General features: G+C 73.7%; 56 protein-coding genes (2 of these 56 only partly in view). 29 read left to right on the top strand and 27 right to left on the bottom strand.

Annotated features, from left to right (window positions below; all coding sequences use genetic code 11):
- The 6 genes from Q0967_RS12510 to Q0967_RS12535 all read left to right on the top strand — a co-directional run.
- A protein-coding gene (locus Q0967_RS12510; RefSeq protein WP_298750739.1) for an ABC transporter permease crosses the window boundary here: on the top strand, positions 1–247 show its 3' end. 764 nt of this gene lie to the left of the window's left edge; the window shows 247 of its 1,011 coding nt (coding positions 765–1,011); its start codon lies beyond the left edge, outside the window; the stop codon is at positions 245–247.
- 10 nt (positions 248–257) lie between these two features.
- Entirely contained in the window at positions 258–1,199 is a 942-nt protein-coding gene (locus Q0967_RS12515) for an ABC transporter permease (RefSeq protein ID WP_298750741.1), read from the top strand.
- Between the two features lie 12 nt (positions 1,200–1,211).
- Complete coding sequence (locus Q0967_RS12520; RefSeq protein WP_298750743.1) at positions 1,212–2,291, top strand: ABC transporter ATP-binding protein; 1,080 nt, start codon at positions 1,212–1,214, stop codon at positions 2,289–2,291.
- On the top strand, positions 2,288–3,463 hold the full coding sequence (locus Q0967_RS12525) for an ABC transporter ATP-binding protein (RefSeq protein WP_298750745.1): 1,176 nt from the start codon (positions 2,288–2,290) through the stop codon (positions 3,461–3,463). The genes Q0967_RS12520 and Q0967_RS12525 overlap by 4 nt, the downstream gene beginning before the upstream one ends.
- 35 nt (positions 3,464–3,498) lie before the next feature.
- On the top strand, positions 3,499–4,212 hold the full coding sequence (locus Q0967_RS12530; RefSeq protein ID WP_298750747.1) for a type 1 glutamine amidotransferase: 714 nt from the start codon (positions 3,499–3,501) through the stop codon (positions 4,210–4,212).
- Between the two features lie 112 nt (positions 4,213–4,324).
- Positions 4,325–5,911, top strand: coding sequence for a cation:proton antiporter family protein (locus tag Q0967_RS12535; protein WP_298750748.1), 1,587 nt, complete (start codon positions 4,325–4,327; stop codon positions 5,909–5,911).
- A 22-nt stretch (positions 5,912–5,933) separates the two neighbouring features.
- Here Q0967_RS12535 and Q0967_RS12540 read toward each other — a convergent pair whose 3' ends face one another.
- Positions 5,934–6,863, bottom strand: a complete 930-nt coding sequence (locus Q0967_RS12540; protein ID WP_298750750.1) for a universal stress protein — start codon at positions 6,861–6,863, stop codon at positions 5,934–5,936.
- A gap of 468 nt (positions 6,864–7,331) precedes the next feature.
- Here Q0967_RS12540 and Q0967_RS12545 point away from each other — a divergent pair, with 468 nt between their 5' ends.
- From Q0967_RS12545 to Q0967_RS12555, 3 genes are read left to right on the top strand one after another with little or no spacing between them, the layout of a single operon-like run.
- Positions 7,332–7,580, top strand: a complete 249-nt coding sequence (locus tag Q0967_RS12545) for a hypothetical protein (protein ID WP_298750752.1) — start codon at positions 7,332–7,334, stop codon at positions 7,578–7,580.
- A gap of 42 nt (positions 7,581–7,622) precedes the next feature.
- Entirely contained in the window at positions 7,623–9,842 is a 2,220-nt protein-coding gene (locus tag Q0967_RS12550; RefSeq protein WP_298750754.1) for an NADP-dependent isocitrate dehydrogenase, read from the top strand.
- Positions 9,835–11,082, top strand: coding sequence for an MFS transporter (locus tag Q0967_RS12555; protein WP_298750756.1), 1,248 nt, complete (start codon positions 9,835–9,837; stop codon positions 11,080–11,082). Before Q0967_RS12550 ends, Q0967_RS12555 begins: the two co-directional genes overlap by 8 nt.
- Before the next feature lie 43 nt (positions 11,083–11,125).
- Here the strand turns inward: Q0967_RS12555 and Q0967_RS12560 are convergent, their stop codons facing one another.
- Complete coding sequence (locus tag Q0967_RS12560) at positions 11,126–11,638, bottom strand: mycothiol transferase (protein WP_298750758.1); 513 nt, start codon at positions 11,636–11,638, stop codon at positions 11,126–11,128.
- 118 nt (positions 11,639–11,756) lie between these two features.
- Here Q0967_RS12560 and Q0967_RS12565 point away from each other — a divergent pair, with 118 nt between their 5' ends.
- The 4 genes from Q0967_RS12565 (at position 11,757) to Q0967_RS12580 (ending at position 16,430) form a co-directional block, all read left to right on the top strand.
- Positions 11,757–12,956: a glycosyltransferase gene (locus Q0967_RS12565; protein ID WP_298750760.1), complete on the top strand. Its 1,200-nt coding sequence runs from the start codon at positions 11,757–11,759 to the stop codon at positions 12,954–12,956.
- Positions 12,953–13,666, top strand: coding sequence for a TVP38/TMEM64 family protein (locus tag Q0967_RS12570; RefSeq protein ID WP_298750762.1), 714 nt, complete (start codon positions 12,953–12,955; stop codon positions 13,664–13,666). Before Q0967_RS12565 ends, Q0967_RS12570 begins: the two co-directional genes overlap by 4 nt.
- Positions 13,663–14,754 (top strand): glycosyltransferase family 4 protein, encoded by a 1,092-nt coding sequence (locus tag Q0967_RS12575; protein ID WP_298750764.1) that lies wholly within the window; start codon positions 13,663–13,665, stop codon positions 14,752–14,754. Before Q0967_RS12570 ends, Q0967_RS12575 begins: the two co-directional genes overlap by 4 nt.
- A 101-nt stretch (positions 14,755–14,855) precedes the next feature.
- Positions 14,856–16,430 (top strand): inorganic phosphate transporter, encoded by a 1,575-nt coding sequence (locus Q0967_RS12580; protein ID WP_298750766.1) that lies wholly within the window; start codon positions 14,856–14,858, stop codon positions 16,428–16,430.
- 40 nt (positions 16,431–16,470) lie between these two features.
- Here the strand turns inward: Q0967_RS12580 and Q0967_RS12585 are convergent, their stop codons facing one another.
- Positions 16,471–17,238: a sugar nucleotide-binding protein gene (locus Q0967_RS12585; protein WP_298750769.1), complete on the bottom strand. Its 768-nt coding sequence runs from the start codon at positions 17,236–17,238 to the stop codon at positions 16,471–16,473.
- A gap of 57 nt (positions 17,239–17,295) precedes the next feature.
- On the opposite strand from Q0967_RS12585, the gene Q0967_RS12590 reads away from it, so the two are divergent.
- Genes Q0967_RS12590 through Q0967_RS12605 form a run of 4 tightly spaced genes read left to right on the top strand, consistent with a single transcriptional unit; the run spans position 17,296 to position 21,353 of the window.
- Positions 17,296–18,129, top strand: a complete 834-nt coding sequence (locus Q0967_RS12590; RefSeq protein WP_298750771.1) for a DUF72 domain-containing protein — start codon at positions 17,296–17,298, stop codon at positions 18,127–18,129.
- Positions 18,130–18,149: 20 nt separating this feature from the next.
- Positions 18,150–18,566, top strand: coding sequence for a secondary thiamine-phosphate synthase enzyme YjbQ (locus Q0967_RS12595; protein WP_298750773.1), 417 nt, complete (start codon positions 18,150–18,152; stop codon positions 18,564–18,566).
- Positions 18,567–18,576: 10 nt separating this feature from the next.
- On the top strand, positions 18,577–19,923 hold the full coding sequence (locus Q0967_RS12600) for an MFS transporter (protein WP_298750775.1): 1,347 nt from the start codon (positions 18,577–18,579) through the stop codon (positions 19,921–19,923).
- The gene (locus Q0967_RS12605) at positions 19,920–21,353 is read left to right on the top strand and encodes an aminotransferase class V-fold PLP-dependent enzyme (protein WP_298750777.1); all 1,434 of its coding nucleotides are present in this window, start codon (positions 19,920–19,922) and stop codon (positions 21,351–21,353) included. The genes Q0967_RS12600 and Q0967_RS12605 overlap by 4 nt, the downstream gene beginning before the upstream one ends.
- Here the strand turns inward: Q0967_RS12605 and Q0967_RS12610 are convergent.
- On the bottom strand, positions 21,350–22,822 hold the full coding sequence (locus Q0967_RS12610; protein WP_298750779.1) for an MFS transporter: 1,473 nt from the start codon (positions 22,820–22,822) through the stop codon (positions 21,350–21,352). The two genes, Q0967_RS12605 and Q0967_RS12610, sit on opposite strands and share 4 nt — an antisense overlap.
- Positions 22,823–23,038: 216 nt before the next feature.
- Here Q0967_RS12610 and Q0967_RS12615 point away from each other — a divergent pair, with 216 nt between their 5' ends.
- On the top strand, positions 23,039–23,428 hold the full coding sequence (locus tag Q0967_RS12615) for a hypothetical protein (RefSeq protein ID WP_298750782.1): 390 nt from the start codon (positions 23,039–23,041) through the stop codon (positions 23,426–23,428).
- On the opposite strand, the gene Q0967_RS12620 is transcribed toward Q0967_RS12615, so the two are convergent.
- A complete protein-coding gene (locus Q0967_RS12620; protein ID WP_298750785.1) occupies positions 23,418–23,702 on the bottom strand; it encodes a helix-turn-helix domain-containing protein in 285 nt (94 codons plus the stop codon). The two genes, Q0967_RS12615 and Q0967_RS12620, sit on opposite strands and share 11 nt — an antisense overlap.
- Before the next feature lie 32 nt (positions 23,703–23,734).
- On the opposite strand from Q0967_RS12620, the gene map reads away from it, so the two are divergent.
- Both map and Q0967_RS12630 read left to right on the top strand, forming a co-directional pair.
- Positions 23,735–24,511, top strand: coding sequence for a type I methionyl aminopeptidase (map, locus tag Q0967_RS12625; protein ID WP_298750787.1), 777 nt, complete (start codon positions 23,735–23,737; stop codon positions 24,509–24,511).
- Positions 24,512–24,619: 108 nt separating this feature from the next.
- Positions 24,620–25,090: a hemerythrin domain-containing protein gene (locus tag Q0967_RS12630; protein ID WP_298750789.1), complete on the top strand. Its 471-nt coding sequence runs from the start codon at positions 24,620–24,622 to the stop codon at positions 25,088–25,090.
- A gap of 31 nt (positions 25,091–25,121) precedes the next feature.
- Here the strand turns inward: Q0967_RS12630 and ychF are convergent, their stop codons facing one another.
- From ychF to Q0967_RS12685, 11 genes are all read right to left on the bottom strand, one after another.
- A complete protein-coding gene (gene ychF / locus Q0967_RS12635) occupies positions 25,122–26,207 on the bottom strand; it encodes a redox-regulated ATPase YchF (protein ID WP_298750791.1) in 1,086 nt (361 codons plus the stop codon).
- Positions 26,208–26,297: 90 nt separating this feature from the next.
- Positions 26,298–26,738, bottom strand: a complete 441-nt coding sequence (gene arfB, locus Q0967_RS12640) for an alternative ribosome rescue aminoacyl-tRNA hydrolase ArfB (protein WP_298750793.1) — start codon at positions 26,736–26,738, stop codon at positions 26,298–26,300.
- Positions 26,739–26,804: 66 nt separating this feature from the next.
- Entirely contained in the window at positions 26,805–27,752 is a 948-nt protein-coding gene (locus tag Q0967_RS12645) for an alpha/beta fold hydrolase (protein ID WP_298750795.1), read from the bottom strand.
- A complete protein-coding gene (locus Q0967_RS12650) occupies positions 27,749–28,483 on the bottom strand; it encodes a 3-hydroxybutyrate dehydrogenase (RefSeq protein WP_298750796.1) in 735 nt (244 codons plus the stop codon). Before Q0967_RS12650 ends, Q0967_RS12645 begins: the two co-directional genes overlap by 4 nt.
- Positions 28,480–29,115: a TetR/AcrR family transcriptional regulator gene (locus Q0967_RS12655; RefSeq protein ID WP_298750798.1), complete on the bottom strand. Its 636-nt coding sequence runs from the start codon at positions 29,113–29,115 to the stop codon at positions 28,480–28,482. The genes Q0967_RS12650 and Q0967_RS12655 overlap by 4 nt, the downstream gene beginning before the upstream one ends.
- Positions 29,112–30,683, bottom strand: a complete 1,572-nt coding sequence (locus tag Q0967_RS12660) for a class I adenylate-forming enzyme family protein (RefSeq protein ID WP_298750800.1) — start codon at positions 30,681–30,683, stop codon at positions 29,112–29,114. Before Q0967_RS12660 ends, Q0967_RS12655 begins: the two co-directional genes overlap by 4 nt.
- Positions 30,680–31,834 carry a branched-chain amino acid ABC transporter permease gene (locus Q0967_RS12665; RefSeq protein ID WP_298750803.1) on the bottom strand — a complete coding sequence of 385 codons (1,155 nt, stop codon included), beginning with the start codon at positions 31,832–31,834 and terminating at the stop codon, positions 30,680–30,682. The genes Q0967_RS12660 and Q0967_RS12665 overlap by 4 nt, the downstream gene beginning before the upstream one ends.
- Positions 31,831–32,706, bottom strand: coding sequence for a branched-chain amino acid ABC transporter permease (locus tag Q0967_RS12670; protein ID WP_298750806.1), 876 nt, complete (start codon positions 32,704–32,706; stop codon positions 31,831–31,833). Before Q0967_RS12670 ends, Q0967_RS12665 begins: the two co-directional genes overlap by 4 nt.
- Entirely contained in the window at positions 32,703–33,506 is an 804-nt protein-coding gene (locus Q0967_RS12675; protein ID WP_298750808.1) for an ABC transporter ATP-binding protein, read from the bottom strand. Before Q0967_RS12675 ends, Q0967_RS12670 begins: the two co-directional genes overlap by 4 nt.
- Positions 33,503–34,243, bottom strand: coding sequence for an ABC transporter ATP-binding protein (locus Q0967_RS12680; protein ID WP_298750872.1), 741 nt, complete (start codon positions 34,241–34,243; stop codon positions 33,503–33,505). Before Q0967_RS12680 ends, Q0967_RS12675 begins: the two co-directional genes overlap by 4 nt.
- Before the next feature lie 77 nt (positions 34,244–34,320).
- Complete coding sequence (locus Q0967_RS12685; protein ID WP_298750875.1) at positions 34,321–35,508, bottom strand: substrate-binding domain-containing protein; 1,188 nt, start codon at positions 35,506–35,508, stop codon at positions 34,321–34,323.
- A gap of 214 nt (positions 35,509–35,722) precedes the next feature.
- Here Q0967_RS12685 and Q0967_RS12690 point away from each other — a divergent pair, with 214 nt between their 5' ends.
- Positions 35,723–36,985, top strand: a complete 1,263-nt coding sequence (locus Q0967_RS12690; RefSeq protein ID WP_298750810.1) for a DNA recombination protein RmuC — start codon at positions 35,723–35,725, stop codon at positions 36,983–36,985.
- Here the strand turns inward: Q0967_RS12690 and Q0967_RS12695 are convergent.
- The 5 genes from Q0967_RS12695 to Q0967_RS12715 all read right to left on the bottom strand — a co-directional run bounded on the left by Q0967_RS12695 (position 36,976) and on the right by Q0967_RS12715 (position 41,278).
- Positions 36,976–37,743 (bottom strand): amino acid ABC transporter ATP-binding protein, encoded by a 768-nt coding sequence (locus Q0967_RS12695; protein ID WP_298750812.1) that lies wholly within the window; start codon positions 37,741–37,743, stop codon positions 36,976–36,978. The two genes, Q0967_RS12690 and Q0967_RS12695, sit on opposite strands and share 10 nt — an antisense overlap.
- Positions 37,743–38,441 carry an amino acid ABC transporter permease gene (locus tag Q0967_RS12700; RefSeq protein WP_298750814.1) on the bottom strand — a complete coding sequence of 233 codons (699 nt, stop codon included), beginning with the start codon at positions 38,439–38,441 and terminating at the stop codon, positions 37,743–37,745. Before Q0967_RS12700 ends, Q0967_RS12695 begins: the two co-directional genes overlap by 1 nt.
- A 9-nt stretch (positions 38,442–38,450) precedes the next feature.
- Entirely contained in the window at positions 38,451–39,269 is an 819-nt protein-coding gene (locus Q0967_RS12705; RefSeq protein WP_298750816.1) for a transporter substrate-binding domain-containing protein, read from the bottom strand.
- Between the two features lie 131 nt (positions 39,270–39,400).
- Positions 39,401–40,438 carry a 4-hydroxy-3-methylbut-2-enyl diphosphate reductase gene (locus Q0967_RS12710; protein ID WP_298750877.1) on the bottom strand — a complete coding sequence of 346 codons (1,038 nt, stop codon included), beginning with the start codon at positions 40,436–40,438 and terminating at the stop codon, positions 39,401–39,403.
- A gap of 90 nt (positions 40,439–40,528) precedes the next feature.
- Positions 40,529–41,278: an alpha/beta fold hydrolase gene (locus tag Q0967_RS12715; protein WP_298750819.1), complete on the bottom strand. Its 750-nt coding sequence runs from the start codon at positions 41,276–41,278 to the stop codon at positions 40,529–40,531.
- Between the two features lie 106 nt (positions 41,279–41,384).
- Here Q0967_RS12715 and xseA point away from each other — a divergent pair, with 106 nt between their 5' ends.
- Positions 41,385–42,620: an exodeoxyribonuclease VII large subunit gene (xseA, locus tag Q0967_RS12720; protein ID WP_298750821.1), complete on the top strand. Its 1,236-nt coding sequence runs from the start codon at positions 41,385–41,387 to the stop codon at positions 42,618–42,620.
- Between the two features lie 152 nt (positions 42,621–42,772).
- Positions 42,773–43,066: an exodeoxyribonuclease VII small subunit gene (locus Q0967_RS12725; RefSeq protein ID WP_298750823.1), complete on the top strand. Its 294-nt coding sequence runs from the start codon at positions 42,773–42,775 to the stop codon at positions 43,064–43,066.
- Between the two features lie 49 nt (positions 43,067–43,115).
- Here Q0967_RS12725 and Q0967_RS12730 read toward each other — a convergent pair whose 3' ends face one another.
- Entirely contained in the window at positions 43,116–43,718 is a 603-nt protein-coding gene (locus Q0967_RS12730; protein WP_298750825.1) for a DUF4245 family protein, read from the bottom strand.
- Between the two features lie 90 nt (positions 43,719–43,808).
- Between Q0967_RS12730 and glpX the strand changes: the two genes are divergently transcribed.
- Genes glpX through Q0967_RS12750 form a run of 4 tightly spaced genes read left to right on the top strand, consistent with a single transcriptional unit; the run spans position 43,809 to position 47,360 of the window.
- The gene (gene glpX, locus Q0967_RS12735; RefSeq protein WP_298750827.1) at positions 43,809–44,831 is read left to right on the top strand and encodes a class II fructose-bisphosphatase; all 1,023 of its coding nucleotides are present in this window, start codon (positions 43,809–43,811) and stop codon (positions 44,829–44,831) included.
- Positions 44,831–45,763, top strand: a complete 933-nt coding sequence (locus tag Q0967_RS12740) for a carbohydrate kinase (protein WP_298750829.1) — start codon at positions 44,831–44,833, stop codon at positions 45,761–45,763. Before glpX ends, Q0967_RS12740 begins: the two co-directional genes overlap by 1 nt.
- A 41-nt stretch (positions 45,764–45,804) precedes the next feature.
- The gene (locus tag Q0967_RS12745) at positions 45,805–46,341 is read left to right on the top strand and encodes a carbonic anhydrase (protein WP_298750831.1); all 537 of its coding nucleotides are present in this window, start codon (positions 45,805–45,807) and stop codon (positions 46,339–46,341) included.
- An 8-nt stretch (positions 46,342–46,349) separates the two neighbouring features.
- Positions 46,350–47,360 carry a MauE/DoxX family redox-associated membrane protein gene (locus tag Q0967_RS12750; protein ID WP_298750833.1) on the top strand — a complete coding sequence of 337 codons (1,011 nt, stop codon included), beginning with the start codon at positions 46,350–46,352 and terminating at the stop codon, positions 47,358–47,360.
- Here Q0967_RS12750 and glmM read toward each other — a convergent pair.
- From glmM to rplM, 3 genes are all read right to left on the bottom strand, one after another.
- The gene (glmM, locus tag Q0967_RS12755; protein ID WP_298750835.1) at positions 47,330–48,679 is read right to left on the bottom strand and encodes a phosphoglucosamine mutase; all 1,350 of its coding nucleotides are present in this window, start codon (positions 48,677–48,679) and stop codon (positions 47,330–47,332) included. The two genes, Q0967_RS12750 and glmM, sit on opposite strands and share 31 nt — an antisense overlap.
- 346 nt (positions 48,680–49,025) lie before the next feature.
- On the bottom strand, positions 49,026–49,532 hold the full coding sequence (gene rpsI / locus Q0967_RS12760; RefSeq protein ID WP_298750837.1) for a 30S ribosomal protein S9: 507 nt from the start codon (positions 49,530–49,532) through the stop codon (positions 49,026–49,028).
- A 16-nt stretch (positions 49,533–49,548) separates the two neighbouring features.
- Positions 49,549–49,992, bottom strand: coding sequence for a 50S ribosomal protein L13 (gene rplM / locus Q0967_RS12765; protein ID WP_298750839.1), 444 nt, complete (start codon positions 49,990–49,992; stop codon positions 49,549–49,551).
- A gap of 198 nt (positions 49,993–50,190) precedes the next feature.
- On the opposite strand from rplM, the gene Q0967_RS12770 reads away from it, so the two are divergent.
- Complete coding sequence (locus Q0967_RS12770) at positions 50,191–51,360, top strand: AI-2E family transporter (protein ID WP_298750841.1); 1,170 nt, start codon at positions 50,191–50,193, stop codon at positions 51,358–51,360.
- Between the two features lies 1 nt (position 51,361).
- Positions 51,362–51,928, top strand: coding sequence for a helix-turn-helix transcriptional regulator (locus tag Q0967_RS12775; RefSeq protein WP_298750843.1), 567 nt, complete (start codon positions 51,362–51,364; stop codon positions 51,926–51,928).
- Here the strand turns inward: Q0967_RS12775 and pulA (Q0967_RS12780) are convergent.
- Together pulA (Q0967_RS12780) and pulA (Q0967_RS12785) are read right to left on the bottom strand one after the other, a co-directional pair.
- Positions 51,903–54,569 (bottom strand): pullulanase-type alpha-1,6-glucosidase, encoded by a 2,667-nt coding sequence (gene pulA, locus Q0967_RS12780; protein WP_298750845.1) that lies wholly within the window; start codon positions 54,567–54,569, stop codon positions 51,903–51,905. The genes Q0967_RS12775 and pulA (Q0967_RS12780) overlap by 26 nt on opposite strands.
- A gap of 22 nt (positions 54,570–54,591) precedes the next feature.
- Positions 54,592–56,142: the end of a pullulanase-type alpha-1,6-glucosidase gene (gene pulA / locus Q0967_RS12785; protein WP_299450343.1), read on the bottom strand. The gene runs 4,179 nt beyond the window's last position; the window shows 1,551 of its 5,730 coding nt (coding positions 4,180–5,730); its start codon lies off the right edge, out of view; it ends in the stop codon at positions 54,592–54,594.

Consider the following 56,142-nt stretch of genomic DNA (forward strand, 5'->3'; position numbering starts at 1 on the left):
CAACGCCCTCATCCCCGTCATCACCATCATCGGGCTGCAGGTCGGTGCCCTGCTGGCCGGGGCCGTCCTCACCGAGAAGGTCTTCGCCTTCCCCGGGATCGGACAGGCCCTGGCCCTGGGGTTCGAGACCCGCGACTACCCCGTGCTCCAGGTCCTCATCATGATGGCCGCGATCATCTACATCGTCGTCAACCTGCTGGTCGACATCGCCTATGCCCTGATCGACCCGCGCGTGCGGACCAAGTGAGGACGCGGACATGACTTCCTACGGTGACACCAAGAAGGCACGGATCGACGCCCTCGCCGAGGCCGGGTCGCTCAGCGACGACGAGGGTGTCAGCCTCTGGCGCTCGGCGTGGCTGCGGCTGCGCAAGGACCCGGTCTTCCTCATCGGTGCCGCGATCGTCACGGCCTTCGTCCTGCTCGCCATCATCGCCCCCTGGATCGCCCCTCACGACCCCGCCGCGAGGCTGCTCATCGGTGAGGTGAGCCGCCAGTCCAACCCGGTGCCCGAACCCCGGCCCGGCTTCCCGCTCGGCGCCGACGACCGGGGCCGCGACCTGCTGTCCCGCCTCATCGTGGGATCCCGGCAGACCCTCATCGTGGGCGTCCTGGCGACGCTGGGCGGCCTCATCGGTGGACTGACCCTCGGGATCCTCGCCGGCGGCGTCGGCGGGTGGGTGGACGCGGCCGTCATGCGGGTGGTGGACGTCATGCTCTCCATCCCCTCGCTCCTCCTGGCCTTCTCGCTCGCGGCCATCCTCGAGCCGTCGCAGTGGAGCGTCATCGCCGCCATCGCCATCATCCAGGTGCCGATCTTCGCGCGTCTGCTGCGAGGTTCGATGCTCAGCCAGCGGCACAGCGACCACGTGCTCGCCGCGCGCGCCCTCGGGGTGCGGCCCATCCCCATCGTCTTCCGGCACATGCTGCCGAACGCCATCGGCCCGGTCATCGTCCAGGCGACCCTCGTCCTGGCCGTGGCGATCATCGACGCCGCCGCCCTGTCCTTCCTCGGCCTGGGCAACCCCGACGACACCAGGCCCGAGTGGGGCCAGATGCTCGGCGCCGCCCAGCCGTACTTCAACAGCTACCCGCACCTGGCCTTCTACCCGGCGATCTGCATCGTCACCGTAGCGCTGGGTTTCACCCTCATGGGCGAGTCCCTGCGCGAGGCCCTCGACCCCAAGTCCCGTCGCTGAGGAGCCCGGCCGATGACCGAACCATCCCTGACCCACCCCTCCGCACCCACCGGTGCAGGCAGCCCGCTGCTGTCCGTCAACGACCTGACCGTGACCTTCGGCAAGGGGGCCAAGGCCTTCACCGCCGTCGACCACGTGAGCTTCGAGGTGCACCCCGGACAGACCGTCGGCCTCGTCGGGGAGTCCGGCTGCGGCAAGTCGGTGACCTCGCTGGCGATCATGGGCCTGCTCCCCTCCCGGGGCAACACCGTCAGCGGCGAGGTGCTCTTCGACGGCGAAGACCTGCTCCGGCTGCGCCAGGACCGGCTCCGCGACCGACGGGGACGGGACCTGGCGATGATCTTCCAGGACCCGCTGTCCTCGCTGAACCCGGTCGTCCCGCTCGGCGTCCAGGTGGCCGAGGTGCTGCAGCGGCACCGCGGGATGGGCCGCTCCGCCGCGCAGAAGCAGGCGGCCGTGCTGCTGGAGAAGGTCGGCATCCCCGACCCGACCCGGCGGCTGCGGGAGTACCCGCACCAGCTGTCCGGCGGGATGCGCCAGCGCGCGCTCATCGCCATGGCGCTCGCCTGCGAGCCCCGGCTGCTCATCGCCGACGAGCCCACGACCGCCCTGGACGTCACCATCCAGGCCCAGATCCTGGCGCTGCTGCGCGAGCTCGTCACCGAGTCGGGCACCGCCCTCATCATGATCACCCACGACCTGGGCGTGGTGGCCGGGCTGTGCGACCAGGTCAACGTCCTCTACGGCGGCAAGGTCGTGGAGCGCGCCGAACGGCACGACCTGTTCGCCCGGCCGCGCCACCCCTACACCGGCGGGCTGCTCGCCTCCATCCCCCGGCTCACCGAGGAGCGCGGCCGACGGCTCGACCCGGTGCCGGGCTCGGTGGCCGACAACATCCCGTGGGAGGGCGGGTGCGCCTTCGCGCCCCGCTGCTCCTCGGAGGTGGCGGCGTGCCGGTCCACGACGCCCGCGCTGGTCCCCGACGAGGACGGGCTGGGCGACGGCCGGCTGCTGCGCTGCCACCACCCCCTGGAGGAGAACCCGTTGGACGACGTCCGTGCGCCCGAGCAGCACGAGGAGGACCAGCCGTGAGCACCACCGCCGGGGCGGCCGCCCCGCAGCCCGCCGAGACCGAGCAGGACCTCCTCGTCGACGTACGCGGCCTCAAGGTGCACTTCCCGATCAAGAAGGGCATCGTCTTCGACCGGACCGTGGGTCACGTCTACGCGGTGGACGGCATGGACGTGCAGATCCGACGCGGGGAGACCTACGGCCTCGTCGGGGAGTCCGGGTGCGGCAAGTCCACCTTCGGCCGGGCGCTGCTGCAGCTCGAGCCGATCACCGCCGGCGAGGTGCACGTGGACGGCATCGACCTGTCCAGCCTCAAGGGCGAGAAGCTGCGCACCCATCGTCGGCACATGCAGATGGTCTTCCAGGACCCCCTGGGCAGCCTGGACCCCCGGCAGACGGTGGAGCAGCTGCTGCTGGAGGGTATGCGTGCGCACGGCATGGCCTCGGACGCCAAGGCTGCGCGGAAGCGGCTCTCCGAGCTGCTCACCGCCGTCGGGCTGCCCACGGCCGCCCTGTCGAAGTACCCCCACGAGTTCTCCGGGGGGCAGCGCCAGCGGGTCGGTATCGCCCGCGCCCTGTCGGTGGACCCGCAGCTCATCATCGCCGACGAGCCGGTGAGCGCCCTCGACGTGTCCGTCCAGGCCCAGGTCATCAACCTGCTCGGCGACCTCCAGGAGGAGTTCGGCCTCACCTACCTCGTCATCGCCCACGACCTCGCCGTGGTCCGCCACATCAGCGACCGGATCGGGGTCATGTACCTCGGGTCGCTGGTCGAGGAGGCGGATGCCGAGGACCTCTACGACATGCCGCTGCACCCCTACACCCGCGCCCTGCTGTCGGCGGTCCCCGTCCCGGACCCCACGGTGGAGGACACGCGCGAGCAGATCCTGCTGACCGGTGACCTCCCCTCGCCGGCCGACCCGCCCGCGGGGTGCCGCTTCCACACCCGCTGCCCATGGCGGCAGGAGACCCGCTGCGACAAGGAGCGACCGCAGCTGCGGGTGGTGGAGATCGACGGGGTGCCTCCGAGCCACCGGGTCGCCTGCCACTGGGCCGAGCAGATCGCCAGCGGTGAGCTGCAGCCGCACACCGTGGACCCGGTCGAGGACGACGAGCCCTACTGGTCCGGGACCGACGAGGAGGCCGACGGCGCCGACGCCGCCGCCAGGGACCTGCCCGGCTCCAGCGGGTGACGCACCGGCCCCCCGACGGGGTCTAGCCTGTGCCCATGACCCCACGGGCGCTGGTCCTGCAGCACGAGGAGAAGGCCCCTGCGGGCCTGCTGGCGCCGTGGTTGGAGCAGGTCGGGCTGGAGTGCGACATCCTGCCCGCGCACGAGGGGTATGCCGTCCCGGCCGACCTCGGCGACCACGCCGCCCTGGTGGTGCTCGGGGGGTCGATGGACGCCTGGGACGACGAGGCGTACCGCTGGCTGCTGCCGACCCGCGCCCTCATCGCCGGCACCGTGTCAGCGGGCCGGCCCTTCCTCGGCGTCTGCCTCGGGCACCAGCTGGCCGCGCTGGCGCTCGGCGGCACGGTGGGCCGCCAGCCCGGCGGCCAGACGATGGGGCTGCGGGCGTGGCGGCCCACGCCCGCGGGCCTCGCCGACCCGCTCACCAGCGCGCTGCCACCGGGCACCGAGGTGCTGCACTTCAACTCCGACGCGGTCACCGGGCTGCCCCCGGGCGCGACGCTGCTCGCCCACGACCCGGAGGGAACCGTCCAGGCGGCTCGCTATGGCCCCCTCGCCTGGGGGGTGCAGTTCCACCCCGAGGTGGACGACGCCCTCGTCGAGGGCTGGGCGACCGGCCTCCGGCCCGACGACGAGACCGAGACCGTCCGGGTGCTCCGGGAGCGGCAGGCCGAGCTGCACCCCGCCTGGGCCGGGCTCGTCCACCGCTTCGGGCTGCTCGCCACGACGCCCCAGGCGCGGCCCGCCTGAGACCGGGCGGCGGCCCGACCCGCCGCCCGCGCCGGTCCGTTCCCGGGCCGGGTCGCCGCGGGCGTGGGAGACTGTGGCCCACCAGCCGTTCGGCCGCCTCGAGGAGCCAGCCATGAGCGACGCAGCGATCTTCATCGCCGCGACCTTCGCCGCGGGCCTGCTCGCCACCACGCTGCGCCTCCCGGCCCTGCTCGGCTTCCTCCTGGCCGGCTTCGCGCTCAACGGGCTGGGTGTCGAGGAGCTGCCCTACCTCGACTTCATGGCCGACCTCGGCGTCACCCTGCTGCTGTTCGGCATCGGCCTCAAGCTCAACGTCCGCAGCCTGCTGTCCCGGGAGGTGTGGGCCACCACCGTGGGTCACATGGCCCTGTCGGTCGCCGTGGGCACCGGCTTCCTCTGGGTGGTGGCGCTGCTCGGCTACCCGCTCCTGCAGGGCCTGGACCTGCAGACCCTCGCCCTCGTCGGCTTCGCGCTGTCCTTCTCCTCGACGGTCTTCGTCGTCAAGGTGCTCGAGGAGCACTCCGAGCTGCAGTCCTTCTACGGCCGGGTGGCCATCGGCATCCTCGTGCTGCAGGACCTGGCGGCGGTCATCTTCATGACGGTCTCCGGCGGACGCATCCCCAGCATCTGGGCGATCCCCGTCGTGCTGGCGCTGGCTCCGACGGTCTGGGTGGCACGGTGGCTCTGGAGCCGCATCCCGCACGGGGAGATGCAGGCGCTCTTCGGTCTGGCCATGGCGCTCGGCCCCGGCTACGCGGCCTTCGACGCCGTCGGGCTCAAGGGCGACCTGGGTGCGCTGGTCGTCGGCATGCTCCTGGCCGGGCACCAGGCCGCCAGCGACCTGTCGCACACGCTCTTCCTCCTCAAGGACCTGCTCCTCATCGGGTTCTTCATCTCCATCGGCTTCATCGGCACGCCGACCGCCTCCTCGGCCGTGCTGGGTCTGCTCCTCCTGCTCCTCCTCCCGGCCCAGATCGCCCTCTACGTCTTCCTCCTCGACCGGCACAAGCTGCGCCGACGAACGTCGGTCAAGGCCGGGGTGCTGCTGGGCAACTACTCCGAGTTCGGTCTCATCGTCACCTCGGTGGCGGTGGCGAGCGCCATGCTCGACGAGGAGTGGCTGGTCGTGATGTCGGTCGCCGTCGCCGCCAGCTTCGTGGCCGCCACCCTCATCAACGAGAAGTCCGACGCGATCCTGCGCTGGGCCCGTCAGGTCATGCCGATGCACCCCCCGAACGACGTGCACCCGCACGAGCTGCCGATCTCCTTCGGTGACGCGCGGGCGGTGGTCATGGGGATGGGTCGGATCGGCAGGAGCGCCTACGCCGAGCTCTCCGAGGTCTACGGGCTGGCGGTCCTCGGTGTGGAGAACCTGCCGAACCGCGTCATCAGGCTGCGCGAGCGAGGTCTGACCGTGGTCGAGGCGGACGCCGCGGACGGCGACTTCTGGAGCCGACTGGAGTCCACCCGCCAGGTGGAGATCGTCGTGCTCGCCATGCCCTTCCACGGCGCCAACCGGGTCGCGCTGGAGCAGCTCACGGCCAGCGACTACGACGGGGTCATCGCCGTCGTCGCGCAGTACGACGACGAGGTGGACGACCTCGAGGCCCGCGGCGCCGACGTCGTCGTCAACCTCTACGAGGGTGCCGGCGCCACGATCGCCGAGCGCGCCGCCGAGGCCACCAGCGGCGGCCTCTGACCCCGCGTCACCCTGGCGGGTCCTAGGCGGAGCGCGAGACGATGACCGGGCAGGGTGCGGCCCGCATGAGGCGCTGGCTGACCGAGCCGAGCAGCCGCCCCCGGACCGCCCCCCGGCCGCGACTGCCGACGACGAGGGCGTCCCACCCGCGCGCCGCGTCCAGCAGGGTCGGCACCACCGGACCCCGCCGCACCTCCCAGTCCACGGGCACCTGCGGGTATGCCTCGACCGCCGGCTGCAGCGCCCGCACCACGGCCTCGGCGTGGCGTCGCTCGACGGCCGCCCACTCCGGGCTGTCCGGCTCGGTGACGACATAGCCGTCGACCACCTCGAGGAACCACGTGCTGAGGGCGGTGACCGCGGCCCCGGTCAGGTCGGCGAGCGCCAGGGCGGCCCGGGCCGCGCGGGTGCTGTCCTCGCTGCCGTCGACCCCCAGGCCGATCTGGCCGTGGGTCAGGGCCTCGACGTCGACACCGGGGTTCACCACGGCCACCGGACGGTGCGCGTGGGCCGCGACCCCGAGCGAGGTGCTGCCGAGCAGGAACTCCTCCACCGCGCTCTTGCGCCCGGTCCCCACCACCAGCAGCGCGGCGTCGTCCTGGTGCGCCAGGAGGGCCGCCACCGGCGAGCCGCGCGAGGTGTCCAGCCGCGCCTCGACCCCGAGGCGCTCACCCACAGCCGTGACGTGCGCGCGCAGGTCCGCGACCGTCTCCTCCTCGGCCTCCAGCACCGCGGTCACGGCCACGGCCTCGCCGCCGGCCATCCGCGCCGCCAGGGCCTCCGGCTCGCTGGCGTGGACGACCACGAGGCCGGCTCCGGTGCGCGCGGCGGTGCGTGCCGCCCACTCCAGGGCGGCGTCCCCCCCTCCCGTACCCGCCACACCGACCACGATCGGGTGCTCCAGCCGAGTCGACACCGACACCACCTCCATGGCCTGCGGGAAGAGTGCCATCACCCTACCGCCCGGCTCCCCCGGTCCGCCTGTGGACAAGTCCGGCGCGTCCTCGCGGTGACGCGCCAGGATGAGGTATGACGATCCGCCACCTCTCCGAGGTCCGCCCCGCCGACCCGCCGCGGCGCAGCGGTGAGCCGTGGACGGACGCCGACGACGACACCCTGGTGCGGCTGTGCCGCGAGGGCCTGGACCTCACCGGGACGAGCACCCGGCTGGGGCGCTCCCCCGCGTCCGTCCGCGACCGTGCCAGACGGATGCTGCCCCTGGACCAGCGCGGGGTGCCCGGTGACCGGGTGTTGACCCAGCTGCGCCAGAACCTCCTCGCCGACCCCGGGTACGACTGGCAGCGCCACCTGGCCACTCCCCAGCCACCCCGCCCGGTCGTCCGTCAGGTCCTGCCCGCCCCCACCCACGCCGGTCTCCCCGGGCTCGAGAGCGACGAGCTGCTCGCGGCGGCGGAAGCAAGTGGCGCAGCAACCCCGCCCCGACGAGGACGACTACCTGGCTCAGACCCTGGCCCACGAGGTCCGCCGGCGCGGCCTGGCCGAGGACCTGCGTCGGGTCACCGAGCGGCACGCCCGGCAGCGGGTCGAGGACTTCCTCGACCGCGCCGCCTGGCCCTACCACCCGACGGACTACTGGGCCATGACGAGCGGCGTCGCCGCACCCGGGACGACGACGAGCCGCCCTGGTAGCGCGGACCAGCACCCGTAGACTCTGGACCGCACGCCCCGACGCCACCGACCAGGGAGAGGCATGTCCACGATCATCTACACCCGCACCGACGAGGCTCCGCTGCTGGCGACCTACTCGCTCAAGCCGATCATCGAGGCCTTCGCCGGCGCCGCGGGGATCGAGGTGGAGACCCGGGACATCTCCCTCGCCGGGCGCATCCTGGCGCAGTTCGCCGACCGCCTCGACGAGGACCAGCGGGTGGGTGACGCCCTGGCCGAGCTCGGCGAGCTGGCCACCACGCCCGAGGCCAACATCATCAAGCTGCCCAACATCTCCGCCTCCGTGCCCCAGCTCAAGGCCGCGATCGCCGAGCTGCAGGAGCAGGGGTACGACCTGCCCGACTACCCCGAGAGCCCGCAGGACGAGCAGGAGCGGGACGCCCGCGCCCGCTACGACCGGGTCAAGGGGTCGGCGGTCAACCCGGTCCTGCGCGAGGGCAACTCCGACCGCCGTGCCCCCGAGGCGGTCAAGAGCTACGCCCGCGCCTACCCCCACTCCATGGGCGCGTGGAGCGAGGACTCGCGGACCCGGGTCACCACCATGGACGCCGGCGACTTCCGGCACAACGAGGAGTCGGTCGTCCTCGACGCCGACGACACCCTGACCATCCGGCACGTCGCCGCCGACGGCACCACGACGGTGCTCAAGGACTCGGTCCCCGTGCTGGCGGGTGAGGTCGTCGACGCCACCTTCATGTCCGCCCGCGCGCTGGAGGACTTCCTGGCCGGGACGGTCTCGACGGCGGCGCAGGAGGACGTGCTGTGGTCGCTGCACCTCAAGGCGACGATGATGAAGGTTGCCGACCCCATCGTCTTCGGGCACGCGGTGAGGGTCTTCTTCGCCGACGTCTTCGAGCGGTATGGCCAGCAGCTCGCCGCCGCGGGTCTGTCGCCCAACGACGGGCTGGGCGGGATCCTCTCCGGGCTGGACGCCCTGGGCGAGCAGGCCCCCGAGGTCCGGGCCGCGGTCGAGGAGCGCCTCGCCGAGCTGCCCCGGCTGTCCATGGTCGACTCCCGCAAGGGGATCACCAACCTCCACGTGCCCAGTGACGTCATCATCGACGCCTCGATGCCGGCGATGATCCGCAACGGTGGCCAGCTGTGGGGCCCCTCGGACGAGACCGACGACACGCTGGCCGTCATCCCGGACTCCTCCTACGCCGGCGTCTACCAGGCGGTCATCGAGGACTGCAAGGCCCACGGCGCCTTCGACCCGACGACGATGGGCTCGGTGCCCAACGTCGGGCTCATGGCCAAGAAGGCCGAGGAGTACGGCTCGCACGACAAGACCTTCGAGGTCGCCGCCGACGGCGCGGTCGAGGTCGTCACGGCCGGCGGCGAGGTGCTGCTGCGCCACGAGGTCTCCACCGGCGACATCTGGCGCGCCTGCCAGACCCAGGACGAGCCGATCCGTGACTGGGTGAGGCTGGCCGTGGGCCGGGCCCGCGCCACCGGCGACCCCACCGTCTTCTGGCTGGACGAGGAGCGGGCGCACGACCGCAACCTCATCGCCAAGGTCGAGGCCTACCTCGCGGAGGAGGACACCGAGGGGCTGGACCTGCGCATCCTGTCCCCCGTCGAGGCCACCCGGCTCTCGGTCGAGCGCATCCGCGCGGGCCAGAACACCATCTCGGTGACCGGCAACGTGCTGCGCGACTACAACACCGACCTCTTCCCCATCCTCGAGGTGGGCACCAGCGCCAAGATGCTCTCGGTGGTGCCGTTGATGAACGGCGGCGGCCTGTTCGAGACCGGCGCCGGCGGCTCGGCGCCCAAGCACGTGCAGCAGCTGGCGGAGGAGAACTACCTGCGCTGGGACAGCCTCGGCGAGTTCCTGGCGCTGGCGGAGTCGCTGCGCCACCTGGCCGACCGCGACGGCAACGAGACGGCACGGGTCCTCGGCGACGCGCTCGACGCCGCCACCGGACGGGTGCTCACCGAGGGCCGCTCCCCGGCCCGGGCGCTCGGGCAGATCGACAACCGGGGCAGCCACTTCTACCTCGCGCTCTACTGGGCGCAGGCGCTGGCCGAGCAGACGCGGGACGACCGCCTGGCGCAGCGCTTCGCCCCGGTGGCGGAGCAGCTGGGCGAGAAGGAGCAGCAGATCACCGAGGAGCTCGTCGCGGTGCAGGGCAGCCCGGTCGACCTGGGCGGCTACTACCACCCGGACGACGCCAAGGCGTTCGCCGCGATGCGTCCCTCGGAGACCTTCAACGCCGTGATCGACGCCCTGCGTGACTGAGGAGGGGCGCGGCGCCGCCGGCTCCCCCGCCGCGCGGCGCGCCGCCCCTCTCGGGCTGCTCACGCTGCTCGCGGTGGCCCTGGTCTCGGTCAACCTGCGCCCCGGGGCCACCTCGATCGGACCGGTCCTCGCCGAGCTCGAGGCGGGCGTCGGGGTCAGCCCGGCGGTCGCCGGCGTGCTCACCGCGCTGCCCGGCCTGTGCTTCGGCCTGCTCGGCATGGTCGCCGTGCCGTTGTCGCGGCGGTGGGGGCTCACCGGCACCATCTGCCTGGGGCTGGGCCTCGTCGTGGTGGGGCTGGGGCTACGGGTCCTCACCGGGTCCACCGTGCCCTTCGTCGTCCTGTCGGCGGTGGCGCTGGGCGGCATGGCCGTCGGCAACGTGCTCGTCCCGGCCTGGATCAAGCGCCAGCCCGGTGCGGGCGTCCGCCTCATGACGATCTACAGCACCGGCCTCACCGTCGGCGGCGCGTCGGGCGCCGCGCTCTCGGCCCCCGTCGCGGCCGCAGGACCGGGGTGGCGCGGCGCGCTGGGCGTGTGGGCCGTGGTCGCCCTCACCGCCCTGGTGGCCTGGCTCCTCGTGGCCCGCCGCGAGCGGGGGTCCCTGGTCCCCACGGGCCGGGGCGTCGCCACGGGTCGGCTGGTCCGGTCCCCGACGGCGGTGGCCCTCACCGTGCTCTTCGGCATGCAGTCGATGAACGCCTACGTCCAGTTCGGGTGGCTCCCGCAGATCTACCGCGACGCCGGGCTGTCCGCCACCTCGGCCGGGCTCCTCACCGGGTCCCTGACCGCGACCGGCATCCTGGGCGGGCTGCTCATGCCGACGGTCATCCACCGGTCCCGCACCCTCGCCCCGTGGATGGTGGCCTTCGGGGTGCTCGCGGTCCTGGGGTATGCCGGCCTCCTGGTCGCACCGGCGGCCCTGCCGTGGCTGTGGGTGGCGCTCCTGGGCCTGTCCGGGTGGGCCTTCCCGACGGTCATCGCCCTGCTCACCGCCCGGAGCCGCCGCCCCGAGGTCACCGCCGGGCTGTCCGGCTTCGTGCAGCCGGTGGGCTACCTGTGCGCCGCCGCCGGGCCCTTCCTCGTCGGGCTGCTCCACTCCTGGACCGGGGACTGGGAGCTGGTCCTCGTCCTGCTGGCGCTCAGCGGCGTGCCGCTGGCCGTGGCCGGGGTGCGCGCCTCGCGCCCGGTCTACGTCGACGACGAGATCGACCCCCCTGGCGTGCGCAGCGCCGCGGTCTGACCCCCGACCCAGGCGGTCGCCCGCCGCGGGGCGGGCCCGGCCGTCAACCCCGGCGCCGGGCCAGGCCGGCGACGTACTCGGCCTGCCCGAGATGCTTGAGGGCGTCCTCGAGCACCGAGCACACCCGCACCCCCACGGTCACGGGAGGGTCCCAGGCGTCGTCGACCACCCGACCCAGGTCCTCGGCGTCCCACCCCTCGACGAGGCGCCGGGTCGACGCGTGGACGGCACCGGCATACCCGACGAGCAGCCCGGGGTCGGAGAGCTCGAACCGTCCGACCTCGGCGGCGTCCTGCCCGTAGCCCATCGCGTCCGGCGGGTAGGGCAGGTCGAACCGCTCCCGCCACCCCTGCGCCCACTCCTCCTCCTGGCCGGCGAGCTGGGCGAGCTGGGCGTCCTGCTGCCGGAGCAGGTGCCACAGGAGCCAGCCGACGGGGTTCGCCTCGGCGTCGGGCCGCCAGCGCAGCTGCTCGGCGGTCAGCCCCTCGAGCACGGCGCCCACCCCCTCCTCCACGCGGGAGAAGCCGTCGACGAGCAGGTCCTGGAAGGCGTCCATGGGAGGCACGGTAGCCCGGAGCCGTCCCGCCCGCCCCCGCGGCCTGGGGGGTATCCCCCCGCCAGGGAGGTGGTCCGCACCCTGGCCGCAGGTGGGCACGGGCGAGCACGATGACCGTATGCGCGTCCACCCGTCCCCCAGCCCGCACCCGCCGCCGGGGCGGCGCCGGGTCCTGCTGCTCACCGACTCCTACCGTCCCACCGTCAACGGGGTCGTGAGCTCGGTCGACGCGCTGCGCCAGGGGCTGCTCGATGCCGGCCACGACGTCCGCGTGCTGACGGTGGGACCGACCCGTCGCACCACCTTCGACGGCCAGGTCTACCGGCTGCCCTCCCTGGACGCGAGCCACATCTACCCGCACGCCCGGCTGGGCCGGCCGGTCGACGGCCACCTCTTCGCCGACCTGGTCCGGTGGGGCCCGGAGGTCCTGCACTCGCACACCGAGTTCGTCGCCTTCTGGTGGGCCCGGCGCCTCGCGCACCGGCTGGCGGTCCCCCACGTGCACACCTACCACACGCTGTACGCCGACTACACCCACTACTTCTGCCCGCACGAGCGCCTCGGCCGGACGCTGTGCGCCTCCTTCGCGCGGCACACGCTCGACCGGACGGACCTCGTCATCGCGCCCACCGAGAAGATCCGCCGGCTGCTGGAGGGGTATGCCGTCCGCCCGCCGATCGAGGTCGTGCCCACCGGCGTCGACCTGACGCGGTTCGCGCCGGGCGAGCGGTCGCCGCAGCTCCGGGCAGCGCTCGGCCTGGCCCCGGGCGTGCCCGTCGTGCTCAGCCTGGGGCGCCTGGCCACCGAGAAGAACCTCGCCGAGGTCGTCGACCTGCTCGCCGGCGTCCGGGACCCGTGGCAGCTGGTGGTCGCCGGCGACGGGCCCGAGGCGGGCCCGCTGCAGCGGCAGGTGGACCGGCTCGGTCTCGGTCCCCGGGTGCGCTTCGTCGGGGCCGTCGACCCGGCCCGGGTCCCCGAGCTCTACCGGCTCGCCGACGTCTTCGTCTCCGCCTCCCGCACCGAGACGCAGGGGCTGACCTTCCTCGAGGCCCTGGCCACCGGGGTCCCGGTGCTGTGCCGCGACGACGCCGCGGTGGACGGCGTGGTGGTGCCGGGCCGCAACGGCGAGCGCTACACCACCCCCGAGGAGTTCACCGGGTCCCTGACCCGTCTGCTGCGGGACCCGGACCTGCGCCGACGATGGAGCCGCGAGGCCGTCCGGACCGCCACCGGGCTCGGCCGGGACGGTTTCGTGACCGCGGTCTGCTCCGCCTACGACCGGGCCGCGGGACCGCGCAGCAGCACGGTGGCCGCGTGAGCACCGGGCTGGCCGTGGCGCGGGACCGCACGCCCCCGTCGGTGGACGACCCGCAGGCCGCTGCGCCGTCGGTGGACGACCCGCGGGGCCGCGCGAGCGTGCCGGCCGGGTCGACCCGCACCCGGGTCTGGCTGCGCCGGGTCCGAGGGGTCCTGGCCCTCGGCTGGGTGGTCCTCGCCGCCGCCGTGCTCTGGGGCGTCGGGTCGGGGACGCTCACCTCCGTCACCGAGCTGCGCGAGCTGCTGTCGGGCCTCGGTGTCCTCGCCCCCGTCGTCTACACGCTGGTCGGGGCCGCCGAGGCGGTCTTCCCGGTGGTCCCGGGCTCGGTGACGGTCATCGCCGGACCCGTCCTCTTCGGGCCGGTCGTCGGCCTGGTCGCCGCGTACTGCGCGACCTGCCTGGGCTCGGTCGCGGTCTTCGCCCTGTCCCGGTACCTCGGTCAGGACCTGCTCACCGCACGCTTCCGGGCCGGGACCGTGCGCCGGTGGCTCGGCTGGCTGCAGCACCGCCGTTTCACCCGGTGGTTCGCGATCGGGATCGCCCTGCCGCTGGCCCCGGACGACCTGCTCTGCTGCCTGGCCGGGCTGTCCCGGATGCGGTGGCGCACCTTCGTCCTGCTCGTCCTGCTGCTCAAGCCGTGGGCGCTGGTGCTCTACACCTTCGGCGTGCTCACCGTGCTGGGCCGGTGGATCCCGGGGCTGACCGGATGACGGAGGACCAGAGGGGCACGCCCGCGGCGCTCGTGGTCAACATGGCGAGCGAGAGCGACATCAGCGTGCAGGGCCACGGCGTGCACTCGGCCTACCTCGAGATGGCGCAGGCCCTGGAGCAGCGCGACGACGTCGAGGTGGTCCGGGGGGTCTACGGCCGGCGGGTCGACTGCGACGTCTACCACCTGCACACCCTGGGCTGGGCGGTGTGGCCCAAGCTGCTGGACCCGCGGGCGGCCACGGTGGTGTCGGCCCACGTCGTCCCCGACTCGCTCGTGGGCTCGCTGCGGTGGGCACGGGCGTGGCGACCCCTGGCCCGGTGGTACATGCGGTGGTTCTACGGTCGGGCGGACCGGGTCCTGGCCGTCTCCGAGGCCGTCGCGCGGACGCTGGAGCACGAGCTGGGCGTGCCGCCGGAGCGGGTCGAGACCCTGCCCAACACCGTCGACGCGACGACCTTCGCCCCGGGCGCGGCCGGCCGTGCCCGGTCCCGGCGACGGCTGCGGGTCGATCCCGACGCGTTCCTCGTGCTCGGGGTCGGTCAGGTGCAGCCTCGCAAACGGGTCGACGTCTTCGTCCGGCTGGCCCAGGAGCACCCCGACGTCCAGTTCGTGTGGCTGGGCGGCATCCCGTTCGGTCGCCTCGGAGCGGAGCACGGTGCGATGCACCACCTGATGGAGAGCGCCCCGGACAACCTGCGTTTCACCGGCACCCTGCCTCGGGAGGAGGTGACGGCATACCTCCACGCTGCCGATGTCTTCTGCCTGCCGGCCGAGCAGGAGAACCACCCCGTGTGCGTCCTCGAGGCCGCCGCAGCGGGCCTGCCCCTCGTCGTCCGCGACCTCCGGGAGTACAACGACACCTTCGGGGCCGACGTGCTGCGCTGCGACGAGGACGGCTTCGGCGCCGCCCTCACCTCGCTGCGCACGGACCCGGACCGGTATGCCGAGGGACGCCGGGGGGCCGCCCGGGTCGCCGCCCGCTTCGACAGCGCCGGCGCGGCCGAGCGCCTCGTCGGCATCTACCGGGAGCTCGCCGGCCCCGGTCGAGCGGCACCGCGCGGGCCCCGCGCGCGGGGGTCCGACTGAGCGCGGATTGCTCCAGGGCAGCGAGCCGGTTACCGTCAGGTGTCTCGTGAGTGGCCTGCGGGCCTCCGTCCCCGCACCCGCGGGTGAAAGGTGTGGCCCCGGTGAAGCTGACGGAGTATCGCCAGATCGAGCACATCACCACCCGCGGTCCGGCCCAGCTCCGCCGGCTCGCCCTGGCCGCGGTCTTCCTCGCCGGGGTGATCGTCTTCACCCGCGCCCAGTTCGGTCACCTCGACCACGCCTGGCTGCTCATCGCCGCCGCCCTCATCGGTGGCTACATGGCGATGAACATCGGCGCCAACGACGTGGCCAACAACGTCGGGCCGGCGGTCGGCTCGCGGGCCATGACCCTGGGCACGGCGATCGTCATCGCCGCCGTCTTCGAGGCGGCCGGCGCGATCATCGCCGGTGGCGACGTCGTCAGCACCGTCAAGAACGGCATCATCGACCCCGCCGACATCGGCGACCCGATGGTCTTCGTGTGGGTGATGATCGGTGCCCTGCTCGGCGCGGCCATCTGGCTCAACATCGCGACCTGGCTCGGCGCCCCGGTGTCGACGACCCACTCCATCGTCGGTGGCGTCATGGGCGCGGGGATCGCCTCCTCCGGGTTCGCGATCGTCAACTGGCCGGTCATGGGCGCCATCGCCGCCAGCTGGGTCATCTCCCCCCTCGTGGGGGGCCTGCTGGCCGCCGGCCTGCTCTACGTGCTGGAGCGCAAGGTGCTGTGGCAGGTGGACCCGGTCCAGGCCGCCATCCGCTACCTGCCCTACCTCCTCGGGCTCATGGCCGCGGCCTTCACCACCTACATCGCCCTCAAGGGCGTGCAGAACGTCGTCGCCATCAGCAGCCCGGTCGCCTTCGGCCTCGGCCTGGTCGCCGGTGTGGTCACCTTCCTGCTCACCCGGCCCGGCATCGAGCGCCGGTCCTCCTCCCTGCAGCAGTCGCGGGAGGGGGTCAACACCCTGTTCACCATCCCCCTGGTCGCCGCCGCCGCGCTGCTGTCCTTCGCGCACGGCGCCAACGACGTCGCCAACGCCGTCGGCCCCCTCGCGGGCGTGGTCGAGGCCCTCACCAGCGGCGGGGTCAGCGCGGACGGCGAGGCCGGTATCCCGCTGTGGGTGCTCGTCATCGGTGCCATCGGCATCTCCCTCGGGCTCGCGCTCTTCGGCCCCCGCCTCATCCGCACCGTCGGCTCCGAGATCACCCAGCTGGACCGCTCGCGGGCCTTCTGCGTGGCCCTGAGCGCCGCCCTGACCGTCATCGTCGCCAGCCAGCTCGGGCTCCCGGTCAGCTCCACGCACGTGGCGCTCGGCGGCATCTTCGGGGTCGGCTTCCTGCGCGAGTACCTCGACCAGCGGATGGCCAAGGCCGTCGAGGACGTGCTGCACAGCCACCAGGGCGACGAGCACATCGCCGAGGTCGAGCGGATGCTCTACACCTTCGTCAACGCCGACGCCGAGACCAAGCGCGACATGCTGAGCCAGCTCAGCGACATGGGGCACGAGGCCGTCATCACCGCCGCCCAGCGGCGCAAGCTCAAGAAGGCCCTGAAGCGCCAGCAGGTGCGGCGCGAGCATCTCTTCCGGATCGTCTCGGCCTGGATCATCACGGTGCCGGCGTCGGCGGTGCTGTCCGCGCTGTTCTACTTCGCCCTGCGCGGGATGATGGTCTGACCGACCGGGGTCGGGCCCGGCCGTCGACCCACGCCCCGCCTCAGGAGCGGGCGGAGAAGGGCCTGATGAGGTCCTCGTCGCCGACCAGGCGCGTGTCGTGGTCGAGCTCGTCGTGCTCCTGCACCGTCCACGCGTGCCCGGTGACCCGCGCGACGTGGCGCACCACGTCGGGGAAGGCCCACGCGTCCGCGGCGTTGCCGTCGAGGTGGACGATGCCCGTGCGCCCCGAGCCCGCCAGGCCCACCAGCGCCACCGCCGTGTCCTCCATCCAGGACGTGGCCGGGCGCCACCGCCGGCTGGCCCGGACGACACCGCCGCCGGCGTCGGCCTGGGCGGCGAGCTGGGCCACCATGTTGTTGCCGACCCCGTCGGGGTCCGCCTGCCAGCCGATGCGGGCGACGACGGACTGCGGGTACGCCTCGCGCACCGCCACCTCGCACCGCGCCTTGTAGCTGCCGTAGTCGTCGGTCGCGGTCGGGGTGTCCGAGGGACGGAACGGGCCGTCCGGGTCTCCCGGGGCGTCCCCGAACACCGAGACCGAGCTGGTGACGACGAAGGGCAGCTCGTGCTCCCGGGCGTGCGCCGCCAGTCGACCGGCCCAGGCCTCCGCCCCCATCCCGAGGTGGAAGATGCCGGCCGGCCGCAGCGCGGCGAGGAAGGTCTCCCCCGCGGCCACGTCGTCCGGGGGCACGGCCGTCCGGTCCCAGCCGACGACCTCCCCGCCCAGCTCGGCCACCCGGGCCGCCACCTTGGGAGCCACCGTGCCGCGCAGGCCCGTGATGAGCCAGGTCCCGTCCATCCGTGCCATGGCGGCACCGTACCGGGACGGCCTGCGCCTGCGCCCGGGAGGGCATACCGTCGGCGGATGGGCAGGGTGCGCGTCGGGATCTCGGGCTGGAGGTACCGCCCGTGGCGCGGGGAGTTCTACCCGCCCGGGCTGGTCCAGCGGCGCGAGCTGGAGTACGCCGCGCAGCGGTTCGCCACCATCGAGCTGAACGGCTCGTTCTACTCCCTGCAGCGACCGGAGAGCTACCGGCGGTGGGCCGAGCAGACCCCGCCCGACTTCGTCTTCGGCGTCAAGGGCAGCAGGTTCATCACGCACATGAAGCGGCTGCGGGACGTCGAGACCGGCCTGGCGAACTTCCTCGCCTCCGGCGTGCTCGCCCTCGGCCCGAAGCTGGGTCCGGTCCTGTGGCAGCTGCCGGCCCGGCACCGGTACGACCGGGAGCAGCTGAACGACTTCCTCTCCCGCCTCCCCCGGTCCACCGAGGCCGCCCTGGACCTGGCGCGGGGCCACGACGACCGGGTGGCCGACCGCACCTGGCTGCAGGTCGACGCCGACCGGCCGCTCCAGCACGTCCTGGAGGTCCGCCACCACGACTCCTTCGCCGGCAACGAGGAGTTCCTCGACCTGCTGCGCGAGCAGCAGGTCGGCGTGGTCGTCGCCGACAGCGCCGGGCTGTGGCCCTCCTACGACGCGGTGACCAGCCCGGTCGTCTACGTCCGGCTGCACGGCGACGAGGAGCTCTACGTCAGCGGCTACTCCGACGAGGCGCTGGCCACCTGGGCCGGGCGCATCGAGCGGTGGCGTGAGCAGGCCGACGTCTACGTCTACCTCGACAACGACGTCAAGGCCCACGCGCCGCACGACGCCGCGCGCCTGGCCCGCCTGCTGGGGGTGGACGTCCCCCCGCCCTGACACGGCGCGCACGATCGGCCATGCTGGGGCCCATGCGGACCACGATGCTGAACCTGCGGACGGGGGGCGACGAGGTCGTCCTGGACCTCACCCGGCAGTGCAAGAGCTTCGTCTCGGGGCTGGGCGACGGCCTGCTCCACGTCTTCGTCCCCCACGCGACGGCCGGGCTGGCGATCATCGAGACCGGCGCGGGCTCCGACGACGACCTGCTCGCCGCCCTGGCCGACCTGCTGCCCGCCGACGACCGCTGGCGGCACCGGCACGGCACCCGCGGCCACGGACGCTCCCACGTCATGCCCGCGGTCGTCCCTCCCTACGCCACCGTCCCGGTCGACGGCGGGCGGCTCGCCCTCGGCACCTGGCAGAGCATCTGCCTCGTCGACCTCAACGTGGACAACGCCGACCGGTCGGTGCGGCTGGACTTCCTCGAGGGCTGACCCCCGCACCATGAGCCCGCAGCTGCCCCGCTCCGCCGTGCTGGGGTATGCCGCCGGCAGCGTGGGCACCGGCGGCTTCAGCACCCTGCCGGGGCTGGTGCTGGCCTTCTACCTCACCGACACCCTCGCGGTGCCGGCGCTGCTGGCGACGCTGGTCGTCATCCTCCCCAAGGTCTGGGACGTGCTCATCGACCCCGCGGTGGGCGCGCGCAGCGACCGGGACGCGACCAGCCGCGCCGGCCGCACCCGGCTCATGCTGGCCGGCGCGCTCACCCTGCCGGTGGGCTTCGTCGGCATGTTCGCCGTCCCCGACCCCCTGGGACCGGCTGCCGCCGGCCTCTGGGTGCTGGTCTTCTTCGTCCTGGCGACGACCTCGTTCTCGTGCTTCCAGGTGCCCTACATCGCCCTGCCCGCCGACCTGACCGACGCCTACCGCGAGCGCACCCGCGTCATGGCCTGGCGGATCGCCGTGCTGGCGCTGGCCATCCTGCTCGTCGGCGCCGGCGGCCCCGCCCTGCGCGACGCCGCCGGCGGGGGTCGCCCCGGCTACCTCACCATGGCGCTGGGCATCGCGCTGCTGCTCCTCGCCGGCATGGTGACGACCGTCGTCACGACCCGGGCCCACCTGCGGCGACCCCCGGCCGCGGCAGCGGGGGACCCGGGCGGCTACCGCGCCGGGCTGGTCGCCTGGCGGGAGGTCGCGGCATACCGGGTCCTGCTGTCGGTCTTCGTCCTCCAGGCCCTCGCGACCGGGGTGATGCTAGCGGCCGCGCAGTACGTCGCGGCCTACACGCTCGGCGACCAGAGCGCCCTCACGCTGCTGTTCGCCGCGCTCGTCGCGCCCGCGCTGCTCGTCATGCCGCTGTGGACGCGGTATGCCGCCGCCCGCGGCAAGCGCGGCGCGCTCACCCTCGCGTCGGGGGTCTTCGCGGCGGCCTGCCTCGGTCTGGTCGCCATGCTGTGGCTCCCGGGCGGGTGGACCTACGTCCTGGTGGGGGTGGCCGGGATCGCCTACGCGGGGATGCAGCTCTTCCCGCTGGCCATGCTGCCCGACGTCGTCACCGCGGCCGGTCGCGGGCGCGGCGGCGCCATGAGCGGGCTGTGGACCGCGGGCGAGACGGCCGGGCTGGCGCTCGGCCCGGTCGTGGTCCTGCTCCTGCTCGCCGCCACCGGCTTCCGCTCGAGCACGGCCGGAGAGCAGCTGGCCCAGCCGGCGGCCGCGCAGACCGCGATCGTCCTGGCCTTCTCGGTCGTCCCGGCCGCGCTCGTCGCCCTCAGCCTGCTCGTGCTCCGCCGCTACGTCGACCCCGGTGCCCCGAGCAGCGCACCCGTCCCCACCCCGGAAGGCACCGCATGACCGAGCACGACGAGCAGGTCCTCTCCCTCCTCGACACCTACCGCGCGCACGACGCCCCCACCCACGGCGGTCGCGTGCTGAGCTACGTCTACGACAGCGGCCTCGCCGAGCTGGACGCGCTCGCCGGTCGGGCCGCCGCCCGCGTGCAGGCGGTGAACGGTCTCGACCCGACCACGTTCCCCTCGGTCGCGCTGATGCAGGCGGACCTGCTGGCCTTCGCCCGCGAGGTGCTGCACGGCCCGCCCGGCACCAGCGGCGCGGTCACCTCCGGTGGCACCGAGAGCATCATGCTCGCCGTCCTGGCGGCCCGGGACCGGTGGCGCGAGAGCCGTCCCGGAGACGGGCGCACCCCGCGGGTCGTGGCGCCCTCGACCGCGCACGCCGCCTTCCACAAGGCCGCGCACTACCTCGGGCTGGAGATGGTGACCGTCCCGGTCGACCCGCGCACCGGCACCCTCGAGGCGGACCGCCTCGCGGACCACCTCGACGACGCCACCGCGCTCACCGTCGCCAGCGCGCCGGCATACCCCCACGGAGTCCTCGACCCGGTGGAGGAGATCGCGGCGGCGGCGGCCGGACGAGGCATCCCCTGCCACGTCGACGCCTGCGTGGGCGGGTTCGTGCTGCCCTGGTGGGAGGGGACGCCGCCGTGGGACCTCGCCGTCGCGGGCGTCACCAGCATCTCGGCCGACCTGCACAAGTTCGGCTACGCGCCCAAGGGCGCCTCGGTGCTCCTCGTCGCCGACCCGGCGCTGGACCGGGCCCGCTACTACGCGCTCACCGACTGGCCCGGCTACCCGGTCGTCAACCCCACGGTGCTCGGCTCGCGCTCGGCGATGTCCCTCGCCGCGGCGTGGGCGGTGGTCACCCGGCTGGGGACCCAGGGGTATGCCGAGCTCACGGCCGGTCTGGTCGGCGTCACCGCCACGGTCCGACAGGTCGTCGACGGCATCCCGGGTCTGCGGGTGGTCGGCCGGCCGACCGGGCCGCTGCTGGCCGTCGGCACCGACCCCGACGTGCCGGAGCCGGAGCGGGTCGACCCGCACGCGTGGGCGCAGGCCGTGGCGGCGCGGGGCTTCGTGCTGCAGGGCCAGCCCGCCCTGACCCAGGCCGACGGGACCGTCCTGCCGCGCACGACCCACCTCACGCTCACCCCGGCGAGCGCCGGCGTGCTGGGCGAGCTGGGGGCGGCGCTGCGCGCCGGAGCCGACGACGTCCGCGGGCGGGCGCTCGGTCTCGGCGCAGCGCCGGCGGGCGCACCCGCGGAGCTGCCCGACCCGGTGGCCCTCGCGCAGGCCGCGCGGGAGAGCGGCGAGCTCGACCTGCCGGCGGTGCTGGCCCTCATCGAGGCCCTGCCCCGCGAGCAGAGCGCGCGCCTGCTCGTCGACTTCCTCGCCGCGTTCACCGCCCCGCCGGCCGGCCGGGCCTAGCCCGGGACGCCGCTCTCCTCCTCGTCGGCCGCCGCGGCCTCCGCGCGACGACGACCGTCCCACACGGCCGCGGCGAGCGCCGCCAGGAGCAGCACCAGCGCGGTCCCCAGCGCCGCCCGCAGCCCGGTGGCCGCGTCGTCACCGCTCCCGGCCCCGACCTGGTACGCCGTCACCAGCACCGCGGCCCCGATCGCCGAGCCCACCCGCTGCCCGGTCTGCAGGGCTCCCCCGGCGGCCCCGCCCATCCGCTGCGGGACCTGCGCGAGGGTGAGGGTGAAGTTCGGCGAGACGACGGCGCCACCGCCCAGGCCGGCGAGGAGCAGCGGTGCCGCCAACGCCAGCCACAGCCACGAGCTGTCCTGGGCCGGGCCGACGAGGACGCCCAGCACGACGAGCCCGCTCATCATCACCAGGAGGGCGCGCACGACGAGCACGCGACCGACCCGGGTCACCGCGCGCCCGGCCCACGGGGAGGACACCGCCGACCCGACGGCGAAGGGGGTCAGCAGCAGACCGGTCACGAGCGTGGAGTAGCCGAGGCCGTCCTGCAGGAAGATCGACAGGACGAGGAACACTCCGGTGAAGCCGGTGAAGTAGAGCGAGCCCACGACGATGCCGTTGGCGTAGCCCGGGGTGCGGCGGAGCAGGTCGACGTCCAGCAGCGGCATCCCCCCGGAGCGGGCCAGCCGCTTCTCGTAGGACAGGAACCCCCAGGCGAAGACCGGGACACCCACGAGGAGCACCAGCGCCCAGAGGTCGCCCGACTCCAGCGCGACGACCGGGAGCAGCAGGCACATGACGGCGGCCCCCAGCAGCAGGGCGCCGACCAGGTCGAGCCGCGGGTCCGACTCCTTCCCGCGCAGGTCCGGGACGATGCGGGCGATGGCGACGAGCAGCACCAGACCGATGGGGACGTTGACGAGGAACACCCAGCGCCAGCCGCCGTCCTCCCCCGCCAGGGTGATGATGACCCCGCCGAGGACCGGCCCGATGCCGGAGGCCACCGACACCACCAGGCCGAACAGCCCGAAGGCCCGCCCCCGCTCGGCCCCGGTGAACAGGTCCTGGATGAGGCCGGTGTTCTGCGGGGCCAGCAGCCCCGCCGACAGCCCCTGCACCAGCCGGGCCGCGACGAGCACGCCGGCCGTCGGCGCCAGCCCGCACGCCGCACTGGCCAGCACGAACCCGGCCAGCCCCACGAGCATGATCCGGCGCCGGCCCCAGGCGTCCCCGAGCCGGCCCCCGGTGACGAGCATGAGGCCGAAGGTGAGGGCATACCCGGACACCACCCACTGGATGGAGGCCGCCGAGGTGTCCAGGCCCTCGCGCATCGAGGGGATGGCCACGTTGACGATCGTCACGTCCAGCAGCGACATGAAACCGACCGCCAGGGTGACGGCCAGGATGCGCCAGCGGGCGGGATCGGGGTCGTGGGTGGTGTCGGTCCGGGAGGTGCGGTCAGCCGTCACGTCGTGCTCGTCCAGGTCACCGACCCATGCTAGGCGGGACCACCGACACCCGCCCCTCGACCCGGACGCCACGAGCCGTCGGCCGGCAGGTCAACCATCAGCCCTCTCGACGAGGACGATGGTTGAGGGACCCGCAGAGGGTGGACGAACCGGCCGAGGGTAGGGCCGGCAGACGCCGATATCCTGGAGCCCCCGACCGACCCGTGAAGGAGCACCATGCAGAACTCGTCCATGCCGCGCACCACCATCCTCCTCGGGGTCGTGCTCGTCGCCGTGGGGGTGGTCGGCTGGCTCGCGGCGGGGATGTCGAGCTGGACCGCTCTCATCCCGGCGGTTCTCGGCGCGGTGCTGGCGGTCTGCGGCGTCCTGGGGCGCAGCAACCCGAAGGTGTGGATCCACGCGGCCCTCGTGGTGGCGCTCCTGGGTGCCCTCGGCACGATCCGCAACGTCCTGGGCCTGGCCGACCTCGCCGCGGGCGACGCCGAGCGCCCGCTCGCCGTGGTCGCCGGCACCATCACCTTCGTGCTGCTCGTGGGCTACCTCGTCGTGGGTGTCCGCTCGTTCGTCGCCGTGCGCCGCGAGCGCCGCCGGCAGGTCAGCGGCTGACCCGCTCGCCCACCCGCTCGGCTCGCTCGTCCGCCCCGAGGACCTCCCCCCACAGGTGGTCGAGGGACACCCCCAGGACCGCTGCCAGGGCCGCCACGACGGGGAAGGACGGCGTGACGATGCGTCCGGTCTCGATCTTGCGCAACGTCTCCGGGGACACCCCCGCCGCCAGGGCGACGTCGAGCACGGGCCGGTCGCCCCGGGCATGCCGCAGCAGGGACCCCAGACGCCGACCGCGCTCGCGGTCCTGGGCGGTGAGCGGGAGTCTGACCATGGTGGGACGATCATACCGGTATAGTTATCGGCATGGTGGAGATCCTCACCCCTGAGCAGCTGGACCGGGCGCGCGGAGCCGGTCGGCTCGTCGGCGAGATCCTCGCGACGGTGCGCCAGCGGGCCGGCGCGGGCACCAACCTGCTGGAGATCGACCGGTGGACCGAGGAGATGATCCGCGGCGCCGGCGCGGAGTCCTGCTACGTCGACTACGCCCCGTCCTTCGGGAGCGGCCCGTTCGGGCACTACATCTGCACCTCGGTCAACGACGCCGTGCTGCACGGGTTGCCGCACGACGAGGTGCTCGTCGACGGCGACCTGGTCAGCCTCGACCTCGCCGTCCTCCTGGACGGGGTCGCGGCGGACGCGGCGGTGAGCTTCGTCGTGGGCGGGTCCGCCCAGCCGGAGGACGAGCGGATGATCGCCACGACCGAGCGCGCCCTGGCCGCCGCGGTCGCCGCCGCCACGGTGGGCGCCCGGACGGGAGACGTCTCGCACGCCATCGGCACGGTCCTCACCGAGGCGGGGTATGCCGTGAACCTCGAGTTCGGCGGGCACGGGATCGGCACGACGATGCACCAGGACCCGCACGTCGCCAACGACGGCCGCCCCGGCCGCGGCTTCCGGCTCCGTCCGGGCATGCTCCTCGCGCTGGAGCCCTGGGTGATGGCCGACACCGACCGCCTCGTGACCGACCCGGACGGGTGGACGCTGCGCAGCGCGACCGGCTGCCGGACCGCGCACAGCGAGCACACCGTCGCGATCACCGAGGACGGCCCCGAGATCCTCACCGCTGCCCACCCGGTCTGAGGGGTAGGCTGCCGGCAACGTCGCGTGCCGGTGGCAGACCGTGCCAGGCATGGAGGCGTCGGATCCGAAGGATGGTGACCCTCATGTCGCTCATCGCTTCGCGCCCTCGTGACTGAGGGCGAGCAGTCCCGGCTCGTGGCCTGGGGCCGGGAGATGCGTGGCGTCCACGACCGGCTGCGCGAGGCGCTGCGGGTGACGCGGGAGGAGGTCGCTGCCGGCGTGCCGGCCGAGCCGGCCACCCGGGACCTGCTGCTGTTCTGCCACGGCTTCTGCACGGCGCTGACGGCTCACCACGACGGCGAGGACCGCCGGCTGTTCCCCGCGATCGCCGCTGCCCACCCGCACCTGCGCGACACGCTGCGCTCCCTCGAGCAGGACCACTCGATGATCGCCCACCTGCTGGGTGCCCTGCAGAGGGCGGTGGACCAGCGCGCCGACGCCTCCGAGCTCGACCGCCATCTCGAGGGCGTCGCGGCCGTCATGGAGTCCCACTTCCGCTACGAGGAGCGTCAGCTCCTGACGGTGCTCGAGACCCTCCACCTGGACGCCGAGGTGAGCACCGTCCTCGGCCCGCTGTGACGGCGGCCGTCCGGACGGGGGACGCGGGGACTCACACGTTGAAGCGGAACTCCACGACGTCGCCGTCGGCCATGACGTAGTCCTTGCCCTCGATGCGCACCTTGCCGGCCTCCTTGGCCTTCGCCATGGACCCCAGCTCGTCGAGCGCCTCGAAGCTGACGACCTCGGCCTTGATGAAGCCGCGCTCGAAGTCGGTGTGGATGACCCCGGCCGCCTGCGGCGCGGTCGATCCCTGGCGGATCGTCCAGGCGCGCGACTCCTTGGGCCCGGCGGTGAGGTAGGTCTGCAGACCGAGGGTGTCGAAGCCGACCCGCGCCAGCTGGTCCAGGCCCGGCTCGGTGACGCCGACCGACTCCAGCAGCTCACGCGCCTCGTCCTCCTCCAGCTCGGCGAGGTCGGCCTCCAGCTTGGCGGACAGGTAGATCGCCTCCGCCGGTGCGACGGTGGCCGCCAGCTCGGCGTGGAGGGCCTCGTCGGTGAGGCCGTCCTCGTCGAGGTTGAAGACGTAGAGGAAGGGCTTGGTGGTGAGCAGACCCAGTCCGCGCGCGACCGACATGTCGACGCCCGCGGCCTCGCCCGCGGCATACAGCGTGTCGCCGCGCTCGAGCACCTGCTGGGCGGCGAGCGCGGTGTCCAGGACCGCCTTGTCCGTGCGCTTGCCCTTCACCTCCTTCTCCAGACGCGGTATGGCGTTCTCCAGCGTCTGCAGGTCCGCCAGGACGAGCTCGGTGTTGATGGTCTCGATGTCGTCGCTCGGACTGATGCGACCGTCGACGTGCACGACGTCGTCGTCGCGGAAGGCGCGGACGACCTGGCAGATCGCGTCCGCCTCGCGGATGTTGGCCAGGAACTTGTTGCCCAGCCCCTCCCCCTCGCTGGCGCCGCGCACGATCCCCGCGATGTCGACGAAGCTCACCGTGGCGGGCAGGATCTTGGCGCTGCCGTGGATCTGCGCCAGCCGGTCCAGGCGCGGGTCCTTGAGCGGCACCACCCCGATGTTGGGCTCGATCGTGGCGAACGGGTAGTTCGCCGCGAGGACGGAGTTCTTGGTCAGCGCGTTGAAGAGCGTGGACTTGCCCACGTTGGGCAGGCCGACGATTCCGATGGTGAGTGCCACGGGGTCAGCAGTCTAGTCGCCGCGCAGGGCCCCCAGCGCCGAGCCCGTCCGAGCCCGTGCGGGCCGGGAGCCGGGTCGGCAGCGCCGCGGTCATTCGGCACCGGGTCGGCGGCGCAGCTGCTTGACCTGGGAGCGACGCGCCTTGGCCTCGGCGCGGCGGCGCCGGGAGCCGCGGGTGGGCCGGGTGGGGCGACGCACGGCCGGCGGGGTCACCGCCTCCCGGAGCAGCTCGGCGAGACGCCGTCGGGCGGCCGCACGGTTGCGCAGCTGGGTGCGGTGCTCGCTCGCCACCACCGTGAGCACGGTGCCGGACAGCCGGGGCGCCAGCCGGGCCAGGACCCGCGCCCTCAGGCCGTCGTCCAGGGCCGTGGTCGTGGCCAGGTCCAGGCTGAGCTGCACCCGCGTGTCCGCGGTGTTGACGCCCTGCCCGCCCGGTCCGGAGGAGCGGGAGAACTGCTCGACCAGCTCGCCGGCGGGCACCCGCAGACCCCGCGGGGCACCAGGGCCCGGGGTCACGTCGAGGTCGTCCACCCGGCCAGTCTGGCCCACGCCACCACCGCACGGGTCAGCCGGAGCCCGCGACGTCGACCGGTGGTCTCACCGCAGGTCCGCCTCCAGGTACGGCAGCAGCTGCCGCACACCGTGCGCGCCGAGCACCACGGTGTAGTGGTTGACGTCGTCGACGGTCACCAGCCGCAGCGTCGGCAGCGCACGCGTCCACCGCTCCCGGGCCGCGTCCGGGTAGAGCGGCGGCACCTCGTCCATGAGCCCGCGGGGCGCGACGTACCACGTCGCCGGCCACGACGGGAGGCCCTGCAGCGCCGTCTGGACGGACGCGCCGTCCACGAGCTCGCGGATGTCCTCCTCCAGCGCCGCCGGCCGGGTCGCGGGCGAGAGCTCCGGCTCCTCCCCCACCAGGTCGTAGTCGACGTAGGCCGTGACGACCTCGTCCTGGTACGGCCCGAGGGCAGGGTGGTCGCTCCAGAACTCCCGGTATGCCGTGCGGCTGGGGAAGGTCCTGCGCAGCCGGTCCGCGGCCGGCCCCAGCACCGCGGCCGCCACGTCCTGCGGCGCGACGCCCGGCGGCGGGAGCAACGGCATACCCCCGTCGACCAGGTGCAGGCTGCGCACCAGCCGGGGGTGCAGGTCGGCGAGCACGAGCGCGACGAAGGCCCCCATCGAGTGCCCGACCGCCACCGCCTCGCGCACGCCCAGGTGGTCGAGGGCGGCGGCCACGTCGTCGGCGTGCCGGGGCATGCCGTAGGGCGCCGGGAGGTCGCGGGAGCGCCCCCGGCCCCGCAGGTCGGGGGCGACCAGACGCACCCCGGGCAGGGCCCGGGCGAGGGCCGCCCAGGACACGTGGGAGGCGGTGATCCCGTGGATCAGCACCGCGGTGGGCGTCGCCGCACCCGTGGCGCCGACGTCCTCGGGCTCCCACACACCGACGTGCAGGTCTCCCCCGTCGACCGGCACCGCGACCGCGCGGTAACGGGGGCCGAGGACCGCCGCGACGCTCTCGGGCAGCTGCTGGGTCGTCGTGCTCACTGGGCCGTCCACCCCCCGTCCATGGTGTAGGACGTGCCCGTCACCATGCCCGCGTCGTCGGAGACGAGGTAGGCCACCAGCCCGGCGACCTCCGCCGGTTCGACGAGCCGCTTGACGGCGGACCGGGTCAGCATGACCTTCTCGACCACCTCGTCCTCGGGGATCCCGTGCGTGGCCGCCTGGTCGGCGATCTGCGCCTCGACCAGGGGCGTGCGCACGTAGCCCGGGTTGACGCAGTTGCTCGTCACCCCGTGCCCGGCCCCCTCCAGGGCGATGACCTTGGACAACCCCTCGAGCCCGTGCTTGGCCGAGACGTAGGCCGACTTGAAGGCCGAGGCGCGCAGCCCGTGCGCCGAGGAGACGTTGACGACCCTCCCCCAGCCCCGGGCGTACATCCCCGGGAGCGCGGCCCGCGCCAGCAGGAAGGGCGCCTCGAGCATGAGGCGGTGGATGAGCCGGAAGTCCTCGGGCGCGAGCTCGTGGACCGGCGCCACCCGCTGCACCCCCGCGTTGTTGACGAGCACGTCGCAGTCGACCGCCGTCGACTCCAGCGTCGCGGTGTCCGACAGGTCCACCGTCCAGGCGCGGGCGCCGATCTCCTCGGCGAGCGTCCTCGCCCCCCGCTCGTCCCGGTCGGCGACGACGACGTCCAGGCCGTCCGCCGCCAGCCGGCGGGCGACCGCGGCACCGATGCCGCTTGCCCCACCGGTCACGATCGCTGTGCGGGTCATGTCCGCTCTCCGTCCGTCGTCGGGGTGGGCGCCAGGGCGCCCTCGATGAGGGCCATCAGCTGCTCGAAGACCGGCTCCGGGATCCGGCCCTCCCGCTCCCAGAGCACCCAGCGCATGCCGATGAGCTCGCCGGCGCCCATGAGCGCCCAGGCCGCCACCTCCGGGTCCAGGCCCCGGATCTCGCCGCGGCCCATGGCGGCGTCCAGGCCCGCGGCATACCCGGAGCAGATGTCGTCGTAGTGCGTGCGCATCACCTCGGGCGAGACGAACTCCGCCTGCCGGATGATCCGGTAGAGCGCCGGGTGCTCGGCGGTGAAGGCGAAGAAGGCGCGGAAGCCCTCGCGCTCGGCCTGCAGCCGGTCCGGCGCCGCCGAGGACGCCGCGCTCATCGCCTGGCGGACCCGCCGGGACAGGTCGCGCACGACCTCGTCGAAGATCTCCTTCTTGCCGGTGAAGTGGACGTAGAACGTGCCCAGCGCCACCCCGGCCAGCTCGGTGATGCGCACGATGGAGGCGTCCGGGTAGCCGACGGTCGCGAAGACGTCCTCCGCGGCCTGCAGGAGCCTGGCCCGGGTGCGGGCGCCCCGGGGCGTGCGGGGGGCGGGTCGTGGGGTGGTCTCCTCGAGGCTCACCGGTGCTCCTCCTGCCGCAGGGCCTGCGCCACGAGGGCGCGCACCGCCCCCTGGTCGGTCTTGCCGATCCCGACGACCGGCAGCTCGGTGACGGCGACGACCCGCTCGGGCACCTTGAAGGAGGCCAGCAGACCGCGGCAGTGCTCGACGAGGTCGTGCTCGTCGGTCGCGACCCCGGGACGCAGGACGACGGCGGCGACACCGACCTCGCCCCAGCGCTCGTGCGGGACGCCGACGACCGCCGCGGCCGCGACGGCCGGGTGCCGGCGCAGCGCGGCCTCCACCTCCGCGGGGGCGACGTTCTCCCCGCCGCTGATGTAGATGTTGCGCAGCCGGTCCACGATCCGCAGGTAGCCGTCGTCGTCCCGGGTGGCGACGTCGCCGGTCCACAGCCACCCGTCGTGCAGGACCGCCGCGGTGGCGTCCTCGTCGTGCAGGTAGCCGGAGAACAGGCCCGGCCCGGCCACCAGCAGCTCGCCGGTGCCGGCGCCCACGACGCGCTCCCCCGTGGCCGGGTCGGCGAGCGCGACCTCGACGTGCGGGTAGGGCACACCGGCCCACCCGGCGCGCTGGGCGGCCTCGTGCGGGGGCAGGCACAGGACGTTGGGCCCGGCCTCGGTCAGGCCGTAGCCCTGGGTGAGCGCGACCCCGCGGGCGTGGAAGGTGCGCAGCAGCGGGGGCGGCATCGGCGCGCCGCCCACGACGGCGCTGCGCAGGCTGGAGAGGTCGGCGCCGGCGAAGGCCGGGTGCTCGGCGAGCAGGAGGTAGTGCGTCGGCACCCCCATCATCGTGCTCACGCGGTGCTCGGGGACGAGGCTGAGCACGCGCCCGGGGTCGAAGGTGCGCTCGAGCACGACGGTGGCGCCGGTCCACCAGGCGAGCAGCGGCTGGATGTTCCACCCCCCGGCGTGGAACTGCGGCAGCACCGAGAGCACGACGTCGCGCTCGGTGAGCTCCAGCGTCCGGGACAGCGACAGGTTGGTCCACCAGCAGGTGCGGTGGGACAGGACGGCGGCCTTGGGCTCGCTGGAGCTGCCCGAGGTGAAGACGACGAGCAGCGCGTCCTCGTCCTGCACCGGCTCCACCGGTGCGGGCGGGCGTCGGGTGAGCGCGTCCAGCACCCCCGGGCGCCCCAGCTCGGTGAGGTATGCCGTCGGCACCGGCGCCAGCAGCAGCGCGCCCAGCTCGCGGGTCAGGGCTCCGGTCTCCTCCTCGGCGACGAGCAGGACCGGGTCGAGCAGGCGCACCTGACGGGCTAGCTCGACCGGGGCCAGCCGCCAGGACAGCGGGGCGAGCGCGGCGCCGACCCGGGCGCAGGCGAAGAGGAGCACCACGTGGTCCGCGCTGTTGCCGACGAGGGTGGCCACCCGCACACCCCGTCCGATGCCGGCTCCGCGCAGGAGGGCGGCGAGCCGCTCCACCCGGTGCTCGAGCTCGCCGTAGCTCAGCGCCACCCCGCGGTCGACCACGGCCGGGTGGGCCGGCGCGATGCGGGCCCGGTCGGAGGGCCACCGGCCCAGGGTGTGCTGCCCGTCGACGGGTCCACCGCCGGGCGTCCAGGTGCTCATCGTCGGGCACCGCCCGTCGTCGCCGCCTGCTGCTCGTCGTCCACGTCCTCCAGCCTGTCAGCACCGGCGGGTGGTCCGCCACGCCCGCGCCACCGGCGCACCCGGGCGACGGTCCCCGCGAGCCCGCCGGGCAGGAACAGGACGACGAGGACGAAGAGCGTGCCGAGGACGAACATGGGCTCGGAGAGCGGGATCCGCAGCGGCGCGGGCAGGTCGTGCACCCAGGCCGCCTGGGCGAGCACGGTGAGCCGCTGGTTGAGCAGGACGTAGAGGACCGCCCCCGCCACCGCGCCCCACCGGGACCCCACGCCGCCGATGACGACCATGAGCAGCAGCGAGATGGTGAGCTCGGCGCTGACGATGTGCGGGACGGCGCCGGAGTTGAGGAGCAGGTGGACCATCCCCATGCCGACGGCGATGACCGAGGCGGCCACGAAGATCGCGAGCTTGACGAGGAAGGGCCGCATCCCGAGCACGCGCACCCGCAGCTCGTTCTCGCGCACGGCCGCCGCGACGTGCCCGGCCCGGCTGCCCTGCACCCAGGAGACGAGCAGGAAGGCGAGCACGAGGGCGGCGAGGGCGAGCCAGTAGAGGTTGCGCGTGTCGGCGACGCCGACCAGCGCGTCCGGCACCTGCTCGGTCGGCAGCCGCAGCCCCTCCTCCCCGCCGGTGACCCGGCCGGGGTCGCGGCGGACGAGCACCGACCCGGCCTGGGCGAAGGCCAGGGTGACCATCGCGAAGGGGATGCCGGTCACCCGCAGGCTGACGGCGCCGAGGAGGAGGGAGATGACGACGCCGGCCACCAGGACGACGAGCACCGACGGCACGAGGCCCAGCTCCAGCTCGGACATGACGATGCCGAGCAGGTAGGCCCCCAGCCCGAAGTAGAGCGCGTGGCCGAAGGAGAGCAGCCCGGCGACGCCGAGCAGCAGGTGGTAGGACAGCGCCAGCGCCGCCATGACCATCGCGAGCGCCAGCAGGTGCAGGGTGCCGGGGGTGTAGGTCGGGCCCGGCAGCACCCCCGGGAGGCGCAGGTCGAGCAGCGGCAGGCAGGCGAGCAGCAGCACGAGGGCTGGCGGCACGAGCCGGCCGACCCACGCGCGGGCGCCGCCCCGGTATGCCGTCCCGCTCGCGGGTGTCGACGGGCTCATGCGCGCCTCCCCATCAGTCCGGAGGGCCGGGTCAGGAGCACCACGGCCAGCAGCACGACGACGGCCAGGTCGCCGGTGCCCCAGAGGTAGTAGTTGGCGAACTGCTGCAGCAGCGCCACCACCACGGAGGCGATCGCCGCGCCGGTGAGGCTCCCGAGCCCGCCGATGACGGTGACGATGAAGGCGAAGATGAGCAGCGTCTGGCCGAGCAGCGGGGAGACGTAGCCGAAGTAGTGGCTCGCGAGGACACCCCCGAGGCCCGCGGCGATGCCGCCGATGGTGAAGACGAGGGTGAAGGCGGTGCGGACGTCGATGCCGAGGGCGGTCACCATCGCGCGGTTCTCCACCCCGGCCCGGATGATCATGCCGTAGCGGGTACGCCGGAGGAACAGCACCATCCCGAGCAGCACGAGCCCGGCGACGAGGATCGCGACGAACCGGTCGTTGGGCACGTTGGCCCCCAGGACCGAGGTCGTCCGACCCATCCAGGCCGGCCCGGTGATGAACCTCGGGTCGGTCCCCCAGATCCCGTCGAAGAGGGCGACCGCGGCCAGGCCGAGCCCGACCGTCACCAGCACCTGCTCGATGTGCCGCTCGTAGAGGCGCTGCACGAGCAGGCGCTCGGTCAGCGCGGCGAAGAGGGCCCCGGCGAGGGCTCCGACCAGCAGGGACGCGGCGAAGCCGGTCCACGTCGTCGCCCCCAGCCGGGAGGCCACCTCGAAGCCGAGGAAGGCCCCGAGGGAGAGGAAGACGCCATGGGCGAAGTTGAGCACGTGCATGAGGCCGTAGATGAGGGAGAGCCCGGAGGCGACCAGGAAGTAGATCGCCCCCAGCCCGACCCCCGTGAAGAGCAGCAGGACGACGGTGCTCATGCCGGTCCCTCCTCGTCGGCGGGCCGGCGCCCGGCGGCGTCCGGACCGCTGTCGGCGTGGACCCCGAGGAGTCGTTGGGTGAGCTCCTCGTCGGCCAGCAGGTCCGCGGCGGGACCGTGGTGGACGCTGCGCCCGTCGGTCAGCACCACGGCGTGATCCGCCAGGTCGCGGACGACCTGCAGGTTCTGTTCCACCAGCAGGATGGGGGCCACCTGCGCGGCTCGGGCGAGCACCCGGCTCACCTCCTGGACCAGTCGGGGCGCCAGCCCCTTGGTCGGCTCGTCGACGAGCAGGACCCGGTTCTCGTTGAGCAGGGCGCGGGCCAGGGACACCATCTGCTGCTGCCCGCCGGAGAGCGTCCCGGCGGCCTGGGTGCCCCGCTGCTCCAGCTCGGGGAAGAGGTCGTAGACCAGGTCGTAGCGGTGCTCGCTGCCGCGCCGCTCGGCCAGGCGCAGGTTCTCGGTCACCGTGAGCCCGGCGAAGACCTCCCGGTCCTCGGGGACGTAGCCGACCCCGCGCCGGACGACGAGATGCGTCGGCAGGTCCACGAGGTCGGTGCCGTCGAGCTCGACGGTGCCGGAGCGTCCGACGAGGCCGAGGACCGCCTTGATGGTGGAGGTCTTGCCGACCCCGTTGCGGCCCAGCAGCGCGGTGACGCCGACCGGGGCGACATCCAGGTCGACGTGCTCGACCACCTGCTGGCCGGCCACGTGCGCCCGCAGGTCACGGACCCGCAGGACCGGGTCGGCCGTGGGCGGGGTGGCGGCCCGCGGGTCGGCGCTCGGCGCCGTGCTCGTCATACCGACTCCCCGAGGTAGGCGCTCTGCACGGTCGGGTCGCCCATGACCGCCTCCGGCGTGTCGAGGGCCAGGAGGTGGCCGAAGTGGAGGACGGCGACCCGTTCGACCAGGCCCAGCAGCACCTCCATGTGGTGCTCGACCATGAGCACGGTGCAGCCGTGGTCGCGGTGCAGCCCCCGGATCACCTCGGTGAGACCGGGCACGTCGCCGGAGGCCACGCCCGCCATGGGCTCGTCGAGCAGGACCACCTGCGGGTCCGTCGCCAGCAGCATGGCGATCTCGAGCTTGCGCTTGTCGCCGTGCGGCAGGTCCGCGGCGCGGTGGCCGGCGCGGTGCGCCAGCCCCACCTCCTCCAGGAGCTCGCCGGCCCGCCGGGACGCGGGGTCCCCGGGCCGGGGCCGGCGGAAGAGCGAGAGCGCGCGGCCCCGGGTCACCTGGGCGGCGAGGCGGGCGTTCTCGTGCACGGTGAGACCGGGGAAGAGCGAGGAGGTCTGGAAGGTACGGCCCAGACCGGCCACCGCCCGCCGGGTGATGCTCGTGCGGGTCACGTCCCGCCCGGCGAGCAGCACCTGGCCGGACGTCGGCTGGTGCACGCCGGACACGAGGTTGAACAGCGTCGTCTTGCCCGCGCCGTTGGGCCCGATGACGCCCACGATCTGCCCCGTGGGGACGGCGAAGCTGATGTCCTCGAGGATCTGCGCGCCACCGATGCGCAGCGACAGGTCCCGGACCTCCAGGGCGGGGGCGGCGTCGGCGTCGCCGCCGCCGTCGCCGTCCCCGGCCCCCGGCGCCGGACCCGGTCGGGCGGGTGCGCTCACTCGCCCGAGGCCTCCGGCGGCGCCACCTCGTCGGCGGGGACGGTGTCGATGACCTCGGGCACCCACGCGTCCCCGTCCTGCACCAGGCGGGCGGTGAACATGTCCTGGACCAGCGCGTGGTCGCCCTCGCGGATGGTCGTGGTGCCCTTCGGGCCCTCGAACTCCCAGCCCGCGAGCGCGTCGACCATCGCCTGGACGTCGTCACCGCCCTCGGCCACGGCGTGCACGATCATCTGTCCGGCGACGAAGCCGTCCACGGTGAACAGGTCGGGGGTGCCACCGGCCTCGGTCACCGAGTCCACGAGGGCCTGGTTGACCTCGTTGTCGGTCGCGGACGGGAAGTAGTGGGACAGGAAGGAGATCTGCTCGCCCGCGTCGCCGTAGGCGGCGAAGGTGGCCGAGTCGGCCAGGCCGGTGACGACCGGGGCCGCCTCGAAGACGTCCTGCTGGGACAGCGACTGCCACATGTTGCCCGCCGTCGCGCCCGCCCAGGCCACGAAGATGAGGTCGGGGTCCGCGTCGACGACCTGTCGGGCGAAGCCGGTGAACTCGGTCGCGTCCTCGGGGACCAGGACGCTCTCCACCTGGGCTCCCTCGGCACCGAGCACGGCCTCCACCGCCGCCAGGTTGCCCTGGCCGAAGGCGTTGTCCTGGGCCAGGACGACGACGGTGCCGGACTCGTCGTCGAGCATCGCGCCCGCGGTCGCGACGTCCTGGAAGCTCTGGCGGCCCGAGCGGAAGGTGAACTCGTTGACCCCCGTGATGGCGTCCGTCGCCGCGGGGCCGGAGATGTAGAGGACCTCGTTCTGGGCGGCCTGCTCGGCCATCGCCGTCGCGATGCCCGAGACGACGGTCCCCCCGAGGATGCGGTAGTCCTGGCCGATGAGGTCCTTGGCGGCGGCCACGGCGGTGTCGGGGTTGCCCGCGTCGTCGCGGTACTCCACCTCGATCGTGGTGCCGTCGACCTCGCCGGTGCCGTCGGTGGCGTAGTCGATCCCGGCCTCGAGACCCTGGCGGTACTGCTCGCCGTAGGCCGCCAGCGGTCCGGTCTCGGAGTAGATGATGCCGACCGCGGCGGTCCCTCCCGACGACTCCTCGCCGCCACCGGCCGTGTCGCCCCCGTCACCCCCCTCCGAGCTCGAGGGCGCGCACCCGGCCACGGCGAGGACGGCGGTCGCGGACATGAGGGCGATCAGGGGACGAGCGGACACCTCGGACACTCCTTCGTGCGGGCTAACATGAAAGGTGATTCATGTTTCGCTCAAGGTATGCGGCCCGCCTCCCGTTGTCAACGAGGGCGGTCGGGCCCAGCGCCGGCGTGGCGCCCGCGACCGGGTCCCACCCGCGTGCCGCGGGTCGACCGGCAGGTCTGTCGGCGCCCCGTGCGACGGTGTGCGCATGAGCACCACCGTCCAGGGACTCCTCCCGCTCCTCCTGGTCCTCGTCGTCGGCCTCGCCCTCGGATGGCTCGTCGGGTCCTCGCGGACCGGGGCGCGCCTGGCCCGCGCGGACACCGAGGTCGCCCTGGCCCACGCCGACCGGGACCGCGAGCGCTCCCGCGCCGCCGAGCTCGAGCAGGCGCTGGTCGACGCCGAGCAGGAGGGCGAGGCCGACCGCAGGACCGCCGCCGAGCTCGCTCCGTTGCGCGGCGCCCTGGAGCGGGTCGAGCGTCAGGTGCGCTCCCTCGAGCGGGACCGCCTCGAGCAGTTCGGGCAGGTGGGCGAGCACCTCGACCAGGTCGCGTCGCAGACCCGGGCGCTGCAGGAGCAGACCGCCGCCCTCTCCGGCGCGCTGTCCGCGTCCGGCACCCGTGGCACCTGGGGCGAGGTGCAGCTGCGCCGGGTGATGGAGCACGCGGGCATGCTGGCCCGCTGCGACTTCGACGAGCAGGTGGGGGCCGTGAGCCGGCACGACGCGCGGGTGCGGCCCGACGCCGTCGTGCGGCTGCCGGGCGAGAAGGTCCTCGTGGTGGACAGCAAGGCGCCGCTGACCGCCTTCCTGCGCGCGCAGGCGCCGGAGTGCCCTCCCGGCCGGGTCGACGACCTCCTGCGCGACCACGCCGCAGCGCTGCGCGGGCACGTCGAGGCGCTCGCGGCCAAGGACTACTGGTCGGCGTTCACGACCTCGCCCGAGCTCGTCATCTGCTTCGTGCCGAGCGACGCCGTGCTCGCGGCGGCGCTACGGGCCGCCCCGGACCTCTACGACCACGCCCAGTCGCGCAAGGTGGTGCTGGCCTCCCCCGCCACGCTGCTGGCCGTGCTGCGCGCCACCGCCCTGGCCTGGCAGCAGGACGCCCTCGCCGGCAACGCGCGCGAGCTGCTCGCGCTGGGCACCGAGCTGCACCAGCGCCTGGGCACGGTGGGGCGCCACACCCGGGCGATGGGCTCCGCGCTGCGCCGCTCGGTCGAGACCTACAACCAGCTCGTCGGCACGCTGGAGTCCCGGGTCATGGTGACCTCGCGACGGATGAGCGAGCTGGGCCTCGTGGACTCGACGCACGACCCGCTGCCCGTGCTGGAGGTCGCTCCCCGGCCGACGGGCACGGAGTGGCTCGCCGGCGAGCTCGAGCAGGCCACCCCGGGCCGGGAGGAGCTGCCGTCCTCCGCGTCGGACGCCGGTCACGGCGCGGTGGGCGAGCCCCCGCGCAGCCGCTACGCCTGACCGATCTCCTGCAGGAACGCCCGACCCCGGGCGCTGCTGGGCTGCAGGAGGACCTTCTCGGGCGGCCCCTGCTCGGCGATGCCACCGTCGGCCAGGAGGACCACCCGGTCGGCCGCGTCACGGGCGAAGCGCATCTCGTGGGTCACCACGACCATGGTCATCCCCTCGGAGGCCAGGTCCTTCATCACCGTGAGGACCTCCCCCACCAGCTCGGGGTCGAGGGCCGAGGTGGGCTCGTCGAAGAGCATCAACGCCGGGTCCATGGCGAGCGCCCGGGCGATCGCCACCCGCTGCTGCTGCCCGCCGGACAGGTTGTCCGGGTAGGCCTCCGCCTTGTGGTCCAGGCCCACCCGCTCGAGCAGGGCGTGCGCCCGGTCCCGCGCCTCCGCCGCGCTGCGGCCGAGGACCTCCCGCTGCGCGACGCAGATGTTCTCCCGCACGGTCATGTGCGGGAACAGGTTGAACGACTGGAAGACCATCCCGATCCGCGACCGGATCCCGTTCAGGTGCTTCTCGTCGTAGCTCAGCCGCTGCCCACCGACCTCGATGCTGCCGCCGGTGATGCGCTCGAGCCCGTTGATGCAGCGCAGCAGGGTCGACTTCCCGGCACCGGAGGGGCCGATGAGGCAGACCACCTCACCCCGGGCCACGTCGAGGTCGATCCCGTCCAGCACCGTGGTGGACCCGAAGGCCTTGACGATGCCGCGCAGGCGGACGACCGGCTCCCCGCCCGTCGCCGTGCGGTCCTCGCTCGTCATCAGACTGCTCCTTCGCTCTTGACCTTGGCCTTCGCCTGCACCTCGGGCCGACGGTGCTTGCTGAGGCGCGCCTCCAGCGTGTTCACCAGGAGGGTGAGCACCAGGACGATGGCGAGGTAGTAGATCGCCACCACCACGTAGGAGGTGAGCGGCTGGTAGGTGGACGCCGCCATGTTCTGCGACGTGCGGAACAGCTCGGTCATCCCGATGAAGGCGACCAGGGAGGAGTCCTTCACCGCGATGATGTACTGGTTGCCCAGGACCGGCAGGGTCGTCCGCAGCGCCAGCGGCGCCTGCACCCGCTTGAGGGTCTTCAGCCGCGACATCCCCAGCGACCGGGCCGCTTCGGTGAGCCCCTTCGGCACCGCCTGGAAGCCGGAGCGGATGATCTCCGCGATGTAGGCCGAGTTGTGGAACGCCAGGGCCAGTGCGCCGGCCCAGAAGGCCGGGAGGGTGACCACGTAGGCGAGGCCGAAGTAGATGATGAAGATCTGGGTGATGAGCGGGGTCCCCCGGACCAGCCCGATGTAGGCGGTCGCGAGCCAGCGCAGGGGGCGCACCGCGCTCATCGCCAGCCAGGCGACACCGGCACCCGCCACCATGGCCAGGACCAGGGACACCGCGGTCAGGCTGAGGGTGACCCAGGTCGCCTCCAGGAACAGCGGCGCGTACTCCACGAAGAGGGAGACGAAGTCCACGGTCCTGCCTCAGTCGTCGGACGAGCCGGCGACGTCACCCGAGATGTCCTGGCCGAAGTAGCGTTCGCTGATCTCCGCGTAGGTGCCGTCCTCGATGATCGCCTGGAGCGCCTCGTCGAGGTCCTCCGCCAGGGCGGTGTTGCCCTTCTTGACGGCGAAGGCCGGCTCCTCGGTGTAGAGCGGGTCGCCGCACTCGACGACGTCCAGCCCGGCCTCCTCGATCTGGTGCAGCCCGACCAGCCGGTCGGTCATCACGGCGTCCAGCCGACCGGTGCCGAGGTCGCGCAGCGCCACCACGTCGGAGTCGAAGGTGCGGACCTCCCCGACCCAGTCGCCCCCCTCCTCCTCGAGGTAGTCCTGGTAGGTGGTGCCGGTGGCGACCCCCACCGTGGGGGCGTCCATCTCCGAGATCTCGGTGCACTCCGTGCCCGTCGGGACGAAGGCCTGGGCCCCGGAGCTGTAGTAGCCGCCGGTGAAGTCGACCGCCTCCGCGCGCTCCTCGGTGGGTGTCATGGAGGCGATGAGGACGTCGTACCGGTTGGCCTGGACGCCACCGATGAGCGAGGCGAAGGCGGCCGTCTCCGACTGCATCTCCAGGCCCAGCTCCTCGGCGACCGCCGCGCCGATGTCGTAGTCGAACCCGGTGAGCTCGTTGCCCTCGAAGTAGCTGAACGGCTGGAACTCACCGCTCATCGCGACGACCAGGGTGCCGTCCTCGACCAGCTGGGGCTCTCCCCCGGCCTCGGACCCGCCGCCGTCACCACAGGCGGACAGGGCGAGCGTGGCGGCGGCGAGCGCGCCGAGGAGGGTGGTGCGGGATGCGGTCATGACGACGAGCTCCTCATCGGTTCAGCGGGAGCCGCCGGTCTGCGCGCTCCCTCGGGACGCCAGGCCCTCCGTCTCCCCCGACGGGACCTGGGCACCGACCACCATAGGGCACGCCCTGCGTGCCCGACCGGTCAGCGCAGCGAGTCCTCGCGGCCGCTCGGGATCGAGCTGGGGTCGTGCTGCACCTTCTTGACCTCCTGGCCGGCGGCCTTGAGGTCGCGCCGGATGTCCGTCGGCAGGGCGAAGAGCACGGACTCCTCGGCCGCGGTCACCGCCTGCACGTCCTCGAAGCCGCGCTCGGCGAGCCAGTCCAGGACGTCGCGGACCAGGACCTCCGGGACGCTCGCACCGCTGGTGACCCCCACGGTGCGGACCCCGTCCAGCCAGGCCTCGTCGATCTCGTCGGCGTAGTCCACGAGGTGGCCGTCCCGCGAGCCGTACTCCAGCGCGACCTCGACGAGCCGCTTGGAGTTGGAGGAGTTCTGGGAGCCGACGACGATCATGAGGTCGCAGTCGGTCGCCATCTGCTTGACGGCCACCTGGCGGTTCTGGGTGGCGTAGCAGATGTCGTCGCTGGGCGGGTCCTGGAGGTTGGGGAACTTCTCCCGCAGCCGGCGGACCGTCTCCATGGTCTCGTCCACGCTGAGCGTGGTCTGCGACAGCCAGACCACCTTGTCCGGGTCCCGGACCTCCACCGCGTCGACGTGCTCCGGGCTCTCGACGACCGTGATGTGGTCCGGCGCCTCACCGGCGGTGCCCTCGACCTCCTCGTGCCCCTCGTGGCCCACGAGGAGGATGTCGTAGTCGTCACCGGCGAAGCGGACCGCCTCACGGTGCACCTTGGTGACCAGCGGGCAGGTCGCGTCGATGGTGCGCAACGAGAGCCGGGCGGCCTCCTGGTGCACGGCGGGGCTGACACCGTGCGCCGAGAAGATGACCCGCGCGCCCTCGGGCACCTCGTCGGTCTCCTCCACGAAGATCGCGCCGCGCCTCTCGAGGGTCCGCACCACGTGCTTGTTGTGCACGATCTCCTTGCGGACGTAGACCGGCGGGCCGTAGAGCTCCAGCGCCTTCTCCACCGTCACGACGGCACGGTCCACCCCGGCGCAGTAGCCACGCGGAGCCGCGAGCAGCACCCGCTTGGTGGCGGAGGAGGCGTCGGCCGGCACGTCGATCGCCTCGGTGGGTCGGGTCGAGGGCGTTGCAGAAGTCACCCCCTCAGTCTAGGTGCTGCCCCTGGGCGCTCCCCGAACCCCGGGTCAGCGCGATCGGGCCTGCTCCCACGCATGCCGGAGCGCCACCGCGACCGGCTCGGGGTGGGTGGCCGGCATGAGGTGGGACGCCCGCGGGACGGTGACGACGCGCACCTGCCGGCACGCCGCGGCATACCGCTCGACGTGCAGGCGCATCTGGTCGAACTGGCCGTTGACCAGCGTCACCGGCACGTCCACCGACGTCAGCAGCTGCGGCCCGCCACCGGACATCACCAGCTCCCAGGCTGCGGGCAGCGCGGCGTAGGCGGCGCCGTCGGGGAGCAACCGGGCGTGCTCGCCCCGGGCCCCGAGGACGCGCATGACCGCGTTGACGGCTCGCGCCATCCGGTCGGGACCCACCAGCGGCAGGACCCGCGCGAAGCCGCGGTAGACCCCGGCCAGCCGGCTGCGCGGGTCGGCCGTCGCGCCCAGGAGGACCAGCCCGCCGAGCTGCCCGGGGTGCTGGTCGGCCCACATCATCGACAGGTACCCGCCCAGGCTGTGGCCGCACAGGACCGGCGGCGCACCGCCGGCCGCCTCCCGCGCCCGGCGCACGGCCTGCCCGATCGTGTCCAGCGCCGCCGGCGCGGTGAAGTCCTCCCCCACCCGCCGTCCGTGGCCCGGCAGGTCCACCGTGACGAGCTCCACGTCGGGCAGCAGACCGCGGTAGGGCTCCCACTGCGCCGCGCTCATGCGGGTGCCGTGGACCAGCACCACGGCGGGTCGTGCCCGTGACCCGGGCTCGCTCGCGTCCATGGCGGGAGTCTGCCCTGCCGGGTCGACCGCCTGCTGACCGACCGGCGACCCCACGGCCCCGGCCGCACCTCCACGGCCGGCGGGGCACGCGGCATACCCTGAGGCGGTGCCCCCACCCGAGCTGCCGCAGACCGCCAGGGAGACGACCGCCGCCGCCCCGTGGCCGGTGCGGACCCTGTCGATGAAGATCAGCGACTACGTCGACAAGATGTCCCCGCTGTGGGTCGAGGGGCAGATCGTGCAGCTCAACCGCCGTCCGGGCATGTCCACCGCCTTCCTGACCCTGCGCGACACCGACGTCGACATGTCGCTCTCGGTCGCCATCCCGACCGGGGCGCTGGACGCCATGCCCGCGCCGGCGGAGACCGGCGCGCGGGTGGTCGTGCACGCCAAGCCGACGTTCTGGACCAAGCGGGGCACCCTGCAGATGGAGGCGCGGCAGATGCGCCACGTCGGGGTCGGCGAGCTCCTGGCCCGGCTGGAGCACCTGCGTCAGCTCCTGCGCAGCGAGGGCGTCTTCGACGCCTCCCGGAAGCGGCCGCTGCCCTTCCTCCCCCGCCGCATCGGGCTGGTCACCGGCCGCGCGACCGCCGCCGAGCGGGACGTCCTGGCGGGCGTGGCGCGCCGCTGGCCGGCGGCCGTCGTGAACGTGCGCCAGGTGCCGGTGCAGGGTGCCGAGACCGTCACCGCGGTCACGGCCGCCCTGCGCGAGCTCGACGAGGACCCGGCGGTCGAGGTCATCGTCATCGCCCGCGGCGGAGGATCCTTCGAGGACCTGCTCCCCTTCTCCAACGAGGCGCTCGTGCGGGCCGTCGCGGCGGCCCGCACCCCGGTGGTGTCCGCGATCGGCCACGAGAGCGACACCCCGCTGCTGGACTTCGTGGCCGACCTGCGGGCGTCCACCCCGACCCACGCCGCCGCGGCCGTGGTCCCCGACGTCGCCGACGAGCTCGCCGGGCTGCGCACCGTGACCGCCCGCGGCCGGCGCGCCCTGCTCACCCGGCTCGCCCGCGAGCGGGAACGGCTGCGGGACCTCATGGCCCGACCGGTCATGGCCGACCGCGCCGCGATCGTGGCGCAGCACCGCCGCGACGTCGCCGAGCTGCACGCCCGTGGCCGGGCGGCCCTGGCCTCCCGGCTCGAGCGCGAGCGGGACCGCAGCGACCAGCTGCTGCGCCACCTGCGGGCGGTCTCGCCGCAGCACACGCTCGAGCGGGGGTATGCCGTGGTGCGCCACGGCAGCGGCGCCATCGTCCGCGACCGGGACGAGGTGGACGCCGGGGAGATGCTGCGCGTGACCGTGGCCCGCGGCGACTTCGCCGTCCGACCCGTCACCCAGTAACCACAGGAGCCGCACGGTGCGGGGAAACACCCCTCCGACGGGGTGATACCGCCCGCTGGCGCGCACATCCCCGCACCGTGGGGGGCAGGCGTGGTCCGTGGGACGGTCGCCGGGCGCTCCCCGCACGTCTCTCGGCGGCGTACGGTGGTGCGGTGACTTCTGACGACAGCACGACGACCGCAGACCTCACCCCCGTCGGCGACCTCAGCTACGAGCAGGCCCGCGACGAGCTCGTCGCGCTCGTGTCCCGCATCGAGTCCGGTCAGGTGCCGCTGGAGGAGGCCATGGGGCTGTGGGAGCGCGGCGAGGAGCTGGCCGCCCACTGCCAGGGCAAGCTCGACGCCGCCCAGGAGACGCTGGACCGGGCGACCGACCGTGGCGAGGGGGTCGGCGGCGACGGCGGCACCGACGAGACCGCGCCGGCGCAGGCCACCGACCAGCCCTGACGCGCACGGACGACGCGCCTGACCGAGGCCGCCCGGGGGCTCGGCCTGCCTAGTCGCGTGCCTCGACGCTGGCCAGCAGCTCGACGGCCTCCGCCTCCTGCGCCGTGCCGTGCACGACCACCGTCGTCCCGTCGGCGTCCTGCGGGCCGAGCAACCAGCCGTTCTCGGCGTTGCCGGACTCCGCCTCCCAGACCTGCCAGGGGTGCTCCCCCGTGGGCCCGGTGAGCTCGGTCTCCCCGACGCGGTCGGCCCCGGCCAGCACCGCGTCCTGCCAGGCCTGGTCCACCCCGGCACCCTGGTGCAGGGCGAGGTACTCCCCCTGCGGGGTGACGTAGGAGATGTGCCAGGTCGGCACCTGCTCCAGCGGCTCGAACCAGACGACCGTCGGGGTCCAGCCCTCGCCGGGGTCCGGCACCCACACCGGCCAGTCCGCCTGCGCCGCGGCGTACGAGGCCGTGCTGCCGACCTCCACCTCGCGGCCCTGCTGCTCGGAAGGGTTGTAGGTCAGCGACCACCACACGAGCACCACGGCGAGCACCAGCAGCGTGGAGTAGACCATGTTGCCCACCGTGTAGGAGGCCAACCTCTGCCGGCGCCGGTCCGGTGCGGGTCCGCCGGGCGGGGCGGGGGTGGTCTGCGACGGGGTGCTCACCCCTCCATGGTCGCACCCCCGGCATCCCGGCGGGGAGGCGAGCGCACCCGATAGGGTGACGACAGCACCGTCTCGCCCAAGGAGGGGCCCATGGCCGACCGCTCACCGAAGACCACCGACCAGGTCCTCCCGGATCGCAACCTCGCCCTCGAGCTGGTGCGCGTCACCGAGGCCGCCGCCCTCGCCGCCGGTCGCTGGGTCGGTCGGGGCGACAAGATCCTCGCCGACAACGCCGCCGTCGAGGCCATGCGCAAGGTCATCTCGCAGGTCGCCATGGACGGCGTGGTGGTCATCGGGGAGGGGGAGAAGGACGAGGCCCCCATGCTCTTCAACGGTGAGCAGGTGGGGGACGGCCACGGGCCCGCCGTCGACGTGGCCGTGGACCCCATCGACGGGACGACCCCGACCGCCAAGGGCATGGACAACTCGATCGCGGTGATGGCCGTGTCCGAGCGGGGCACGATGTACGACCCCTCCGCGGTCTTCTACATGGACAAGCTCGTCGTCGGCGCCGACGTCGCCGACCGGGTCGACATCCGGCTGCCGGTCGGGGAGAACCTGCGGCGGATCGCCCGCGCCAAGAAGCGGTATGTCGAGGACCTCACCGTCATCATGCTCGACCGGCCCCGGCACGACCGCTACACCCACGAGGTGCGGGAGGCCGGTGCCCGGCTCCGCTTCATCACCGACGGCGACGTCGCGGCCGCCATCGCCGCGGCCCGCGAGAACTCCTCGGTCGACATGCTCATCGGCATCGGGGGGACCCCGGAGGGCATCATCACCGCCTGCGCCATGAAGGCCATGGGTGGGGTCATCCAGGGACGGCTGTGGCCCAAGGACGACGACGAGCGGCAGAAGGCCGTCGACGCCGGTCACGACCTCGACCGGGTGCTCTCGACCGACGACCTCGTCACTGGCGACAACTGCTTCTTCGTCGCGACGGGCATCACCACCGGGGAGCTCCTGGACGGGGTGAAGTACGGGTCCGGCACGGCCGTCACCCAGTCCCTGGTCATGCGCTCGCGCTCCGGCACCATCCGGGAGATCACCTCCCACCACCGCCTGGACAAGGTGGCCGCCATCGCCGACGCCCTCTCCCCGGACGCCGTCTGATGGCCGCGGTCCTCACGGTCGGCGAGGCGCTGATCGACATCGTCGTGCCCCACGACGGGGGCGAGCGCAGCGAGCACGTCGGGGGCTCCCCCGCCAACGTCGCCATCGGGCTCGCGGCGCTGGACCACGACAGCCGGCTCACGGCATACCTCGGGGCGGACGAGCACGGGGAGCGGGTGCGCCGCCACGTGGAGCGCTACGGGGTGACCCTGACGCAGGGGTCCGAGGACGCCCCCCGCACCTCGACCGCCACGGCGCACCTGGACGCCGACGCGGTCGCCACCTACGACTTCGACCTGGCCTGGGAGCTGGGTCCGCAGGACCTCACCGGCGTCGGCCACGTGCACACGGGGTCGATCGCGGCCACCCTGGAGCCGGGCGGGTCGGCCGTGGTCGAGCTCATCGAGAGGGCGCGGCGCGAGGCCACCGTCTCCTACGACCCCAACGCGCGACCGACCATCATGGGCGCCCCGGAGGACGCCCGCGGGCGCATCGAGGAGTGCATCGGCCGCAGCGACGTCGTCAAGGCGAGCCTCGAGGACGTCGAGTGGCTCTACGGCGAGGCCGACCAGGCCGACGTCGTCGACATCGTGCACCGCTGGGGCCAGCTGGGTCCGCACCTCGTGGTCGTGACCCGCGGCGGGGAGGGTGCCGTGGTGCACCTGTCCCGCGACGACACCACCCTGGAGCTGCCCTCGCTCACGGTGCAGGTCGTCGACACCGTGGGAGCCGGCGACTCGTTCATGTCCGGCCTGGTGAGCGGCCTCCTCGACGCGGGGCTCCTGGGCTCGCCCGAGGCCCGGGACCGCCTGGCCCGGGCCGAGCTGGAGGACATCGCGCCCGCGCTGGAGCGGGCGGTCGCCTGCGCGGGCTGGACGGTGGCCCGGTCCGGCGCTGCAGCCCCGACCCGGGACGACCTCGGGCTGTCCTGACCGGTGGGACCGGGCCCCCCGACCCACTAAACTGCAGGGCCATGGACCCCATCTCGCCCGTCCGGGACGACTCCGGCACCGCCCCTTTCGCCGACCTGATGGCGGCCAACGAGACCTTCGCCACCGAGCACGCGGCCGAGCTCGAGGGTTTCGACGGGGTCGCCCGCGCCGGGGTGGCCATCGTCACCTGCATGGACTCCCGGATCCAGCCGCTGCAGATGCTCGGGCTCACCCACGGTGACGCCAAGATCTTCCGCAACCCGGGTGGCCGGGTGACCGACGCGGCGCTGGAGGCCCTGGTCCTCGGGGTCCACCTCCTCGGCGTCCGGCGCATCCTCGTCGTCCCGCACACCCGCTGCGCCATGACGTCCAAGACGGAGAACGAGCTGCGCGAGACCATCTCCGAGCTCACCGGGATCGACGCGTGGTTCCAGCGCTTCCACGTCGTGCCCGACCAGGAGGCCGCCCTGGCCGAGGACGTGCACCGGGTCACCTCCCACCCGCTCATCCAGGACAGGGCCGAGGTGGGGGGCTTCCGCTACGACGTCGACACGGGGCGCCTGACCCAGCTGGTCTAGACCCGACCGTGCCCCCCGCCCTGGCCCTCACGGCCCTCCCCCTGGCCCTGGTCCTCGGACTCGCCGGCCTGGCCAAGCTGTCCGCGCCCGGCGCCACCGCCGACATGGTCCGGGCGCTGCGGCTGCCGGGCCGGGTGCCACCACCGGTGGTCGAGCGCGTGCTGCCCTGGGTGGAGCTGGTGAGCGCCGCGCTCCTGCTCACCCCGTGGCTGGTGACGTATGCCGTCGGTGCCGTGTCGGCGCTCGCCCTCTGCCTGGTCTTCACCGCCGTGGTGGCCCGGGCCCTGCGCACGCACCCGCGACCGGACTGCGCCTGCTTCGGCAGGATCGGGGACCACCGCATCACCGTCCGCACCCTGGTCCGCAACCTGCTCCTGGTGGCGCTCGGCGTCGGTGCCGTGTGGGCCGCGCTGGGCGGCCGCACCACCTGGGGCCTGGTGGCCGACTTCCGGGCCCCCGACTGGTGGTGGCTGGGCACCGCCCTCCTGACCTCGGCGACGGCGGCCCTCGCCCTGGGCCGGGCCTCGGCGCCGGCCCCCGACGACGCACCCGGGCCCACGGACGAGGGCGGGGCCGGGGAGGTCACCGGGCCGGGCGACCGGGCCTGGGGGCCGGCCGACGAGCACGACGCGTGGTCCGTGCCGCTCGTGGACCGCGACCTCGACGTCGTCACGCCCCGGACCCTGGCCGTCACCGGTCCCCAGGTCCTGGTGCTGGTGAGCTGCTGGTGCGGGCCGACCTTCGACGTCGTGCGACGGCTACCGGGATGGCGGCAGGATCACCCTCGGACCGGCATCCACCTGGTGCACACCGAGGCCCCCTGGTCCGAGCCACGGGTCCAGGACCTCAGCGACGTCTGGTGGGACCCCGGCGCCCGCCTGCACGGGTCCTGGGGAGAGGGCGCGCGCCCGACCGGGGTCCTCCTGGGCCCGGACGGGCTGCTCGCCGGCCCCGTCACCGGGGTGCAGGAGATCGAGAGGCTGCTGGGCTACAGCGCCAACCGGTCGCGGACGACCTGAGCCAGCCGGTCGGCACAGGCCGCGGCCCGCTCCTCGGAGTCCGCCTCGACCATCACCCGCACGACCGGCTCGGTGCCCGACTTGCGCAGCAGCACCCGCCCCTGGTCGCCGAGCTCGGACTCGATCTCGGCGACGGCGGCGGCGACGCCCTCGTCCTGGCCCACCCGGTCCTTGTCGACCTCCTTGACGTTCACGAGCACCTGCGGCATCCGGGTCATGACACCGGCCAGCTCGTGCAGCGCCCTCCCGGAGCCGACCACCCGCTGGGCCAGCGCGAGGGCCGTGAGGACCCCGTCACCCGTCGTTCCGTGCTCGAGCATGATGACGTGCCCGGACTGCTCCCCGCCCAGGGAGTAGCCGTGGGCGCGCATCTCCTCCAGGACGTAGCGGTCGCCGACCGCGGTCTGCACCACCCGCACCCCTTCCCGCTCCATCGCCTGCAGCAGACCCAGGTTGCTCATGACGGTCGCCACCAGGGTGTCGTCGCGCAGCTCGCCGCGCTCGTGCATGCTCAGCGCGAGGATGGCCATGATCTGGTCGCCGTCGACCTGGTTCCCGCGCGCGTCGACCGCCAGGCACCGGTCCGCGTCGCCGTCGAAGGCCACCCCCATGTCGGCGCCCCGCAGCCGCACGGCCTCCTGCAGCTGGTCGAGGTAGGTCGACCCGGCCCCGTCGTTGATGTTGAGCCCGTTGGGGTCGGCACCGATGACGTCCACGGTCGCGCCGGCGCGGCGGAACACCTCGGGGCCGACCTCGGAGGCCGCCCCGTGCGCCGCGTCGATGACGATGCGCAGCCCGTCCAGCCGCCCGGGTGCGGCCTCCAGCAGGTGCTCGATGTAGAACTCGGCGCCCCGCTGGAACGGCCGGATGCGGCCGACCCCCGCTCCGGTGGGCCGCTCCCACCCGCCGCCCATCCGCTCGGAGATCCGGTCCTCGATCTCGTCGGCCAGCTTGTGGCCCCCGCTGGCGAAGAACTTCAACCCGTTGTCGGGCATGGCGTTGTGCGAGGCGGACAGCATGGCGCCCATCTCGGCGTTCATGCGCTGGGTGAGGAAGGCGATGGCCGGGGTCGGCAGCACACCGGCGTCCAGCACGTCCACCCCGGCCGACGCGAGCCCGGCCATGACCGCCGCGGAGAGGAACTCCCCGGACGCGCGCGGGTCCCGCCCGACGACCGCGGTGGCCCGGTTGCCGCCGAAGACGCTGTGCCCGCCGAGCTCGTGCGCGACGGCCACGGACAGGTCGAGCGCCAGCTCGGCGGTGATGTCCTTGTTGGCGAGCCCGCGCACGCCGTCGGTGCCGAAGAGTCGTCGTCCCATGGTCTGTTCCTGTCTCGCAGTCGGTCGAAGGGCTGACAGGGCAGTATGCCGCACGGAGGTGACGGCAGGAGCGTTCCCCGCCCGTCCGGCGTGCTGGGTCAAGCGGGGGTCAGCACCTGGTCAAGACTCGGTCATGACGGGGTAGGGAATCCGTCTGCATCGCCCTCCCGACCCCCTTGACGCCGCGTGAGGGGAGCAGGGCGCCGGACCGCGCGGGCGACGACGCCATCACGGTGGGGTCGACGACGACCTCAGCTGCGTCGACGGCGCCCTGGCACGACGACGGCCCGCCCGCAGCCGAGCTGCGGGCGGGCCGTCGGTGCTCCGGCCGGGGCCGGATGCGGGATCAGCGCTTGCTGTACTGCGGCGCCTTGCGGGCCTTCTTGAGACCGGCCTTCTTGCGCTCGGGGACGCGGGCGTCACGGGTGAGCAGACCGGCCCGCTTGAGGGCGGGGCGGTTCAGCTCGGTGTCGACGCCGTTCAGGGAGCGGGCCACACCGAGGCGGACCGCGCCGGCCTGCCCGGAGGGACCTCCCCCGTGCACGCGGACGAGCACGTCGTAGGCCCCGTCCAGCTCCAGCAGGGTCAGCGCCTCGGCGGCGATCTGCTGGTGCACCTTGTTGGGGAAGTACTCGGCCAGGGTGCGGCCGTTGATGCGCCACTGCCCGGTGCCCGGCACGATGCGGACGCGGGCGACGGCCTGCTTGCGGCGGCCGGTGGCGGCACCCGGGGAGGAGGCGCTGGGGCGCTGGGCCGCGGCCTCGGGGGCCGCAGAGGACTCGGTGGTGTACTCGGAGACGGCGTTCTCGTCGAAGTCGGCGCCGTCGGCGGTGTCGATGTCGTTGACAGTCATGGGTCCTTCGGCTTCCTTACTGGGCGACCTGGGAGATCTCGAACGGGGCGGGCTGCTGGGCCGTGTGCGGGTGGGTCTCACCGGCGTAGACCTTGAGCTTGGAGATCATCTGCCGCCCCAGCGAGTTCTTCGGGAGCATGCCGCGGACGGCCTTCTCCACGGCGCGGGTCGGGTGCTTCTCGAGCAGCTGCTCGTAGGTCTCCGCCTTGAGCCCGCCCGGGTAGCCGGAGTGGCGGTATGCCTTCTTCTGCTCCAGCTTGGCGCCGGTGAGGGCGACCTTGTCCGCGTTGATGATGATGACGAAGTCTCCGGTGTCCATGTGCGGGGCGAAGATCGTCTTGTGCTTGCCGCGGAGCAGGATCGCGGTCTGGGACGCCAGGCGACCCAGGACGACGTCCGTGGCGTCGATGACGTGCCAGGCGCGGGTGATCTCGCCGGCCTTCGGGGAGTAGGTGCGCATTCGCCTACCTTCTTCGAGAGTTGGTGATGGGCAACCGTTCTAGTCTACCGACCGCCCCCGACCGACCCAACTCCGACGAAACCGCAGGTCAGGACGGCGAAAGGGGACGTGGACGCCGTCGCGGGACGGCTCTTGTGCACAACTATTGTGCACTCGTGGTGGTTGCCGTAGCCTCGTCCTCGTCGAGAGGAGCACGCCGTGCCCATCCTGCCTTCCCTCCGTCGCCGCCCACCCCGGCCCGAGCGCGCGCCGGTCGTGCCCCCCACCCCTCCCCCGCCGGCCCCCGCGGACCCGTGGCCCCGCGCCGTGCTGGTGCTGCTCGGCATCGCCCTGGCCTTCGCGGTCCTGCTCGGCCTGAACCAGCTCCGGGACTACATCGCGCCCACCTTCCTGGCGCTCAACCTCGTCCTGGCAGCCGCACCGCTCCAGCGGTGGCTGGTCCAGGTCGGCATCCCGAGCATCCTCGCGGCCATCATCACCGGCGGTGCCATCTTCGCCTTCCTCATCGCCTTCTTCACGGCGCTCGGGTGGTCCGCGGCCGCCATGGTGGAGGAGCTCAGCTCGCAGGAGTACCGCCAGCGCTACACCGAGCTCTACACCCAGGCGGTCACCTTCCTCGAGGGCTACGGCCTGGAGCAGGACACCCTCACCCGGCAGCTGGAGTCCGTCCTCGACCCGAGCCGCCTCATCTCCGCGCTCGGTGGGGTCATCGGCAACCTGGGGAGCATCCTCGGCCTGCTCACCACGACGGTCATCGTCATCTTCTTCCTCATGATCGACACGATGAGCGCCGGCCGCCGGATGGCCCTGGTCCAGGACCAGCACCCCAACGTCGCCCACGCGCTGGTGAGCTTCGCCCAGGGGGTGCGCCGCTACTGGGTGGTGACGACCGTCTTCGGTCTCATCGTCGCCGTGCTGGACGTGGTCGCCCTGTTCTGGCTCGGCGTGCCGCTCGCCCTGGCGTGGGGGGTGCTGGCCTTCCTCACCAACTACATCCCCAACATCGGCTTCGTCATCGGTCTCGTGCCTCCGGCGGCGGTCGCACTGCTGGCCAACGGACCGGTCAACGCCCTGCTCGTCGTGGTGGTCTACAGCCTCCTGAACTTCACCATCCAGAGCCTCATCCAGCCCAAGTTCACCGGCGACGCGGTGGGCGTCACCCCCACGGTGACGTTCATCTCCCTCATCGTGTGGGCCTGGGTGCTGGGCCCGGTCGGCGCGCTGCTGGCCCTGCCCGCCACGCTCCTGGTCAAGGCGGTGCTCATCGACGCCGACCCCCAGGCCCGCTGGGTCAACGCCTTCCTGGCCTCCAAGCCGGAGACGGCACGGGCCGAGACCACCCGCGAGAGCTTCGGCCAGGAGACGTGAGGTGAGCGAGCGCACCGCCCTGCGCGCCCTCGCTCACCCGTTGCGCAGCCGCCTCCTGGCCGAGCTCCGGGTGCACGGTCGCGCCACCGCCACCGAGCTCGCCCAGGCCCTCGACACCCACACCGGCGCCACGTCCTACCACCTGCGCAAGCTCGCCGAGGTCGGGCTCGTGGAGGACACCCGTTCCGGTACCGGCCGGCGACGGGTCTGGAGGGCGCTGGACCTGCCGCCCACCGCCGGCCCCGTCGACGAGCCGCTCGACGAGGACGACGCCCAGGCCGCGGACTGGCTGGCGCTGGACTACCTCGCCCACTTCGGGGAGAGGGCTCGCGACTGGCTCCGGGAGAAGGACTCCTACGAGCCGGCTTGGCGGGAGAGCTGCGGGCTGGAGGACCACCCGGTGCAGGTCACCGCCGAGCAGGTCACCGCCCTGCGCGCCGAGCTGCTGGAGGTCCTGGAGCGCTACCGCCGCGTGGGCCAGGGCAACCCGCAGGCCAGGCGGGTCGTGGTCTACACCTGCGCCCTGCCGCTGCCGCCCTCGCTCACCGGACGAGCAGCGCCGCCGTGAGCGCGGGCACCCGGACCTGACCCTCGGCCCGCCGCCAGCCGGTGGACCTGACCAGCTCGTCCGTGCCGTCCCGCAGCACCGGTGAGAGCCGCCAGTGCTGACCGGCCAGACCGGGCACCGTCACGGTCCTGGCGTCCGGCGCGGCGTTCAGCACGACCAGCACGGCCTCGTCGTCGCCGGGTGCGCCGGCTGCCAGCGCGCGTCCGTCGACGAGCATGACCACGAGGTCCGGCGCCCCGTGCTCGGTCCCGGACACCGGGAACGACACGGCCGCCTGGATCGCCTCGGCCGACCCGAGCCGCAGCAGCGGGTGCGCCGAGCGCAGGCGCAGCAGGTCCAGGGCACAGCCGCGCGCCCGCGCCATGTCCGCCTCGGTCGGCACGAGCGAGGCGTCCGCGAGCAGCGGGGCCATGAGCTGCCACCGCGCCCCGTTGTCGGGCTCCGGCGGCAACCCCCGGGCGAAGCCGTTGTCGCGCAGCCCTGGGTCGTAGTGGTTGAACCAGTCTCCGGAGGCGTAGCTGTTGCGGTCCAGGCTCTTGCTGCGCAGCAGCTCGGCCCCGGCGTGCCAGAAGCTGATCCCCTGCGACAGGGTGACGGTCGCGAGGGCCAGGGTGTTGCGCCGCAGCCGCTGCGCCATGGGGGTGCTCAGTGGCAGCTTGAGGGTCAGGGTGTCCCAGAGGGTCTCGTTGTCATGGGCGTCGACGTAGTTCACCACCTCCTCGGGGCTCGCGGCATACCCGCCTGCCGCTCCCCCGTAGTCGACCTGCTCGCCCACCACCTCGCGGCCGGTCTCCTGCGAGCGCAGACGCAGGCTGCGCAGACCACCGGCCAGACCCACCTGCAGCAGGTCGGTGTGCCGGGGGTCGCAACCCCCGGTGGCGAACCCGAGGCCCGACCGGGGATCGGCGTCGTGGACGCTGCCGCCCCGCACCGCGTCGCGCAACCGGTCGTTGAAGGTGCCGATGCCGGTGCCGTCCAGCTGCCCCTGGGACGCCTGGTGGAACCGGGCGTTGCCCGCCACCTCACCGAAGTCCCAGCCCTCGCCGTAGAGGTGCACCGCTGAGCCGTCCACCCCGTCGGTCTCGGGGGTCAGGGCGTCCAGGGCCGCCCGGACCGCCTCCAGGTCCCCCCGGCTGTGGTGGCCCATGAGGTCGAAGCGGAACCCGTCGACCCGGTAGTGGCGCACCCAGAGCACGCACCCGTCCACCATGAGCGTGCGCGCCAGGGCGTGCTCGGTGGCGATGTTCTGGCAGCACGTCGAGGTCTGCACGTCCCCGTCCTCGTCGAGCCGGTGGTAGTAGCCGGGGACGACCCGGTCCAGCACCGAGGACCGGTGGAGTCCGGAGTCGGTGGTGTGGTTGTAGACCTGGTCCAGCACGACCCGCAGCCCCAGCTCGTGCAGACCGGCCACCATGGTGCGGAACTGCGCGGTGCGGGCGCCCCCGTGGGCCTGCCCGGGCGTGCTCGCGTAGGACCCTTCGGGGGCGAGGAAGTGCCAGGGGTCGTAGCCCCAGTTGAACGCGTCCCGCAGGGCGTGGGCCCGGACCCGTCGCTGCTGCTCGCTGCTGTCCGGCGGCAGGGCCGCGAGCGCACCGTCCGGCTCGTATGCCTGCGCGGCCGGGTCCTCCGGCACCGAGGTCAGGTCGAAGGTGGGGAGCAGGTGGACGCTGGTGAGGCCTGCGTCGGCGAGCCTGCGCAGGTGACGCCGCCCCGTGCCGTCGGCGGCGAAGGCGAGGTAGGACCCCCGTTCCTCCGGGGGGAGGGTCTCGTCGTCGCGGGAGAAGTCGCGCACGTGGAGCTCGTAGATCGCCTGGTCGACCGCCCGGACGGCCGGGGGGACGGGCGCCTCCAGCCAGCGCCGCGGGGCGTGCGCGGGGTCGTCCAGGTCGACGAGCACGCTGTGCCGGGAGTCCAGGGACAGCCCGACCGACCAGGGGTCCGTCGTGCGCACCCGGCGGCGCTCACCGGTGCGCGGCAGGACATGGTCCAGCTCGAACCGGTAGCAGCGGTCCCCCCAGGAGGGCGTGCCGGTCGCGGTCCACGCGCCGTCCTCCTGGCGCTGCATCGGCACCCGCATCGGCTCCCCGGCCGGGGCCCACGCCCGGTCGTGGTCGGGCCCGGGCACCCCGTCCCAGAGCACCAGCTCGACGGCGCGGGCGGTGGGTGCCCACACCGCCACCGTGGGCACCCGCCGGCCGGGCTCCCCCACCCAGCTGACGCCGAGCGCCCGGCCCGCGACCGCCCGGGCATACAGGTCGTCGAGGACACCGGGGACCTGCAGCGAGGTGGCCAGCACCCCCGCTCCGGTGCCGTCGCGCCCGAGCAGGGCGACCTGGCCGGTCAGCAGGGTCGCCGCCCTCGCCGCCCCCTCCTCGTCCAGGCGTAGCGCGCGGCAGTCCGCCAGGTGCGGCCAGCGGCGCGCGAGCACGTCCGGGAGGGGGCCGTCGGCCAGGGTGAGCCGCAGCTCCTCGGCGGCACCCGCGCCGCGACGGTCGATCCCGCCGTCGGGAGCCACGCCGAGGCTCCAGGCCAGGTCCTGCGGGCCGACGCCCTGCGGCAGCACCGTGGTCGGGACGGCGAGGAGGTCGGCGGTCAGCCAGTGCGCGCGCGCACGGAGCAGGTCACGGGGGTCGGGGTCCACGTGGTCCATCCTGCCCCGGACCTCACGGCTGGACGAAGACCGCCACGGTGCGGGCCGGCACCCGGGCCCTGCCGGACGCCGCGTCCCACGTCGCCTCCGTGACGACCTCGTCGGCACCGTCGGCCTGGACGGGCGAGAGCTCCAGCTGCTCGCCCTCCAGCCCGGGGACGACCTGGTCCACCTGCTGCCCGCTGGCGTTGAACACCACGACCAGACCGTCCAGCGCGGGATCGACGTCGGCACCCACGGTGTCGTCCACCCGCATGACGACGACCTGGGCGTCTCCGTCGGGGGTTCCCGAGACGGGGAAGGACACCTTCTGCTGGACCAGCGCGGGGTCGGCCAGGCGGAAGAGGTCGCTGGAGAACCGCAGCCGCAGCAGGTCGGCCGCCATCGCCGAGGCCTGCTCGATGTCGGCCGGCCGCGGCGCGAGCGCCGGGTCGGCGAGCAGCGGACGCATGACCTCCCACGTGTCCTCGTTGTCCGCCGCGGGGGGCAGACCCCGACCGAAGCCGTTGTCGGTCATGGTGAAGTCGAGCACGTTGAACCAGTCGCCGCTGTTGTAGGAGTTGCGGTCCAGGCTCTTGCTGCGCAGGAGGTCGGCCCCACCGTGCCAGAAGCTGATCGACTGGGACAGGGCTGTGGTGGACAGGGCCACGGTGTTCATCCGGACCCGGTCCTGCATGGGCAGGTCCGGCGGCAGCTTGAGGGTGAGGGCGTCGAAGATCGTCTCGTTGTCGTGGGCGTCGACGTAGGTGACGACCTCGTCCGGGTGCTCGGCGTAGCCCGCGGGCGAGCCGTTGTAGGAGATCTGCTCGCCGGTCACCACCTCGCCGGTCTCCTGGCTGCGCAGCTGCAGGTCGCGCAGGTTGCCCGCCAGGCCGAGCTGCACGAGGTCGGTGTCGTTGCCGCTCGTGCCCCCGGTGGCGAAACCCTTCTCGGCCCTCGGGTCCTCGTCGAAGGGCCCGCCGCCGCGGGCGCCGTCGCGCAGCCGGTCGTTGAAGGTGCCGATCGCGGTGCCGTCCAGCTGCCCCTGGGTCGCCTGGTAGAACCGCGCGTTGTCCGCGACCTCGCCGAAGTTCCAGCCCTCGCCGTACAACGTCACCTGCCGGCCGTCGACCCCGTCCCGCCGGACGGTGAGCTCGTCGAGCGCCGAGCGGACGGCCTCCATGTTGGCCCGGCTGTGGTGTCCCATGAGGTCGAACCGGAACCCGTCGACCTGGTAGTCCCGCGCCCACAGCACCACCGCGTCGACCATGAGCTTCTGCGCCATGGCGTGCTCGGTGGCGAGGTTCTGGCAGCAGGTCGAGGTCTCCACCTGCCCGACGTCGTCCAGCCGGTGGTAGTACCCGGGCACCACCTTGTCGAGCACGCTCTTCTCGCCCTGGCCGGACTGCGCAGTGTGGTTGAACACCTGGTCCAGGACCACACGCATCCCCGACTCGTGCAGCGCACCGACCATGGTGCGGAACTCGGCCACCCGGGCACCGCCCTCGGCGGCCGCCGTGGTGGAGGCGTAGGAGCCCTCGGGCGCCATGAAGTGCCACGGGTCGTAGCCCCAGTTGAAGGCGTC

Source organism: uncultured Serinicoccus sp., from assembly GCF_947500995.1.
GTDB lineage: Bacteria > Actinomycetota > Actinomycetes > Actinomycetales > Dermatophilaceae > Ornithinicoccus.

Bases quoted from the DNA above. Each gene is read 5' to 3' on its own strand.
- Q0967_RS12515 (WP_298750741.1), top strand. From the start codon at position 258: ATGACTTCCTACGGTGACACCAAGAAGGCACGGATCGACGCCCTCGCC.
- Q0967_RS12520 (WP_298750743.1), top strand. From the start codon at position 1,212: ATGACCGAACCATCCCTGACCCACCCCTCCGCACCCACCGGTGCAGGC.
- Q0967_RS12530 (WP_298750747.1), top strand. From the start codon at position 3,499: ATGACCCCACGGGCGCTGGTCCTGCAGCACGAGGAGAAGGCCCCTGCG.
- Q0967_RS12535 (WP_298750748.1), top strand. From the start codon at position 4,325: ATGAGCGACGCAGCGATCTTCATCGCCGCGACCTTCGCCGCGGGCCTG.
- Q0967_RS12540 (WP_298750750.1), bottom strand. From the start codon at position 6,863: ATGGCACTCTTCCCGCAGGCCATGGAGGTGGTGTCGGTGTCGACTCGG.
- Q0967_RS12550 (WP_298750754.1), top strand. From the start codon at position 7,623: ATGTCCACGATCATCTACACCCGCACCGACGAGGCTCCGCTGCTGGCG.
- Q0967_RS12560 (WP_298750758.1), bottom strand. From the start codon at position 11,638: ATGGACGCCTTCCAGGACCTGCTCGTCGACGGCTTCTCCCGCGTGGAG.
- Q0967_RS12565 (WP_298750760.1), top strand. From the start codon at position 11,757: ATGCGCGTCCACCCGTCCCCCAGCCCGCACCCGCCGCCGGGGCGGCGC.
- Q0967_RS12575 (WP_298750764.1), top strand. From the start codon at position 13,663: ATGACGGAGGACCAGAGGGGCACGCCCGCGGCGCTCGTGGTCAACATG.
- Q0967_RS12585 (WP_298750769.1), bottom strand. From the start codon at position 17,238: ATGGCACGGATGGACGGGACCTGGCTCATCACGGGCCTGCGCGGCACG.
- Q0967_RS12590 (WP_298750771.1), top strand. From the start codon at position 17,296: ATGGGCAGGGTGCGCGTCGGGATCTCGGGCTGGAGGTACCGCCCGTGG.
- Q0967_RS12595 (WP_298750773.1), top strand. From the start codon at position 18,150: ATGCTGGGGCCCATGCGGACCACGATGCTGAACCTGCGGACGGGGGGC.
- Q0967_RS12600 (WP_298750775.1), top strand. From the start codon at position 18,577: ATGAGCCCGCAGCTGCCCCGCTCCGCCGTGCTGGGGTATGCCGCCGGC.
- Q0967_RS12605 (WP_298750777.1), top strand. From the start codon at position 19,920: ATGACCGAGCACGACGAGCAGGTCCTCTCCCTCCTCGACACCTACCGC.
- Q0967_RS12615 (WP_298750782.1), top strand. From the start codon at position 23,039: ATGCAGAACTCGTCCATGCCGCGCACCACCATCCTCCTCGGGGTCGTG.
- Q0967_RS12620 (WP_298750785.1), bottom strand. From the start codon at position 23,702: ATGGTCAGACTCCCGCTCACCGCCCAGGACCGCGAGCGCGGTCGGCGT.
- map (WP_298750787.1), top strand. From the start codon at position 23,735: ATGGTGGAGATCCTCACCCCTGAGCAGCTGGACCGGGCGCGCGGAGCC.
- Q0967_RS12650 (WP_298750796.1), bottom strand. From the start codon at position 28,483: ATGACCCGCACAGCGATCGTGACCGGTGGGGCAAGCGGCATCGGTGCC.
- Q0967_RS12660 (WP_298750800.1), bottom strand. From the start codon at position 30,683: ATGAGCACCTGGACGCCCGGCGGTGGACCCGTCGACGGGCAGCACACC.
- Q0967_RS12665 (WP_298750803.1), bottom strand. From the start codon at position 31,834: ATGAGCCCGTCGACACCCGCGAGCGGGACGGCATACCGGGGCGGCGCC.
- Q0967_RS12670 (WP_298750806.1), bottom strand. From the start codon at position 32,706: ATGAGCACCGTCGTCCTGCTGCTCTTCACGGGGGTCGGGCTGGGGGCG.
- Q0967_RS12675 (WP_298750808.1), bottom strand. From the start codon at position 33,506: ATGACGAGCACGGCGCCGAGCGCCGACCCGCGGGCCGCCACCCCGCCC.
- Q0967_RS12685 (WP_298750875.1), bottom strand. From the start codon at position 35,508: ATGTCCGCGACCGCCGTCCTCGCCGTGGCCGGGTGCGCGCCCTCGAGC.
- Q0967_RS12690 (WP_298750810.1), top strand. From the start codon at position 35,723: ATGAGCACCACCGTCCAGGGACTCCTCCCGCTCCTCCTGGTCCTCGTC.
- Q0967_RS12695 (WP_298750812.1), bottom strand. From the start codon at position 37,743: ATGACGAGCGAGGACCGCACGGCGACGGGCGGGGAGCCGGTCGTCCGC.
- Q0967_RS12705 (WP_298750816.1), bottom strand. From the start codon at position 39,269: ATGACCGCATCCCGCACCACCCTCCTCGGCGCGCTCGCCGCCGCCACG.
- Q0967_RS12715 (WP_298750819.1), bottom strand. From the start codon at position 41,278: ATGGACGCGAGCGAGCCCGGGTCACGGGCACGACCCGCCGTGGTGCTG.
- glpX (WP_298750827.1), top strand. From the start codon at position 43,809: ATGGCCGACCGCTCACCGAAGACCACCGACCAGGTCCTCCCGGATCGC.
- Q0967_RS12740 (WP_298750829.1), top strand. From the start codon at position 44,831: ATGGCCGCGGTCCTCACGGTCGGCGAGGCGCTGATCGACATCGTCGTG.
- Q0967_RS12745 (WP_298750831.1), top strand. From the start codon at position 45,805: ATGGACCCCATCTCGCCCGTCCGGGACGACTCCGGCACCGCCCCTTTC.
- glmM (WP_298750835.1), bottom strand. From the start codon at position 48,679: ATGGGACGACGACTCTTCGGCACCGACGGCGTGCGCGGGCTCGCCAAC.
- rpsI (WP_298750837.1), bottom strand. From the start codon at position 49,532: ATGACTGTCAACGACATCGACACCGCCGACGGCGCCGACTTCGACGAG.
- rplM (WP_298750839.1), bottom strand. From the start codon at position 49,992: ATGCGCACCTACTCCCCGAAGGCCGGCGAGATCACCCGCGCCTGGCAC.